This window comes from Flavobacterium weaverense, from assembly GCF_003688495.1.
GTDB lineage: Bacteria > Bacteroidota > Bacteroidia > Flavobacteriales > Flavobacteriaceae > Flavobacterium > Flavobacterium weaverense.
Window position 1 is genome coordinate 576714 of sequence record NZ_REFH01000009.1, and the last position, 57671, is coordinate 634384.

A 57671-nucleotide genomic window follows, 5' to 3' on the forward strand; every position below is an offset into this window, starting at 1 on the left:
ATTAAAAAAGCGTATCGCAAACTTGCTCGTAAATACCATCCTGATTTAAATCCAAATGACAAGGAAGCCGAAAAGAAATTTAAAGAATTAAACGAGGCAAATGAAGTTTTGAGCCACGTCGAAAACAGAAAAAAGTACGACGCTTACGGTGAAAACTGGCAGCATGGAGAGCAATATGAAAAATCGACACAGCAGCAACAGCAATATCAAGGCAATGGTCAACAAGGAGGTTTCAATGAAGGTGCAGACTTTTCTGATTTTTTCGAATCTATGTTTGGTGGTCGCACTCAAGGCAATGGCGGTCGTAGAACAACACAATTTAAAGGACAAGATTTTAACGCTGAACTACAATTAGATTTAAAAGATGTTTTCGCCACTCACAAACGAACTTTAACTATAAATGGTAAAAATATCAGAATTACAATTCCTGCAGGAGTTGAGAACGGCCAACAAATAAAAATCAGCGGATTAGGTGGCGAAGGATCTTCTAACGGGCCAAAAGGTGATTTATACATTACTTTCTCCATTGAAAATCACACTAATTTCAAATTAGAGAAACATAATTTGTATACTACCGTCGATGTGGATTTATATACTGCAATACTAGGCGGAGAAATCACTGCAGACACTTTTAACGGGAAAGTAAAACTAATTTTAAAACCTGGAACTCAAAACGGAAGTAAAGTCAAATTGAAAGGAAAAGGATTTCCTGTTTATAAAAAAGAGGGAGAATTTGGAGACTTATATATTACTTATCAAATAAAAATTCCAACAAATCTCTCTGAAAAGGAAAAAGAATTATTTACTGAACTTGCAAAATTAAAAACCTCATGAATATAGAAAAATTAATACCAATCCCAGACCTATGTTCCTATTATGAAGTTGAAATGTCATTTTTTACAAAACTTAGTGAAATGGGCCGATTAGAAATAATAAAGATCGAAAGCAGTTCGTATATCGATTTAGACGCAATTTACGAAATTGAAAAAATGATTCATATTCATCAAGATTTAGAAGTTAATTTAGAAGGAATAGACGTTGTTTTGAACATGTTACAAAAATTAGATGGATTACAAAGTGAATTACAATCTTTAAAAAATAGACTTAGACTTTACGAAAGTTAGATTGTTCTGATCTGCTTTAAAAATATAAAAAGAGTAAATTTTGATTTTGGAAAATTTTGAATCACTTTTATTTTAGTGAAAAGTTTATTTAATATACATTACAGATGCAGATGAGCAAAGAAAATCTTTTGCAATATAACCGTAAAAAATATCTTTATAGAATCAATATTCACTAAGAGCCTTTCGAAAAACACCGAAGAAAGGAAGAATTAGCGTAAAATATATTAAAATAATTATCACGCACTAATTCTTAATAAATAGAAAACCCAAATTAGAATTTTACTAATTTGGGTTTTCTATTTATAATTAATTCTTTATATCGTTTTTAAAGCTTCGATAAGAGCATCGATATCTTGCAGTTTATTAAAATGACTAAAAGAAATTCTTAAACTTGGTTTTTTTAAATCTTGATCTGAAAGCATTTCTAATAAAACGTGGGAAGGCTTTATACTTCCTGACTGGCAAGCACTTCCTCTAGAAACTGCGATTCCCTTCATATCTAAATGAAATAAAATCATTGCTGTTTTATCTTCGGGAAAAGGTAATAGTACGTTTAAAATAGTGTAAAAGCCATCAACATCTCCATTTACTTTATAATCTGGAAACTCTATTTCTAATTTGGATAAAAGATATTCTCTTAGGTCTAAAATATGACTTTTTTCTGTTTCCAAGTTGGTATAGGATAACTCTAACGCTTTTGCCATTCCTGCAATTTGATGCAAAGCCTCAGTTCCAGCGCGTAATCCTTTTTCTTGCTCTCCACCAAAAAATAATGGTTGGATACCAGAATTTTTTCGAATAAAGGTAAAACCGACACCTTTAGGTCCGTGAAATTTATGAGCACTTGCAACGATAAAATCAACTGCTGTTATCTGTAAATCTATTTCTATTTTACCAATGGATTGTACGGTATCCGAATGAAACAAAGCAGCATGTTCTTTACAAATTATACCAACGCGTTCTAAATCTAAAATAGTACCAGTCTCATTATTAACATGCATCAAACTCACCAGCGTTTTCTCGTCGTGAGATAACAATTCCACTAAATGAGTGATATCAATTTCTCCGCTTGCTTTGACGTTTACATAATCTATTTTAATATCAAATTCTTTTTGTAAAACCAATGCAGTGTACAAAACCGCATGATGTTCCATTCTACTAGTGATTATTCGCGTCACTTGTAAATCCTTGACAGCCGAACGAAGAATCCAGTTATTAGCTTCTGTGCCGCAAGAAGTAAAAATAATCTCTTGTGCAGTCGCATTTAAATTTTGTGCAATTGATTTTCTTGAAAGTTCTAAAACACTTTTAGACTTGCGTCCTAAGCTATGAGTTGAAGAAGGGTTACCATAATCTTCTGCTAATACCTTAGTCATTTCTTGAATTACTTCAGGCCGAAGTGCCGTCGTTGAGGCATTATCGAGATATATATTTTTCATTTTGTTTTATTATAAAGCATTAAAAAAAACTACTTTTTGTTCAATAGTAGTATTCTGCGGGAGAATAAAGCTTTGGCATTAAAGACCACTATCGAAATTAAAATTAAAAAATAGGAAAATAATTGTAATGTGCTGACTTGTTCATTGTAATAAAAAATCGCTACTAAAAACGTTATTATAGGATTAATATAAAGCATAATCCCTACCGCTGAAGAATTGATTCCTTTAAGTGCATACAAATTTAAAAACAGTGGGATTATCGTAAAAAACACCACAACAAAAAACATACAAGCATAAAATAAAGGTTCTGTAGGAAGCGCGCCGCTGTAACTAGGATAAAAAGGAAGAATAACTACAGCTGTAAAAAGCAACTGTATTGTTAACGCTAAAAATTTATCCATTTGGCTATTTTTTCGTTGACTAACAAGATAAAGAGCATAGGTTGTGGCGACTATAAGACTGTAGAATATATCGGTAAAATGATTAAATGACAATAAGACGCAGCTAAAAAGACTGATCATAACAGCTATCCATTGTATTTTACTTAATTTCTCTTGCAAAATAAAGAAAGCGAAGACTGTAGTTAGAATTGGGCATATTAAGTACGCTAAAGATGCTGCTTTAACGCTGACATGATTGACCACATAAATAAAAACAAACCAATTTAAAATAAGAAAGACAGCTCCTCCCAGAGTTAGAGATATTACACTTCTCTTTTGTCGCAAGGTGCTACTTTTAAATTGTCTCCAATCTTTCCTTAATACGTTTCTTCGGAAAGCAAGGTTGATCGTTACCATCGTCAATACACTAAAAAACACACGGTAAAAAAGAATATCAAGTGAAGCGTAATTATGCAATGGTTTTAAAGCGAAACTAAAAAAACCCCAGAGAAAGAATGCTATAAAAGCAGCCGAATAATATTTATTAACTGGCATAAGAAGTATTAAATTGCTGCAAATATACTGATTTCATTCTGCTTTAACACGTTTCAAATCGTTCTTGAATATAAAAATAAGTAATAATTCTTCTCAAATTTTAAGTGCGTAACAAACACAATTTGATGTTAAATAATCTAATTTTAAAGGGTATTCCATTTGGAACAAATTAAAAATTCTATTTTTGTTAGAAATATTATAAAAATGAAAAGAATAATTGGTTTATTGATTTTTACTTTGTGTTTAAACAGTTGCGACGACGGAGATTTAATACAAGAAGACATTAGCTTTGACACTGTTGGCGTGCAGCAATGCGCATCAAATTCGCTACTTTATAAAGTAAAAGACAGTGAGGCTTTAATTTTTAACGCCACTGGAATTAATTTTCCAACAGAGACTACAACTCAAACACTAAACGTAAGTGAGTCCAACCGTTTAATTTATCGTTTTTATAATAACAAGGTTACATCTGCTACAATCTGTGACGCTATTCCACCGGCTATTCCTGTTGTAACAGATCAGTGGTCAGCAACTGGAGGCAAAATAATTATAAATACTACAGCGGTCAAAACTGTAAAGGATACTGATAATAGCTCTAAAATTACGGGTTATAACCATAATATTACTTTTAAAAACATCACATTTAATAAAAGCGACGGTAAAACTCAAGTATACGAGACGTTTACTTTTGGTGACTTGGTTGTAAGCGCAACAGCATTACCATTAGCTTTTACAAAAGTTTTAAAGCAATGTCCTTCCACTAAACAAGTTTACGACAAGAACAGTAGCGAAGCGCTAATATTAGATATTGATCCAGCACTAATTGTTAATACAGCTACACAGTTAAACGCTCCGAGAACAGGTTTGATATCAGATATGAAAAATAAACTAACGTATAGATTATTCTCTGGCTTATTAACCGATGACTACTTTTGTAATAGTGTTTATCCAGCAACTCCTGCAATTATTGAGGAATGGATTGCAGTACCCGGAGTAGCAAATACAACTGGAATCATCGAGGTAACAACTACAATTTTTGGAAATGGATTCAAGCATACTATCGTCATAAAAAAAGGAAAATTAAAGAAAGGAAATAGCGATTTTCTTTTAGGTGATAATTACATTTATGGTGAATTACTAACCACTAATTAGGCTTATAAATAACGTATATAATAGCATTAGAACTGCTCCCAATAAATAGTAAAAGGTCTTATTTTAAACTGAATTTTCTATGTGAATTTCAGTTTAAAATTGGACCTCTTTTTTAATCTAAAAATAGATGTAGCAAATTACATCGCGCTTTGTTTTATAAAAACTTCGGTGGCACCTTGACCATATTTTTGATAATTACCCTCTACAAAAGCAATGTTATCGTATCTTCCTAACAAGAAATCTAGCTCTGCTTTTAACACTCCTTCACCAACGCCGTGAATAAAAACTATCTTGGGAATTCTATTTCTAATTGCAAATTCAATGTGACGTTTAGCCGTATCAGTTTGTAATGTAAGAATGTCATAATTTGACATTCCACGTTTGTTAGGAACTAATTTTTCTATGTGCAAATCAAATTCTGGAGCAGGAATTTCATGCTTAGATTTCTTCTCTTTTACAAAACTTCGAGCTTTTGGAATTTCTTTTTCCTTAGAAATTTCACTTACATCAAATCTTCTAATAGAATCAAGTAAGTTACTGGAATCGTTTATTTTAAGTAATTCATTGACAAAAAATGTCATCACAAATCCATCCTGTGTTTCTATTGTGATTTGGTCGCCTTGCACTGACAGCACTACTCCATCCATCGCTTCATCAAGTACCGAAACTTTATCCCCTTTTTTATACATTGTCATCTTCTTTATCTTGATTCTTACTTGGTGTTTTTGCGCTCAATTGCATCATGCCAAACATGAAAACTGCAATTGCGCCAACCATTATATAAACGTTTTTTTCAGCACTCGCCTGTTGGTATAGCGCCACTAATATGGCTACTATCATTATGGGAATTAGAAACTTTTTCATCTTTTAAAATATCAGATTCCAAAAGTAATGAATTTAAAATTACCTCTTTATTATTTCAATGCTTAGTTAATTTATTGTAAAATTGTAAAAAATAAAACTGTTGGATTTAGAAAAATATATGTTCCCTTGTTTAAGCAAAACACTCTTTGGAATAGAGTGTTTAGGTTGCGGATTTCAGCGAAGTTTTTTTCTGCTTTTACAAGGCGATATTTCTGGATCTTTTAAAATGTATCCAGCACTTTTTACGACTTTTTTATTTCTTTTAATTCTTGGATTAAATCATTTTGACACCTCCAGAAATTATAAAAAATCACTTCTGTTTTCGGCAATTTTAAACGGAACATTTATGATTGTAGGTTATGTTTTTAAAAACTACTGCTAAGATTAATTTCATTTTTACTCTTGTTAAAAACTTATTTAATTCTAGATAAAATGTCGTTCATCATTTCGATTTGTACTTTTTGAATTTCGATCAATTCTTCTTGCTGATGCATAATTAAATGATCCAGTTTTTCATGTAGCATCCTTATTTCCAATTCCGATTTTAAGTTGATCATATAATCTTTCTTGGCTCTTTCTCTATCTTTCTCTTCTTGGCGATTTTGACTCATCATAATCACTGGTGCTTGAAGTGCCGCTAAACATGATAATATTAAATTCAGCAAAATGAAAGGATAAGGATCAAAACCTTTATCTAAAAGAGTGTAGATGTTTGCCAAAATCCACAATAAAATAAAAATACCAAACATTATGATAAATTTCCAGCTTCCGCCAAAAGCAGCTACTGTATCAGCAACTTTTTGTCCTATGGTTCTATAACCTATTTCGTCTTCTACAGTATTAACTAATGACACATCCGCCTTTAGCGAACCAATTACTTTATTTTCCAAGTTTGAAAACTCCCCTATTTCAACCGATAGATAATTAGAAATATATTTCTCTCTATACATATTAAGTTCTTCAATAGAAAGAAATTTATTTTCATCAAAATCAGGATAATCCGCTTGTATCAGCGTAAAAATAGGGTCGCGTACAGTTTTTGCAGAAATTCTGTCGGAAATAGGAAATTCCTTTTTAGAAACATCACTTATAAAAGTTGAGTCATTTTTCATAGTAGTTCATTTATTGGCTAATTTTAAGAGAACCATATTAGTAAGTTATCTTATAAATACTAAATGTATAAATTATTACGAGAAATAATTTAAATAATAATGGAGGAAATTTTTCTGTATATATTCTTTAATCCCATTCCATGTTTTCCAAATTACTTCAATACCTTTGTTTTAAGCGTTATGAATAGATAAGTGAAGTAATTTAACTGAAAATTATTAGTAATAATAGCTGGAATTATTGAGAGTTTAGTAATGCAATTATCAAATTGAAATTAAAGAGAATACGATGAAATCGCAAAAAATAATTGACTTAATTGGTAATACTCCTTTAGTGGAATCTACCAAATTGGTAAAAAATAAAAATGTAAAACTTCTATTAAAATTAGAGGGAAATAATCCTGGAGGAAGTGTAAAAGATCGAGCTGCTTATTTCATGATCAAATCGGCAATGGAAAGAGGCGAAATCAAAAAAGGTGATAAACTAATAGAAGCTACAAGCGGAAATACAGGTATTGCGCTAGCGATGATAGCCCAATTATTCAACATAGAGATAGAATTAGTATTACCTGAAGATTCGACTAAGGAACGCACCCAAACAATGCGAGCTTACGGCGCTACAGTTATCTTGACACCTGCTAGTACAGGAATCATTGGATCGAGAGACTATGCAGATAAAAAAGTAGCTGAAGGTGGTTACATTATGCTGAATCAATTTGCAAATGATGACAATTGGAAAGCACATTATAATACAACCGGTCCAGAAGTGTGGAAAGATACTGATGGAACTGTAACTCATTTTGTGGCAGCGATGGGAACAACCGGAACAATTATAGGAACTTCGACCTATCTAAAAGAACAAAATTCTAATATTCAAATCGTAGGAGCTCAACCTAGTGATGGATCTCAAATTCCAGGAATTAGAAAATGGCCTCAAGAATATTTGCCAAAAATATTTGACGCATCAAAAGTAGACACAATAATAGAAGTTTCAGAAAAAGAAGCTCGTGCGATGACAAAACGATTAGCGCTGGAGGAAGGTATATTTGCTGGAATGAGTAGCGGCGGATCAGTTGCTGCTGCTATCAAAATAGCAAATACTCTAGAATCAGGAGTGATAGTTGCTATTATTTGCGACCGCGGTGACCGTTATTTATCTTCAGACCTGTTTGATTAACTTTAATCCTTAAGTTGAAAACAAAAAAGCTTGGTTTTAGTAAAACCAAGCTTTTTTTATAATAAAAATTTAAATTTATTTCAATGTTGCAGTTGTAGAAATTTCTGCATTTAATAATTTCGAAATAGGACAGTTTTTCTCTGCTTTTGTAACTTGCTGCTGAAATGCTTCATCAGAAATTCCTTTTACACTAGCATTAACAGTCAAATGTGAACTAATAACTGTAAAATCTACTAAATCAATATCACATTTTGTTTCAATACTTCCTACTTCAAAACCTTCTTCAGTTAAATAAGCGGAAAGCTGCATCGTAAAACATCCTGCATGCGCTGCGGCTATTAGCTCCTCTGGATTTGTACCAACACCCTCTTCAAAGCGTGATTTAAATGAATATTGTGTATCCTGTAAAGTTGTACTTTGGGTACTTATTTTTCCGTCTCCTTCTTTTAATGAACCATTCCAAACTGCTGTTGCATTTCTTTTCATAATAACTTTATTTTTAAATGAATTAACTTAAATGTATTGTTGGTATAAATTTAGATTCTAAAAAGATTGTGAACATTTTTTTGCTTAAAGTAAAAAAACATAACCCTTAAAAATCTATCTTCTCTCAAATTTAGCTCATTTAATCCTACTTTTCTTTTAAAAACACGCTTTTTAACGAAATTTTAAAGTATAATTACACTTATTTCATATTATTAAAAAGTATAGAAAAAGTTGATCCTAAATTGACTCCAGCACTATCTAAGGTCAAATTTCCTTGATATTTCTCAACTATTTTTTTACATAAGTACAATCCAATTCCAGTTGAAGGTTCGTTTGAAGTACCAACCCTACTTCTAGTGGTAAACTTTCTATACAGCTCTTCTTTATATTTTCGGTCAAAACCAATCCCGGAATCAGAAACTACAAGTCCAATTTTACCATCAATCATACTTGCTTTAAATTGGATTTTGCTTTCTGGGTAAGAAAACTTTATCGCGTTATCAATCAAGTTTACCAAAACTCTAACCAACAAATCCTCTTCGATTGTTAAAAGCACTTCGTCAATTTCGAAAATAGGGGTTAAGTGTATTTTTTTCGAAATTAATTTTGGAGCGGCTTGTATAAGTACAATATCAAAAATTGAGCGCAAATTGATAGTATTCACCTTTAAGGGACGATTTAAAAGTTCTTCCTCATCTTTCATTAGTTTTATAAAAATTTCTATAAAAACAAACTGCTGGGTAGTACTCTTTTTAATTAATTGAGCATATTCTTGCACTGTTTCTGAAGGATTTTCATCCAAAATAAGTTCGGCCAAACCTTGCGAATTTCCAGTGAAGTTTTTAAAGTCGTGTGAAAGCAAATAAATTAGATCTTGATTATCATTTAAAGATCGCTCATTCTCTAGAATCGATTTTTGAATATTGCACATTAGTAAACCTGCTTCATCAGTAAAACCTACGGGCAAAGATGGAACTTCTCGCTCATTTCTGTAGTTATCTAGAGCTTTAGAGGCAATTTCAATTGGCTTAATTAAATGCTTTAAAAAATATAATGTAGCGGCACTCGCGATCAATGTCATAACGAGCGCCACAATTAATATTGTATTTGCCGAAATATTATTACTGCCATAAAGCACATAAAATAGCATTCCTATTAGCGGAATGTGGATTCCAATAAATGCCACAAAAAGAAATTTAAAAGCATAGCTCTTTTTTAAAAAACTAATTGTAGATAATTTCTGATATAATTTCATTCTACTTCTTTTTTCGTAAATATAGAGATAAACTATATACGATACATGCCTATTTAGCTACATTTATAAACTGTTTAACATTGTTTGAATTTATTTTTTTGACGCTACAATAACTACGATCTTCATCGAAAAATATAATTTAAAAATTAAGTTTAAACGGAATTAAAAAAAATATAATTTTCAAACTTCGATACTATGGCAGATAACTTTCAGAGTCAAGATTGGCCCAACCTAAAGAAATATAGAGAAAAGAATAGTATTCTTCCGCTCCTTAAGCAAGAAGATGAACGAGTTATCTTTTTTGGGGACTCTATAACTGAATTTTGGAGTACTGTCGATCCCAATTTTTTTGCCGACAAAAAATACGTTAATCGGGGAATTAGTGGACAAACAACACCACAAATGCTGATTCGTTTTAGAGCCGATGTCATCGCTTTAAAACCTACTGTAGTTGTAATTCTCGCAGGTATAAATGACATTGCTGGAAATACCGGTTTCTCAACTATTGCAATGATTACTGATAATATTTTCTCAATGATTGATATCGCTAAAGCAAATAAAATAAAAGTTATTCTTTGTTCGGTTTTGCCGGCTTTTGATTTTCACTGGAGACCAAATCAAGAACCAATTGAGAAAATAAAAACACTGAACGAGATTCTTAAAGATTATGCTTTTGCAAATAAAATTGAATTCATTGATTATTACAGTTCTATGGTAGACGATTGTCAGGGACTTAAAAAAGAATTATCTGATGATGGCGTGCATCCCAATAAAAGTGGATACCAAGTTATGCAACCACTTGCTGAGAAAGCAATTATGTTAGCTTTGAGTAGAAAATAAAACATCTTTTTCAATACGATAAAAGTATCAACTTCTTTTCACATCTATATTGAAGGCGTTAGTATAAAAATCTAAACTTATAATAAAATACATTGCAAATTATCAAAACTATTTTTTGAAATGGTTTTGATACGTAAATTTTATATTATTTAACCTCATAATAATTCTAACAATTTTTTACATCATAAAATGTACTTTAATGTTAAGTTAAAGCCAATACTCTCGATCTACCGCTCGCTTGAATTTTGAATGTTACCTTTGCTATAAATCATAGCAAAAACAATGAATTCACTTATTAAAATACAATTCCTTATAAAGTTTGACACCAAATGGTTAACTGATTATTTTAACATCGAACCTAAAGTTGCTGTTTATATTTCTATTCCTATACTACTTTTTGGACTACTAATCATTTGCTACATTTCTTGGTTGATAACTAAAAAATTAATTGTTACATCAATTAATAGACTTTTTGTAAAGACTAAAATTACGTGGGATGATATCTTAATTCAGAAAAAAATATTTGATAAACTTGCTTTCATTATCCCAGCAGAAATTGTCATTTTCACTTTGCCCTCTATATTAGCGGACTACCCTACAATTTCAAAGTATATAGTTACATTCACTACGATGGTCGTTTTGCTAGTAATTATTTGGACCGTTATTGCGTTGCTAGCTGTAATCAATGAAATCATGTCTAAATCATTGATTTTTAAAGACAAACCCATTACTAGCTACATTCAAGTTCTTAATATTGTAGTTTATTTTATAGGAGGCATTTTAATTCTATCTCTAATGTTAGGTAAAAGTCCACTATACTTTCTTGGAGCTATGGGAGCTATGACTGCTATTTTATTATTAATTTTCAAAGACACAATCTTAGGTTTTGTCGCTAGTGTACAAATGTCGGTTTATGATATGGTACGTGTTGGAGACTGGATTGCTATGCCAAAATATGATGCAGATGGTGATGTAATGTCTATTAATTTATCCACAGTCAAAATTCAAAACTGGGATAAAACGATAACTACAATTCCAACATATGCATTTATCAATGATTCCTTCAAGAACTGGCGTGGAATGAGCAATTCAGGGGGACGAAGAATAAAAAGATCAATATATCTTAAGGTAAGTAGCTTTTGTTTCTGTGATAAAGAAATGCTTACTGAATTCAAAAAATACGCGCTCATCAAAGAGTACATCATTAAAAAAGAAGAAGAAATAAAGAAATGCAATTCTTCGCTGTTTAATGAAGATTCTGATGAAGTTAATTTTAAAAGTCTTACAAATATTGGTATTTTTAGAATTTATGCTGAAAATTACATTCTTTCAAATCCACATATTAATTGCGAAATGGCAACTATGGTGAGACAACTCGATCCTACTTCTCAAGGAATGCCGTTAGAAATATATTGTTTTACGCATGATAAGGAATGGGCAAAGCACGAAGCAGTAAAATCAGATATTTTTGATCATTTATTAACCATTGCTTCTCAATTCCAACTGGAAGTTTTTGAAGAGCCTTCTGGAAGAGATTTTAGAAGTTTGAGTGCCATAACTATTCAAAAACCAATTTTAAATTAAAGTATAATTATCACTTACTTCATAAAATTTAAAGTTGGAAATATAGATTGTGTCTAAAAATTGTTTGAAAGCACAATCCCTGCCCCTGATTGCAGTGGAAAAACTCCATTAATTAAAGCTTTGCAACTCTTGTTAGTAAAGAGCGACCAGTGGAAGCTCCTTTACTGACGTAGCGTTGCAGCTTAAATTAATGAAGATTTGTAGCGGAAAGCAGGATAAGGCCCAAATAAAAATACTACTTTTTGAAAATAGTTGACATTTTGAATTTATAAAACCAATCAAAGGCTTATTTTTGCGCCATGGCTAAGAAAAATACAGACAAAGTTGTCTTTCATCAAATAAAAGTCCTTGATGCTGGTGCAAAAGGCGTTTCGGTAGCAAAGGCTCCCGATGGAAAAGTAGTTTTTATTCCTAATGTCGTTCCTGGCGACGTAGTGGACGTGCAAACGTTTAAAAAACGTAAAGCATATTACGAAGGAAAAGCAATTCATTTTCATGAATATTCTGAGCATAGAATCGAACCTATTTGCGAACATTTTGGTGTTTGTGGTGGTTGTAAATGGCAGAATATGAAGTACAGCCAACAGTTGTACTATAAACAAAATGAAGTATTAAATCATTTACAACGCATAGGGAAAGTAGAACTTCCTGAATTTGAGCCAATTTTAGGTTCCGAAAAACAGTTTTTCTACAGAAATAAGATGGAATTTTCGTTTTCTAATAGCCGTTGGTTAACAGAAGCTGAGATTGGAAGTACTGAAGATTTAGGAAATAGAAATGCGCTAGGTTTCCATATTCCGAAAATGTGGGATAAAATTCTAGACATCAATAAATGTCATTTACAAGAAGATCCTTCTAATGCAATTAGAAACGAAGTTCGTTCTTTTGCAAATGAGCATGGCTTAACTTTTTTTAATCCAAGAGCGCATGAAGGTTTGTTACGAACTTTAATGTTGCGAACATCTTCCACTGGTGAAATCATGGTATTGATTCAGTTTTTTGAAAATGATAAAGCTAATAGAGAATTACTTTTAAATCATATCTACGAGAAATTCCCGCAAATTACTTCTTTACAATACGTGATAAACAGCAAAGCAAACGATACTTTGTATGATACTGATATTAAATTATACAAAGGAAGAGATTACATTTTAGAAGAAATGGAAGGTTTAAAATTTAGTATTAATGCTAAATCTTTCTATCAAACCAATTCTGATCAAGCATACGAATTATACAAAATAACAAGAGATTTTGCTGGATTAACAGGAAATGAAATTGTTTACGATTTATACACTGGAACGGGAACTATTGCTCAGTTTGTATCTAAAAAAGCTAAGAAAGTAATAGGTGTCGAAAGTGTTCCAGAAGCGATCAAAGATGCTAAGTTAAATGCAGAACGCAATGAAATTACAAATTGCGAGTTCTATGTAGGTGATATGAAAGTCGTATTTAACGATGATTTTATTGCACAACACGGACATCCTGATGTTATTATCACAGATCCACCAAGAGACGGAATGCATAAAGATGTTATTGAACAAATTATGAAGATTGCTCCTGAAAAAGTGGTTTACGTAAGTTGTAACTCTGCTACACAAGCGCGCGATTTAGCGTTAATGGATGAGAAATATAAAGTAACCAGAGTGCGTCCTGTTGATATGTTTCCGCAAACGCATCACGTTGAAAATGTAGTGCTTTTAGAGAGAAGAAAATAGTTGGCAGTGCTCAGCAACAGTATTCAGTTTCAACAATCTGAACACTAATTATTGAACACTTAACACTGAACACTGAACGTTTAATTTATGAAAAAAATAATTTTATTTCTATTTGTTTTAGCGCTATCTTTTTCTGGTTGTGAGAAAGATGATATTTGTGATGCAAATACACCTACGACACCAAGATTAGTGATTGGGTTTTATGATTTTCTAAATCCTTCATTATTGAAAAACGTAACCGATTTAAAAGTTATAGGAGATGGAATGGCAAAAGGTGTTCTTTTTAATGGAGCAGAAACGACTAATGCAAATACGATTTCAATTCCATTAAAAACTGTTGGAACGACTACAACTTATCGATTAACATTGAATTCAGGTAATTCAAACGCGGCATTGGTTGATGAGGATATTATTAAATTTGATTATACTACAAAGGAAGTTTTTGTATCAAGAGCTTGTGGCTACAAATCAATTTTCACTTTAGACCCAACGACTCCTTACACGCATACAGACCCAATTGCTGCTAATCAAAAGTGGATCAAATTTATATCAGTGGAAAAAAATAATATAGAAAACGAAAATGAAACACACATTAAAATCTTTTTTTAGTTTTTTTCTCGTTCTATCGATCACTTTGGCGCAAGCACAAGAAACTACTCCAAAACCGAAACAAGAAAAAACAAATCCTACAGAAATTAGTAAAAGTAAAACTAGTGATGATAGTCAGCAAATTCCTGATGCACCTTTAACTTTAGTCAACCTTGAGCCTATTGTAAAAAAGAGCGATTCTATTCCTGTAAAAACTGATCGTTATGGTGTACGAGTTGGAGTTGATATTTATAAACTTACTCGTGCTTTATATGATAAAAATTACAAGGGAATTGAATTAGTGGGTGATTACCGACTCACGAAAAAATATTTTCTAGCTGCCGAATTAGGGAACGAAAATAAAACCACTGATGATGATCGTGTAAATTTTACGACAAAAGGTTCCTATATCAAAGCTGGTTTTGATTACAACGCTTACGAAAACTGGCTAGACATGGAAAACATTATTTCTATTGGTCTTCGATATGGTTTTAGTACATTCAATCAACAATTGAATAGCTATAAAGTTTATAATTCAAATCCATATTTTGGAGAAATTCCTGTTATCGCTTCTGGTAAAAAATTTGATGGATTATCCGCGAGTTGGATTGAAGTCGTAGCTGGAGTAAAAGCTAAAGTTTTTAATAATGTTTTTATGGGTTTCAGTTTGAGATTAAACCGATTGATAACAAACAAAGAACCAGAAAATTTTTCGAACCTATATATTCCTGGATTTAATAGAACTTACGATGGTAGTTTTGGAGTCGGTTTTAACTATACTGTTACCTACTTCGTTCCTATTTATAAAAAGAAAGTAAAACCAGCTATTAATATCAAAACTGAAAAGGCTAAATAGTAATTTTACTTATAAAATGTAATAGTGTAAAAAAAATGAGATGACTTCTTTGCGAAATCATCTCATTTTTTTTTGAAGCTATTTTTAATGTAAAAAATTAACCTATTTCCCGAACACCTTTCATAAAAATCCACTTCATGTAAAACTTCTCTCCATCTTTGGTTTTCAATGCATGAAATTTTGGAGATAAAAGTGTTCCTATGACAAAAGCCGTTAGCGGAATCCAAAATCCAGTTAGATTTGTATATCTTCCCACGAGATATCTTGCAGAAATAAATAATATTGCGAAACACCCTAATTGGTATATAAAAGCTCTTATTTGTAATTTAGTCATTATATCAGTTCTTATGTTGAATAGTCGAAATAGGATAAATAATTATTCTTTTTCGATGTCTTCGTTTACAGGATTAAACTTTGTTCTCTTACTTCCTTCATACATCGCGTATTTCACTAATCTTGCTTCTAAGCCTGCGTTGAAAAGTTTGATTTTTCTGGAAGGTTTTAAACCAACATATTTAAGTGCTTCTAAGTTTGCAGTAATCATCCAAGCATTTGTTCCCGGATAATTTTTCTTCAAAGTGTCACCTATGTTTTTGTAAAACTCTTCCATGTGAATATCCAATCGCTCATCATAAGGTGGATTAAAAACTAAATGTAATTTACCTTCAGTCGATTTTTCAGTATCAAAGAAATTATTCTCTTCGATAGTAATATAATCTTCAAGATTAGCGTTTTTGATATTGTCTTTTGCTTTTTGAACTGCACTTGGTGCCTTGTCATATCCTTTTATAGTATGATGAAATTCGCGTACGCGTTTCAACAAACTATCTGAAATAGCATCAAACAAATTATTATCCCAATCATTCCATTTTTCGAATGCAAATTCCTTACGATTAATATTTGCAGGGATATTACAAGCAATCATTGCTGCTTCAGCAAGAAAAGTTCCTGAACCACACATTGGATCTAAAAAATCAGTTTGTCCATCCCAACCAGAAAGCAATAAAATTCCAGCGGCTAATACTTCGTTTATAGGTGCAATATTTGTTGCTGTTCTATAACCACGTTGATTCAAAGCATTTCCAGAAGTATCTAATGCAACTGAAACTTGGTCTTTATCAATATGAATATTAATACGTAGATCAGGATGTACTTTATCAATGCTTGGACGCTGACCTGTTCTTTCTCTAAACTGATCCACGATAGCGTCTTTACATTTTTGAGATACAAATTCGGAGTGATTAAAGTATTCAGAATGTACAGTGGTATCAATTACAAAAGTTTGGTTTGCACCAATCAATTTTGACCAGTTTACACCTGATATTCCCTTGTATAAAGCTTGTTCATTATTAGCCTTAAAAAAATAAATAGGCTTTAGGATTTTTAAAGCTGTACGCAAAGCTAAATTTGCTTTATACATAAAACCTTTATCGCCTTTAAAACTTACCATTCGTACACCTTGCTCGACGTTTTGCGCGCCTAACATTTGCAATTCTTTTGCTAATATCTCTTCAAAACCAAAAAAGGTTTTGGCAACCATTCTAAAATTATCTTCCATCTTTATATAAATTCCAACAAGTAAATTTCACTTAAACTCGATTTAAAAAACATTTCTAGACAATACATTTTAAGTTAGAATTGCTACCTAAACAATTCTTAAAAAAATATCTGCCATTGTTCTGTTTGTATCGCAGTGAAATAGTTCTTTTTCTGCAAAAATACACTAAATTTGCATCAATCGAATTAATTGAAAAAGAATAAATGTCTGAAGCTCAAAAACTGTCAACTGAAAATTTAGTAAAACCACCAGAAAAGTGGTATTCTTCATGGTTTGACACGCCGTATTATCATATACTTTATAAAGAACGCAACTATAGAGAAGCGCAAATTTTCATGGATAACTTGACACATTATCTCAATCTTCCAGAGAAAGCAAAAGTTTTAGATTTAGCTTGCGGGAAAGGTCGTCACTCTATCTATTTAAACCAGTTAGGCTTTGATGTGTTAGGTGCTGATCTATCAGAAAACAGCATCGCTGAAGCTAATAAAAACGCTAATGAGACCTTGCATTTTAAAGTTCATGACATGCGTGAACCTTTTGAAGAGAAATACGATGCTATATTCAACTTGTTTACTAGTTTTGGTTATTTCGAAAATGATGAGGACAACTTAACTACTTTAAAAGCAATTAAGGAAAGTCTATCTGAATATGGTTTTGCAGCAATTGATTTTATGAATGTGAATCAAGTGATCGACACTTTAGTTCCTGAAGAAATCAAAACGGTAGAAGATATTGAATTCCACATAAAGCGTTACGAGAAAGACGGTCATATTTACAAGGAAATCGATTTTGAAGACAAGGGAGAAAAGTTTCACTACACTGAAAAAGTGAAAGCATTGACGCTTCAAGATTTTGAGGAGATGATGGAGGATGCAGGAATCTATCTTTTGGATATCTTCGGTGATTACAAATTAAAGAAATATCATAAAACAGAAAGCGAGCGATTAATTATGATTTTTAAGTAATGAATTATATTTTACCCTTACTTTCCGTACTACTCGGATATATAATAGCTTTGGTTTTAAAACCAAAGAATAAAACCAATCTCAAATTATTACTCGCCTTTAGTGGATCGTTTTTACTTTCGCTAACGGTAATGCATCTATTGCCAGAAGTTTACGCGGATCACGAACATGCAATCGGCGAAAGTCAAAGCAATAACGCGGGGATTTTCATCATGTTAGGTATATTGTTCCAAATCATTTTAGAGTTTTTCTCTAAAGGTGCTGAGCACGGTCACGTGCATGGAAAACCTAATATGTCGCATATTCCTTGGCTGTTATTTATCAGTTTGTGCATCCACGCTTTTCTAGAAGGATTTCCTGTTGGCCACGATCACGGCAAATTAGCGCTAGGAATCGCGATTCACCACCTTCCCATCGCAATAATTTTGACAACTTTTTTTATCAATTCTAATTTGAATAAGAAAGCAATTTTCTTCTTTATGTTAACGTTTGCAGTAATGACTCCTTTAGGAACTTTAGCGTCAGACTATTTAACAGGATTAGACGAATATCATAGCCAAATAACGGCAGTAGTAATTGGAATTTTATTTCACATTTCATCTACAATCATTTTTGAAAGTAGTGAAGGACACAAATTTAATATAGCTAAAGTTTCCATGATAGTAATTGGAATTGTATTGGCATATTTTTTATAATTAATAATTTGGGCGTGTTCGCAAGGGCGAACCGGGCTATAAGTTACAATCTTTATTATTTCGCTATCGCTACATAATAAAGGATTTTCACAACTATCCCTCACGCAAAAAAATAAGAACAGAACATAAATTGCGTTCTAAAAATTTTAACAGCATTAAAAATGACATTTACTAAAACGACCGAGCAATCTTCAAAATACGAAAACTTAGAGCAAATGTCGGTTTCAAGCTTGCTTTCGAATATTAATAACGAAGATAAAACGGTTCCATTAGCAGTCGAAAAAGCATTGCCACAAATTGAGCAATTAATAAATGCTATTATTCCTAAAATGAAGTTGGGAGGTAGATTATTTTATATTGGCGCTGGAACTTCGGGACGATTAGGAATTCTTGACGCTTCTGAATGTCCACCTACTTTTGGTGTTCCTTTCGATTTGGTAATCGGTATTATTGCCGGCGGAGATACAGCCATTCGTAAAGCTGTGGAAAACGCAGAAGATGATACAACTCAAGCTTGGAATGATCTAAAAGCATATAATATAAATGAAAATGATGTAGTTGTCGGAATAGCTGCATCAGGAACAACTCCTTACGTAATTGCTGGATTAGAAGAATGTAACAACCATAATATTATAACGGGAAGTATCTCTTGTAATGAAGGTAGTCCACTTTCATTAACCTCAAAATATCCAATAGATGTAGTTGTAGGACCAGAATTTGTAACTGGAAGCTCAAGGATGAAAGCAGGAACTGCCCAGAAATTAGTGCTTAATATGATTACAACAGCTACGATGGTTCAGCTAGGTAAGGTAAAGGGGAATAAAATGGTTGATATGCAACTTAGTAATAGCAAACTTGTAGATCGCGGCGTGAAAATGATAATGGAGGAAATTGATGTGTCTTACGTAGAAGCTAGCGATTTACTGCAAACACATGGAAGTGTTAGAAAAGCGGTTGACTTTTTTAACCTTAGTACAATTAAATAAAGTTGATTCTAATTTTAAATTAAAAATGGCAACGAACAAAGAACTTTTAAACAAAGGAATTAAATATCTAGGAGGTGCTTTACCACTGCTCTTCATTGGTCCGGCGGTAATCTACAATGCCTTTATGAATAAAGATAATGTTTGGCATTATTTGGTATTAGCATTTGGTATTATATTTTGCATTGCTGGCGTTTACCTCGCTTTTTTAGGTTTAAAAATAATTATGAAAAGTTTATTCAACGATTAATGGAAGAGCTAATACATATTCAAAAAACTTTTGAGAAAGTAGATTGGATTGACAAAAGGATAAGTAATAGAGAATTTGAGGACTGCACTTTTAAAAACTGTGACTTTTCCAACAGTGATTTTTCGAATAATATTTTTATGGATTGCGAGTTTATCGACTGTAATTTATCAATGATTGATTTCACTTCGACAAGTCTTAAATCAGTTTGTTTCAAGAATTGTAAGTTATTAGGAATTCATTTCAACAAATGCACTGATTTCTTATTCACTGTATCGTTTCAAGATTGCATTTTAGATTATGCATCTTTCGCCAATAAAAAAATGCCTAAAACAAAATTCAACTCGTGTTCCATTAAAGAAGCTTCTTTTAATGGTGCAAATTTGACCAACTCTGTCTTTGATAACTGCAATTTAGATAGCGCTATTTTCAACGACACACAATTGGCAGCAGTTAATTTTACAACAGCTTATAATTATAAGATAGATCCAGAAGATAATCCGATGAGAAAAGCTAAATTCTCTGTGCAAGGAATACCTGGGCTTTTAGAGAAATATGATATCAAAATACAATAATAAATTACTATGAAAAAAATATTTTTACTACCCCTGATTTTACTTTTGTTTTCTTGCTATGATCAAGAACGTAACTGCAAAGACTTCAAAACTGGAAAATTCAAGTTTGAACACATGGTTGATGGTGTTAAAAAAACTACGGTATTCGAACGCAATGAAAGTATCGAAATTGAAACTTATGAAGGCAAGACAGATACTGCCTCTATAAGATGGATTAGCGATTGTGAATATGTGTTGAACAAACTACACCCAAAAAATATGGCTGAAGAAAAAGCTATCGCAATGAAGATTTTAACAACGACAAAAGATACTTACGCATTTGAGTTTGGAATAGTTGGTTCTGATACAAAGCAAAGAGGAACTGTAACTAAAATCTCTGAATAAAATTTTAAACCTTAATTAATAAAAATAGTAAATAGATGGAAGTATTTTTAAATCCAGATGCATGGATTGCGTTGTTAACTTTAACTTTTCTCGAAATTATTTTGGGAATTGACAATATCATTTTTATCTCAATTGTAACAGGTAAATTACCAGAAGAAAAGCGTAAAAAAGCAACCCAAATTGGTTTGTTTTTAGCTATGTTCATGCGTATTGCCCTGCTTTTTGGAATTACGCTTTTAATTGCAATGAAAGAACCCTTTTTTAGTGTAAACTGGACTTGGTTTAGTGCAGATTTTACTGGTCAAGCAATTATATTATTCCTTGGAGGATTGTTTTTAATTTATAAAAGTACCAAAGAAATTCATGAAAAAGTGGATCATACTGGGGAAGAAGAAAAAAATTTAAAAACAACTGCAGCAAAATCTTTTGGTAATGTAATATTCCAAATTTTATTGATTGACCTTATATTTTCAGTAGATAGTATTTTAACTGCTGTAGGAATGACTAATGGTGTTGAAGGAGCTTTATACATTATGGTTACGGCAGTTGTTATATCTGTAGGAGTCATGATGCTTTTTGCTGTTCCTGTTGGGAATTTTGTGAATGCAAACCCATCAATTCAAATTTTAGGATTAGCGTTCTTAATTCTAATTGGATTTATGTTGATTACGGAAAGTATGCACTTGTCTAACGCGGCTTTAGTTGGTGAACACGTTGGTGCGGTACCAAAAGGATATTTATATTTTGCCATTGCCTTTTCATTAGGAGTTGAATTCCTGAATATGAAAATGCGAAAGAAAAACTAATTACACTTCAAAAAAAATAGCGCTCGATGAGCGCTATTTTTTTATTCTAAACTTAAAGTTATTTGACCATCATCATCTAACTGAATACCTGACTCGTCAATATCTTCTATTGGTGTTGGTTCAGGAATAACTTCAACTGGAAGGTCGTAATGCAAAGGCTCCAGCAAGTTTACTTGTTTTAACTTATCGGTTGTCAATTGATTTCCTAATGCTTTAAAACCTTTGATAGCAATATAGGATTCAATATCTACAGTCATGCTTTCTTTTTGAACCCCTTTTACTTTTGGGAAAACTAACTCAGCAACTGGACGATAATCGGTTGAAACGATTTCTAAATGAGAATTAGGATGTTCCGTGATGAAACTCTCTTCCTTATTTTCTGTTTCAATCAAAAAGCGTTTTATATAATAACGTTCTTTTTCACCTTCGTAATAAATTGCGGAAATTGGCTTTTTTGGAACCCATTTTTCAAGCACAATCATATCTTCGTCAAAGTGCGTCGCTAATTCTGGAGTAATCACTTTTAGTTTTCCTGTTTGCGAGATAATCAAGATTTTATCACTTGGTCTAAATTCGCCAAGTAATTCTCCTCTTCCATCCACATTTAAACGTTGTACTGTATCGTCAAACCAGACCTTGCGAGGTAATAAAGTAGAAATTCCTTTCTCTTTTAATTCGATTTTTTTGATAGGATATTTAGTAACCAAATTCCCTTTTGAACTTCTACCTTTTATCGCAAGATTAGCAAAATCAATATCGAATTTTAGTTTTTTAACCGTTCCTATTTGGCGTAGTAAAATCGTAATTACCTCCGCTTCTCCATTTGGATTACACGAAAAATACACTACTTGCGATCCAGCTGTTTCATTGGTTAAATCGTAGGCTTTATCACGTGTAACTCCGGAAACATTAAAACGTTTTATATAAGAAGGACCTGATTTACCATCACGGTAAATCATATTATAAATGGTTCGCTTGTCGCTTTTATCAAAAATGGCAATGTGAATAATGTCTTTACCCACAAAGGTTTTTGCATCAACCTTGGTAATCATCATTTTACCATCACGAAGAAAAACAATCACATCATCAATATCAGAACAGTCCGTAACATATTGATCTTTTTTCAAACTTGTTCCTACAAAACCTTCTTCTTTATTTACATACAATTTCGTATTTCTTAATACTACTTTTGTAGCTTCGATATCATCAAAAATACGAAGTTCAGTTTGACGTTCTCTGCCTTTTCCGTACTTCTCTTTTAGTTTGGCAAAATAAGCAATAGCAAAATCAATCAGATGCTCTAAATGATGTTTCACTTGTTCGATGTCACCTTCTAGCGCTTCAATTTTATCTTGTGCTTTATTACTGTCAAATTTAGAGATACGCATGATTCGGATATCCAATAAACGTAGAATATCATCTTCGGTTACGGCACGTTTTAAATGCTGAATATGCGGTTTTAAACCATCGTCAACCGCTTTTATAACAGTTTCACGAGTAGTCATTTCCTCAATGTCACGGTAAATTTTATTCTCTATAAAAATACGTTCTAATGAAAGAAAATGCCATTGCTCCTCTAATTCACTTAATTGAATTTCGAGTTCGCTTTTTAGTAACTGTACCGTTCTATTTGTTGAAATGCGCAACATATCAGAAACACCTACAAATAGTGGTTTGTTATCCTCAATAACACAACCCAAAGGCGCTACCGAAGTTTCACAAGCCGTAAAAGCAAACAAAGCATCAATAGTTTTATCAGGAGAAACTCCCGGAAAAAGGTGTATTAATATCTCAACTTCTGCAGCTGTATTATCTTCAATTTTCTTGATTTTGATTTTGCCTTTATCATTGGCTTTCAAAATACTATCAATCAAAGTAGTAGTATTTGTAGAAAACGGAATTTGGGTAATTACCAATGTATTCTTGTCGAGTTGCGCAATTTTAGCACGAACACGAACACGTCCGCCTCGTAAACCATCATTATAATTAGATATATCAGCAATTCCTTGTGTCATGAAATCAGGATACAAGGTAAAAGGCTTCCCTTTCAATATTTTGATAGAAGAGTCAATTAGCTCATTAAAGTTATGAGGCAATACTTTCATCGAAAGTCCAACCGCAATTCCTTCAGCACCTTGTGCTAAAAGTAATGGGAATTTTACTGGAAGATTGTTAGGCTCAGCACGACGACCGTCATACGAAACTCCCCAATCGGTAATTTTTGGAGAATATAAAACCTCCAAAGCAAATTTAGACAATCGTGCTTCGATGTAACGAGAAGCTGCTGCGCCGTCACCTGTTAGGATATTTCCCCAGTTCCCTTGACAATCGATCAGCAATTCTTTTTGGCCTATTTGTACCATTGCGTCACCAATACTCTGATCCCCGTGAGGATGGTATTGCATGGTGTGACCAACAACGTTTGCCACTTTATTATACCGACCATCATCCAACTCTTTCAGTGAATGCATGATTCTACGCTGTACTGGTTTGAAACCATCCTCAATCGCAGGAACGGCTCGCTCCAAAATTACATAAGAGGCATAATCCAGAAACCAGTCTTTATACATTCCCGTAACTTTGGTAATGGTATCGTTTCCGTCTTCTTGATTATCGTAAAAATGCTGTCCGCCTGAAGTTATGATATCGTCAAATCCCTCCTCGTTTGATTCGTTAGAATCATTCATTTCGTTTTGCGATTCGTCTTCGTTTGGTATGATGTTATCTTCGTCTTCGTCTTTCATAAAAATGCTTAAAACTCAAATTATGGCGCTATAATAACTCCATTTAAATTCTTCTATATTTGTTCAATCAAATGGATCAATTCCTCTTTACTTGGCAACACCATTTTATATTTACTAGCAAAAATTTGTTCATTATTTTCAGGTAATGTGTATTCTACTACTAAATCACTTTTATTCTGACAAAGAACTAATCCAATTGTTTTGTTCTCTTCTTCTAAACGCATTTCTCTGTCATAATAATTCACATACATTTGCATTTGACCTAAATCCTGATGTTTTAATTCTCCTATTTTTAAATCTATAAGAACAAAACATTTTAATATTCGGTTATAAAAAACCAAATCGATTCTAAAATGTTTATCATCAAAACTGATTCTTTTTTGTCTGGCAACAAACGTAAAACCATTCCCTAATTCTAACAGAAAGTGTTCTAATTTATTGATAATTTCTTCTTCAAGTTCATTTTCTGAATATTGATTTAACTCCGGCAAACCAAGAAATTCAAGAATGTAAGGATCTTTGATTATATCTTTTGGCTTCTCTATAATTTGTCCTTGTTGAGCAAGTTTCAAAATCCCTTCCTTATCTCTGCTTAAAGACAATCTGGTATATAAAGCAGTATCATATTGTCGCTTTAATTCCCGAACACTCCAGCTATTTTTTGCAGTTTCGATTTCATAAAAACTTCTTTCATTAGAATCATCAATGCGAATTAGAAAAATATAATGAGACCAAGTCAATTTAAAAATAGGAGATACTATTTCGGTTATTTGTGAAGTAACAGACTCTACGTGAGGAATTTCGTTTTCAGAAATACTAGACACTGTCTCGTAAATTGAATAAACAGAAAACAATTTTCTCATGTTTTGTAAATTATCCACCGAAAACCCCTTTCCAAACTCGTGATTCAGCTCTTTTGAAAGTCCTTTTAATAATTGCTTGCCGTATTCTGCTCTATCTTTTCCATTTTGTTCTTCTTCAACAATCATTCGGCCAATCTCATAATAAGTATAAACCATAGTTTGATTTACAGCTCGTACTACTTGTTGCTTTGATTGCTGCAGCAAATCAACAACTTGAGAGAATAGCGCATTATTTTGAAGATTTTCTAACATCAATTATAGTATTCTTTATATCTAATTAAAAATCTAATTCTTCTCAATTACATCCAATTCCACCTTCAAATTCTTGATTATAAATTCTTGTCTATCAGGTGTGTTTTTACCCATATAAAAAGACAATAATTGTTCAATCGACGTGTTTTTATCCATCATTACAGGATCTAATCGAATGGTTTCTCCAATGAAGTTTTTAAACTCATCTGGCGAAATCTCTCCTAAACCTTTAAATCGAGTAATTTCTGGTTTTGGTTTTAGCTTTTCGATGGCTTCTTTTCGTTCGTCATCTGAATAACAGTAAATCGTTTCTTTCTTGTTTCGAACTCTAAAAAGTGGTGTTTGTAGAATATATAAATGTCCTTCTTTTATCAATTCAGGAAAAAACTGCAAGAAAAAAGTAATCAATAAAAGGCGAATGTGCATTCCATCGACATCAGCATCAGTTGCAATTACAATATTGTTATATCTTAGTTTTTCTAAACCATCTTCGATATCTAACGCTGATTGCAATAAGTTGAACTCTTCATTTTCATAAACAATTTTCTTACTCATCCCGTAAGAATTCAAAGGTTTTCCACGCAAACTAAAAACTGCTTGTGTGTTTACATCTCTCGATTTGGTAATCGATCCAGAAGCTGAATCTCCCTCGGTAATAAAAAGTGTACTTTCTAAATTTCTAGGATTTTTTGTATCTGGAAGGTGCGCGCGGCAATCTCTCAGTTTTTTATTATGCAGATTTGCTTTCTTAGCACGATCTGTTGCGAGTTTTCTAATTCCAGATAATTCTTTACGTTCTCTTTCAGCTTGCAAAATTTTTCGCAATAACGCATCTGCAGTTACAGGATTCTTGTGCAAATAGTTGTCTAATTTTGTTTTCACAAAATCATTCACAAAAGTACGTACTGAAGGCATTCCCGCTTCTGAACCCATATCAGTCGAACCTAATTTGGTTTTAGTTTGTGATTCAAAAACCGGTTCCATTACTTTAATACTAATCGCAGTAACGATTGATTTTCGAACATCTGAAGCTTCAAAACTTTTATTATAAAACTCCCTGATGGCTTTTACAATCGCTTCACGATAAGCGGCTAAATGCGTTCCTCCTTGTGTAGTATTTTGTCCATTTACGAACGAATGGTATTCTTCGCTATATTGCGTTTTACTGTGTGTTAAAGCAATTTCGATATCCTCTCCTTTTAAGTGAATGATAGGATATTCTAAATCCTCAGCACTAATTGTTTCTTCTAATAAATCTCTCAGTCCGTTTTCAGAGAAATATTTATCCCCATTAAAAATAATCGTTAATCCATTGTTTAAGTAACAATAGTTTTTGAGCATTTTAATGATGTATTCAAACCTAAATTTATAATTTTTAAAGATGGATTCGTCTGGAATAAAAGTAACTTTTGTTCCCTTTCGCTTCGTTGTTTCAATTACGTCTTCCTCAAGAACTAAATTTCCTGCAGAGAATTCTGCCGCTTTTTGTTTTTCATCACGCACAGATTCAACACGGAAATAGTTTGATAAAGCATTTACCGCTTTAGTTCCCACTCCGTTCAAACCTACCGACTTTTTAAAGGCAAGAGAATCATATTTTCCTCCCGTATTCATCTTAGATACAACATCAATCACTTTTCCTAAAGGAATTCCACGACCATAATCCCTGACAGTAACGGTTTTGTCTTTTATAGTAACTTCAATAGTTTTTCCTGCACCCATGACAAATTCATCGATACAGTTATCTAAAACCTCTTTTAGAAGAATGTAAATACCATCATCTGGTGAAGATCCGTCCCCAAGCTTCCCGATATACATTCCGGGACGCATGCGAATGTGTTCTTTCCAGTCGAGTGACCGAATATTATCTTCGGTATATTGATTTTGATCGGACATTGTAAATTTTGTGGATTTTAACTTCGTTCTTTTCGGTTCCTAATTTGAGCTTGGACCTAGAGTGTGCTAATATAGTGTAATTCGATAAATTTTAAAAGAGCTTCGCTTCAAAGTTATTAAAAATGATTTCGACAATTTAAAACCAATTGATTTTAGGATTCTATTCCTAAAACTTGTTGGGCGAGAGCAATCATTTTAGGAGTTCCCGTATGTTTATTTTTCTCGTCTGATAATTTGACAACAGCTTCCCAATGACTATTCTCTGGTTTCGTGTCCGTAAGTTTAATTACCATATTCATTGCAGGTAAACCAACATCATTACTGAAGTTTGTTCCAATTCCAAAAGACATTTTTATTTTGCCTCTACAAAAATCAGCGATTACTTTTACCTTTTCCAAATTCAATGAATCAGAGAAAACTATAATTTTTGATTTAGGATCTATTCCCATTTTTTCATAATGCTCAATCGCTTTTTTAGCAAACTCAATTGGATCACCACTATCATGCCTAACACCGTCAAAAAGCTTCGAATATTTTTTATTAAACTGTTCGAAAAATACTTCGGTAGTATACGTATCTGTTAATGCAATTCCGAGGTCACCTTGATACACTTTTGTCCAATTTTCGAGACTAACCGCATTAGCAACTTTAAATCCATATTCCGAAGCGTGATACATAAACCATTCGTGAGCGTGAGTTCCTGACGGTTTTCTGTTTTGAGACATTGCAAAATGCACATTACTAGTTCCTAAAAAATTATCTGCACCATGCGCATCTAATGTATCATTAACCATTTTTTGGACTTCGTAAGAATGACGACGACGAGTTCCAAATTCTAAAATCACGACTCCCAAACTCTTATAACTTTCAATTTTTGATTTATTGATGCGTTTTACTTCTTCATCGTCCACACGAACTAAATTTTGAGAAACATAAAAAAGTTCAGAGATCAAAGCCATTAATGGAACTTCCCAAAGAATTGTTCGGTACCAATATCCTTCAATAGTCACTTTTAGCTCGCTTCCCTCCTGCTCAATCTTAACTTCAGTTGGATCGTATTGATAGCCTTGCAAAAAATCTAAATAAGTTGGATCTAAATAGGGACAATTATCAGCAAGAAACTTCTTTTCAGCAATCGTTAATTTTAAATTAATCATTTTATCAACAGCTTTGCGAAGCAAATTAGCAAAATGAGGAGGAAATTGATGTTTTCCTCGATTGATGAATGCATAACGAACTTTAGCTTTTGGAAAAAGCTTGATTACAGCATGCTGCATGGTAAATTTATAGAAATCGTTATCTAAAATTGAATGTAATTGAACTGAAATCATATGCTTTTAAAAATTGTCTGCGATTATTTTTTGAAGTTCATTTCGCATTTTATCATTGCTTATCTCTCCTTTTTCAATATCGAAATTATCATCAAAACTTGGTAATGAAAATGTTGCTTTTACATTCCCTCCATAAAAAGGAAAAGCATTTTTAGCAATTCCTAAAACACTTGTTGCACCGTTTGCTCCTGTAGAAGTTGCTATAAGAAGCATAGGTTTATCTTGAAAAATGTCTTTTCTAATTCGTGTACACCAGTCAAAAACATTTTTGAAAGCAACAGAATAATTTCCGTTATTCTCCGCCATTGAAACTACTAAAAGATCTGCAGTGCTGATTTTGTCTACAAAATTTTGAGCCAAATTATGTTTTCCAATTTCTTCCTCGATATCAACAGAATAAATAGGCATTTGGAAATCATTTAAATCTAGTACTTCAACTTCTGCATCATTGAATAGATGTGCCGCTGATGTCACTAATTTTTTATTGATGGAGTTTTTACTCGGGCTTGCGCCAAAAGCTATAATTTTCATAGTTTTTTTTTATAAAAATAGTGAAATTAGAGCACGAATGGAATTGAATACTTATAATTCTAACTAGTTTATCATTGCGGAAGAATCCATTACTTCAATAAGTATTTTTTTTGAGATGCTTCCAGCATGACAAACTGGGAGGTTTTTTTTATACAAAAACTGGAGTCTCCGTTTAATTTGTCATTCCGGAGGAATCCCTAACTGTAATAAGTAAATTGTTGAGATGCTTCCAGCATGACAAACTGGGAGGTTTTTTTATACAAAAACTGGAGTCTCCGTTTAATTTGTCATTCCGGAGGAATCCCTGACTGCAATAAGTAAATTGTTGAGATGCTTCCAGCATTACAAACTTTATGAACTTGTTTTAAGCAAAAACTGGAATCCCCGTTTAGTTTGTCATTCATTAGGAATCCCTGACTGTGATAAGTAAATTGTTGAGATGCTTCCAGTATGACAAACTGGGAGGATTTTTGTTATGCAAAAACTGGAATTCCCGTTAAGTTTGTCATTCCGGAGGAATCCCTGACTGCAACACGTAAATTGTTAATATGCATACAATATGACAAAATTTAGGTTAAAAAAAAACCGCAGAATTGCTTCTACGGTTTCTATTAATTTTATGCACAACAATTGATTCCTCTCTCGCAATGACTATACGTTAAAACGGAAGTGCATTACATCACCATCTTTTACGATGTATTCTTTTCCTTCTACTTTGAATTTTCCAGCTTCTTTACATTTAGCTTCTGAACCGTAATGTACAAAATCCTCGTATGCGATAACTTCTGCACGAATAAATCCTTTTTCGAAGTCGGTGTGAATCACTCCTGCAGCTTGTGGCGCAGTAGATCCAATATTGATCGTCCAAGCGCGAACTTCTTTTACACCTGCTGTGAAATAAGTCTGTTGTTTTAATAATTTATAAGCAGCACGAATTAAAACTGAAGCTCCTGGCTCACTCAATCCCATGTCTTCAAGGAAAACTTGGCGTTCTTCATAGCTTTCAAGTTCTGTGATGTCAGCTTCAGCTCCTACAGAAAGGATGATTACTTCAGCATCTTCATCTTTAACTAGTTCACGAACTTGGTCAACATATTTATTTCCGCTTACTGCTGAATTCTCATCAACATTACAAACGTATAATACTGGTTTAGCAGTTATCAATTGAAAAGACTCCATTAAAACCTCTTCATCATTACCTTGAGGTGTAATTGTTCTAGCAGATTTAGCTTGTAACAACGTTTCTCTAATACGATCTAAAAGTGCTTTTTCAGTCTGTGCTTCTTTATTCCCTGTTTTTGCAGCACGATTTACTTTTTCTAAACGTTTTTCTACCGTTTCTAAATCTTTTAACTGCAATTCAATATCGATCGTTTCTTTATCGCGAATTGGGTTTACATTTCCATCAACGTGAACAATATTATCATTATCAAAACAACGTAAAACGTGAATAATAGCGTTACACTCTCTAATATTTCCAAGAAATTGATTTCCTAAACCTTCTCCTTTACTTGCTCCTTTTACTAATCCAGCAATATCTACGATATCTACAGTAGCCATTTGAACACGCTCTGGTTTTACTAATTCTTCCAGTTTTTGCATTCTAGAATCCGGTACATTAACAACTCCTATATTAGGTTCGATAGTACAAAAAGGAAAATTGGCACTTTGCGCCTTTGCATTTGACAAACAATTAAATAATGTTGATTTTCCAACATTTGGTAACCCTACAATTCCTGCTTTCATACTATTTCGATTTACAAATAGCAGTTGTCTGCTATACGTTTTTTGTTAATTACTTTTTAAAGTTTGCAAATATAAGATTTAATAAATGTTTGCTACCATAATCACCAAATTAATCCATCTCGAAACTATTTTTACAACATTTTCCGATACCTTTAGCGGTTTTTATAACAATTTATTAAAGTCGTAATTTTATTGACCTATTTAAATGAATTATTAATTTTATTATCAAATTCAATGAATATACTAATGTTAAGTTAAAAAAATATTATATTGCACTGAATTATTACAACTAACTAAAACCAAATTCTATTTATTATGAAAAAATTAATTTTGCTTTTATTTCTATTAAATGTGTCATTTCTTTTTGCTCAAAAAGAGATTTCAGGTATAGTAAAAGATAATACTGGCTTTGCTTTACCAGGGGTTAACATTATCGAAAAAGGAACCAGCAACGGTGTTTCTACGGATTCAAATGGAGCTTACAAAATAAAAGTTAAAGAAGGCGCAATGCTAGTTTTTAGCTATGTAGGCTTTTCTAATTTAGAAAGAGCAGCTTCCACTACAACAATCAATGTTGTTTTATCGGAAGAAGGTGGTCAAGTTTTACAAGAAGTTCAAATTGTAGGTTCAAGAAATACAAAAAGAACAGTTACAAATTCAGCTGTGCCAATTGATATAATTAGCGTGAAAGATGTTACTACTCAAAGTGGAAAGTTAGAAATAAATGAATTACTGCAATACGTTGCGCCTTCGTTTAATGCTAACAAACAATCTGGATCTGATGGCGCAGATCACGTAGATCCGGCTTCTTTAAGAGGTTTAGGTCCAGATCAAACTTTGGTTTTAATAAATGGTAAAAGAAGACATCAATCGTCTCTAATCAATCTTTTTGGAACGCGTGGACGTGGAAATACAGGAACTGACCTAAATGCTATTCCAGCAGCTTCGATCAAAAGAATTGAAATTCTTAGAGATGGTGCTGCGGCTCAATATGGTTCTGACGCTATTGCGGGAGTAATCAATATTGTTTTAAATGATGACGTTAACGAATTAACGGGTACTGTAACTTATGGTGCATTTAACACGAATGCAAAAGGAGATTTCCCAGTTGGAACAGCTAATACTGACGGGTATCGTTGGGATAAAAATGGAAATGGAAATACATTTGGCAAAGATCAATCTTTTGACGGTGGGTCTGTTAAAGTCGCTGCAAATTACGGTGTTGCTATCGGTGAAAAAGGCGGTTTTGCTAATTTCACAACAGAATACATTAACAAGAATAAAACGTTACGTCCAGGATTTGATTTCAGAAAAGGTTTTGGAGAAGCTGCCATTCAAGGCTTTAACCTTTTCGGGAATATGGTATTTCCTATTTCTGATAAAACAGAGTTTTACGCTTTTGGTGGACGAAATTTTAGAGATACTGATGCTTACGCATTTACAAGAAATGATGGAGAACGCGTTGTGCAATCCATTTATCCTGGTGGTTATACCCCAAGAATTACTTCAAATATTATTGATAATTCTATGGCTGCAGGTTTCAGAACTGAAACTACTAGTGGATGGAAAATAGATATTAGTAATACATTTGGTAAAAATCTTTTCCATTATTACACTAAGGGAACAATCAATGCTTCTTTAGAAGATGCTTCTCCAACAGAATTTGACGCAGGTGGACATAGCTTAAGTCAAAACACTACAAATTTTGATGTTTCTAAAAATTATGATGGCGTGATGAGCGGTTTAAATCTTGCTTTTGGAGCAGAATTTAGAACTGAGAAATTCAACATTTTTGCTGGTGAAGAAGGTTCGTACGCTACTTACGACATAAATAGGAGACCAATCACTGATCCTACAACTCAAACATTGCCTTCAATTCCTAATCCAGATTATGATGCAGCTGATCCAAACTCTCCATTGACACTTCCTAGACCTGGAGGTTCACAAGGTTTTCCTGGATACAGCCCATTGAATGAGATAGATAGAAGTAGAACAAATTTATCTCTATATACGGATGCTGAATTAGACCTTACTGAAAATTTCTTAGTTAGCGGTGCAGTTCGTTTTGAGAACTACAGCGACTTTGGAAGTACATTGAATGGTAAATTAGCAATGAGATTAAAAGCAAATAAGAATATAAACATTAGAGGTTCTGTAAGTACAGGTTTTCGTGCTCCTTCATTAGCGCAAGTATATTACAACTTACGTTTTACTAATTTTAGTTCAGCTGGAGCAACAGAAGTTTTGCTTTCGCCAAATAACAGTCCAGTGACAAAATCATTTGGTATAGAAAAATTAAATGAAGAGAAAGCTTTTAATGCATCTTTAGGTTTTACTGCAAATTATGGCGATTTCACAGCAACAGTTGATGGATACTTAATTAACGTAAAAGACAGAATTGTATTAACTGGTTATTTTGACGCAACTCCTTTAGGTGTTGGTGTTGATAAAGCACAATTCTTTGTGAATGGAGTTGATACTAAAACTACAGGATTAGATGTTGTTTTAGCATGGAAAAAAACAATTAATGAAAGCAAGTTTGGAGTAACATTAGTGGGTAACATTAATGATATGAAAATTGATAAAGTAAAAAATGGAAGTCTAGCAGCGAATACTTTTTTCGGCGAGCGCGATAAAGGATTTTTATTAGCATCTGCTCCAAATAATAAATTTGGTTTGAACTTCAATTACAACAGAAAAGCTTTTGATGCTGGTTTAGCATTCACAAGATTTAGTGAAGTAAAATTATTAGATTACCAAATGGATGAAGATGTAGCTGATTATGGATCATTTGCTGACCAAGTGAAAGCTGCAACTGATACTTACGGTGCGAAAATTGTAACTGATTTAACTTTAGGTTACAAAATTAGTAAATCGGCAAAAATTACTTTAGGAGCTAACAACTTATTAAACGTCTATCCTGATCAACAAGATGACTGGGTTGAAGGTGGTGGTTATTGGGATGCAGTGCAAATGGGTTTCAGCGGAGCTTACTACTACGCTAGACTTGGTTTTACATTCTAATTGGATTTAAAGAATTATTTTATTTCAAAAAAGAGTTGTCGAAAGGCAGCTCTTTTTTTTGTTCAATATTTTCAATAAAAACTTATATTGTTGAATGCATATTATTCGATAAGCAGAAGGCTTTGTCAACTGTAAAACAAAATTTTTTATTAATTATTATAGAATATAGAAAATCAAAATACTATTATACAAAAGGTTTCCGCTACGCTGAAGATGACGAACTAAATATTTTTTGCTTTCACAAAAATTAAAATCACAGCGGACAAATAGAATATAATTTATTCTTATAAGACGTGTTCAATGTTATAAAATTTTAAAATTTGTTCCATAAAAAAAACCTGCTTACATATGTAAACAGGTTCTATAATATTTTGCGATTTATTACTTATTCGTTGTGCAAGAATGCTTGTCTATTAAGTAACGTTTCTTCAGACTCTACATGGTTGTCATCAGGAATACAGCAGTCTACGGGACAAACCGCAGCACATTGTGGCTCATCGTGAAAACCTTTACATTCTGTACATTTTCCAGGAACTATATAATAAACTTCATCTGAAATAGGTGTTTGAGCCTCATCAGAATCTACTTCTGTACCGTCTGGTAAAATAATTTTACCTTTCAATTTCGTTCCATCTTTATATCTCCAATCGTCTGCTCCTTCGTATATCGCTGTATTTGGGCATTCTGGTTCACAAGCGCCACAATTGATACATTCGTCCGTTATAATAATTGCCATTGTTCTTTATTTAAAAGTATAAATAGTTAGGTATTAGAGTTTGTTATTAAAACTTGAGCTTTTTTAGCAATGTCTAAATACTTTATCCTTATTTTTGTGCAAAATTACAATCAAAACTATTCATAAGCAAACATTATGACATTAGATACAAAAAAAAATGTTTTTGTTAAATTAGGAGAATTTTTAGCTCAATTTTCTGAAAATAACACAGTAAAAAATCGAGCCGTTTTGCATAATGACAGATTTTTTGATGCATTTGTGGATTTAATACATTTGTCACAATCGCACAATGGTTGGTACACTCCTGAACAAGTATATTTTTCTATTCAATCATGGGCTGAAGCATTAACTGAAGAGAACTTGACTCAATGGCTATCTCCGTATGATTTAGATAAAAATAAATCTAAAAATGTTGCGCTGATTCTAGCAGGAAACATTCCTTTAGTTGGATTTCATGATTTCCTTTCCGTTTTAATTACTGGAAATACCGTCTTGATAAAAACCTCATCAAACGATCAGCATTTATTACCTTTTTTAGCCAAATACATTATTGCTGTAGAGCCAGAATTCGCAAATAAAATAAATTTTGTAGCAGGAAAATTAGAAAATTTTGATGCTGTTATTGCTACGGGAAGTAACAATACTGCTCGTTATTTTGAATATTATTTTAAAGACAAACCTTCGATAATAAGAAAAAGTAGAAACTCAATTGCCGTATTAACAGGTAATGAAACTAAGGAACAACTGACGGCTTTAGGAGAAGATATTTTTAGATATTTTGGTCTAGGATGTCGCAATGTCTCTAAACTTTTTGTGCCAAAGGATTACTCTTTTGTCGCGTTTTTTGAAGCGATATTCGAATATAAAGATGTCATTTATTACGAAAAATATGCTAACAATTATGATTATAACAAGGCTGTGTTCTTGATGAGTAATTTTAAATTATTAGATAATGAGTTTTTAACTCTGAAAGAAGATATAAGTCATGCCTCACCGATTTCAAGCGTATTCTATGAAAAATATGAAGATATTGAAGCTTTAAAAAATAAATTAGAGTTGGAAAGTGAGCAAATACAGTGCATTGTAAGTGATGGTGTTATAGAAAACAGTACGTATTTTGGCAAAACACAAAAACCTGCATTATGGAATTATGCAGATAACGTAGATACAATTTCATTTTTGATAACAACATAGTATAATTATGTTCAATATTTTCGAAATAATCAACGTTTTTTCGAGAGCTATTTCCGAAATTTGCACTTTAATTTTTCGGATATAAACTACACCATGAAAAAACACAACTACAGCGCAGGACCTTGCATTTTACCACAAGAAGTTTTTGAAAAATCAGCACAAGCAATTTTAAATTTTAATGATTCGGGTTTATCTATTTTAGAAATTTCGCACAGAAGTAAAGATTTTGTAGCAGTAATGGATGAGGCAAGAGCATTAGCTCTTGAACTATTAGGCCTAGAAGGAAAAGGATATAGCGCACTATTTTTAGCTGGCGGAGCAAGTTTAGAATTTTTAATGGTGCCTTACAATTTAATGAAAGAAGGCGGAAAAGCCGCTTATCTTGACACAGGAACTTGGGCTAGCGGAGCGATAAAAGAAGCGAAGCTTTTTGGAGAAACTGTAATCGTAGCTTCTTCAAAAGATCAAAATTACAATCATATTCCAAAAGGGTACACTATCCCTCAAGATGCAAACTATTTACACTGTACAAGTAACAATACTATTTTTGGAACGCAAATGAAGGAATTTCCTTCAGTAGACATGCCATTAGTTTGCGATATGAGTTCAGATATTTTTTCCCGACAATTAGACTTTTCTCAATTTGATATTATCTATGCAGGAGCTCAAAAAAACATGGGTCCAGCAGGAACTACTTTAGTTATAATCAAAGAAGAAATTCTTGGTAAAAACGGAAGAGTAATACCTAGTATGTTGGATTACGCAAAACATATTAAAGCTGAAAGCATGTACAATACTCCTGCTGTTTTTCCAGTTTATGCGTCTTTATTGACTTTACAATGGCTTAAAAAACTAGGTGGTATTGCAGCGATTGAAAAAATAAACAATGCAAAGGCATCTTTACTTTATAATGAGATTGACAGAAATCCATTATTTAAAGGAGCTGCTGCAATTGAAGACCGTTCCACTATGAATGCTACTTTCTTGCTGAATGATGAAGCTCATGCAGCTACATTTGACGCAATGTGGAAAGCAGCAGGAATCTCTGGATTGCCAGGGCATCGTTCTGTAGGCGGTTACAGAGCTTCTATGTACAATGCACTTCCTCTGGAAAGCGTACAAGTATTAGTTGATGTAATGAAAGAATTAGAATCAAAAATATAATCGCTCCAACGAAAGAGTAATTTAGGAATACAAAAAACAATACTTACCCGGAATTCTAGCCCCGATAGCAGTAAAAATCCTTTTTATGAGCTTTTTAGCGAATAAAAAGATTGCAGCGGATAGCGGGAAATAGCTCCTAAAAAAGAACAAAAATTAACTATGAGAACAGAATGACTTCTTTTCTCGCAATGATATAAATAATGAAAGTATTAGCCAATGACGGAATTTCGAAAAGTGGAATTCTAGCTTTAGAAAAAGGTGGATTTGAAGTAATTACTACAAAAGTAGCGCAAGAACAGGTAGCTAACTTTGTAAATGAGAATGATGTGGCCGTAGTTTTAGTGCGAAGTGCTACTAAAGTTCGTCAAGATATTATTGATGCTTGTCCAGGATTAAAAATCATAGGTCGTGGTGGTGTTGGGATGGATAATATTGATGTGGATTATGCTAAAAGCAAAGGAATTCATGTGATTAATACTCCAGCTTCTTCATCAGAATCAGTAGCAGAATTAGTTTTTGCTCATTTATTTTCTGGTGTTCGTTTTTTACATGATTCGAATAGAAATATGCCTTTAGAAGGTGATACTAATTTTGATGGCTTAAAAAAGGCATACGCAAATGGTATTGAATTAAGAGGAAAAACACTTGGTATAGTAGGAATTGGTCGTATTGGCCAAGCGACTGCTAAAATGGCTTTAGGTTTAGGAATGAAAGTTATTGCGGCGGATAGTTTTATCCCACAAGTTGATGTAAAAGTTGAATTTTTTGATGGTCAATCGATTACAACTACAATTGTATCTCAATCACTAGAGTCTTTGTTTAAAGAAGCTGATTTTATAACATTACACGTTCCAGCTCAAGACGGATACATAATTAGTGAAAAAGAACTTGCTACTATGAAAGATGGTGTTGGAATCGTTAACTGTGCTAGAGGTGGTGTAATTGATGAAGTTGCATTAGTAAAAGCATTAGATAGCGGTAAAGTATTATTTGCTGGATTAGACGTTTTTGAAAGCGAACCAAATCCAGAAATGGCTATTTTAATGAATCATAAAATCTCACTTACGCCGCATATTGGTGCTGCTACTGGGGAAGCACAGGATAGAATTGGAACTGAATTAGCTTCGCAAATAATTAATTTGTTGAAATAGCACTTTATTAAATTCTATTATTTAGAATTTATTTATAGCTTTACGTTACAATTTTAACAATTAAATTTAGGGTTATGGCTGGATTAATGGATTTATTAGATAGCGACTTAGGTCAGCAAATTATTTCTGGCGTAAGTCAGCGAGCAGGTACAACTGAAAATGAGACTTCATCAGTTTTGTCATCAGCTTTACCAATTTTACTTGGTGCGATGCAGACCAATGCAGCAACTGCTGAAGGTAAAAGTGGTTTACTTGGCGCATTATTAGGAGGGAAACATGATGGTGGAATTCTGGATAATTTGTCAGGTTTTCTAGGTGGAGCAGATTTATCTGATGGTTCTAATATCTTGGGTCATGTGCTTGGTGGAAATCAGCCTAATGTTGAAAATAAATTGAGCCAAAATACTGGAGTGAGTTCTGACAAGATTGGAATGATATTAAAAATGGCAGCCCCTATTTTAATGGCTTATCTTGCAAAAAACGCAAAACAAAGTGGCATCAATAAAAACGACGAATCCTCGGCTGGCGGAGGAATAAGCGATATTCTAGGTGGATTACTTGGAGGCAATGAAGGAAGTTCTACTTCTGGAGCAGGTGGATTATTAACTTCTGCATTGGACCAAAACGGCGATGGAAAATTAACTATTGACGACGCGGTTTCTGCAGCTAGTAAACATGGAGGAATCGGAGGAATATTTGGTAAAATTTTTGGTAAGTAGAAAACAATTAAAAATAATGAAAAAGTCATTTACAAATCGTAAATGACTTTTTTTTATGCTAAAAAACTAGCAGTCAGCTATTTATTTTTCGTAACTTTAGTGCTAATAATTTTAAAATTATGAGAAATATTATTTTAATGTTAGTTGTGATCTTTGGTATACTGTTGAGCTGTAATAGTTCTAAGCAAGCGATGAATAATACAGATCAAATAGGTGTAGTAAAAAGTGATACGATTAGAATTGCTAATGAGGAATTGGAATATGAAGTACTTATAATTGACTCCGGATTTAGCTCTTGGTTGATCACCAATTCTTATCCGAGAAATTATCATTCCCAAAGTTACTTAGAAGCTAAAAATAATGTATGGGTAGCAGAATATAACAATAGAGCTTTACAGCCTAGTCGCTACAGTAGTTATTTATATGAGATGCCTATTAATTATAATGCCAACATAGACTATGGTTATGAAGTTAATTATTTGATTTACAATTATATGGTTTATTTTCAAAACACCAATAAACAAAAGCTTTTTGGCTATGTACCGCAACGATAATCTTCTTATCTTTGTGATCATTGAATACAAAAATGAACAAACTAAAAGAGCGTTGGAAAATTGAGTCTAATTACCAGCTGACTATCATTTTTATTGTCTTTGCAATAACAGGATCGGCTTCTGCTTGGTTATCCAAGCCATTCTGTTTTTGGTTGGGAATTACAAAAGAAGATTTAGGTTTATGGTTTACTCCGGTTCGTTTACTCCTAATTTTTCCAATTTATCAAGTTTTACTTGTTACAATAGGTTTTCTCTTCGGACAATTTAAATTCTTTTGGTCATTCGAAAAAAAAATGTTGAAACGATTGGGTTTAGGATTTCTTTTTGAAGAATAAAAAAACGCCTCACTTAGGAGACGTTTTGTTTTTTTATCAAATAATTATAAATCCAGGTCAATGTAAATGTCGGAATAAAATCTGTGAAAGGTAATATTTCCTCTAGAAAAGTAATCACTCCTCCTACTTTACCAACTGTTCCTTTATACATCCATGTCATTAAATACCCCGCTAGAGGAGCCCAAATTACATCTGAAAATTCTCCAATAAAAGGAACTGTAAATGACAACATACCAATTGCGTCAAACAAAAGACCTAACAATAAGTTTTTTATTTTGTTGTCCGCTTTGACAATTTGAATTTGTTCTCGCATATTTTTTTTAAAATTTAAAGTACACGTACAAATCTAATGCCAATTATTTATTGAGTTTATCTTGGTACATTTTTTTTAACTTATCAATTTTCGGGGTGATTACGTAACTGCAATACCCTTGTGTTTTATTTTGATTGTAATAATTTTGATGATAGTCTTCAGCAACATAAAAAGTGGGTGCTTGTGACATTTTTGTTACAATTGGTTTACCAAAAGTATTTTCTGAAGTCATTAATGCTATATAATCTTCTGACAATTGTTTTTGAAAAGCATTGTGATAGAAAATTTCACTGCGATATTGTGTTCCCACATCTGCTCCTTGACGGTTTAAAGTCGTAGGGTCATGAGTTGCAAAAAATATTTCTAACAATTCACCAAAACTTATCAAAGCAGGATCAAATGTAATTTCTATTGCTTCTGCGTGTCCGGTTTCACCAGTTCCAATTTCACTGTAGGTAGGATTTACAGTTCGTCCACCAATGTATCCTGAAACTACTGACTTAACTCCCTTTAATTCTAAAAAAACTGCTTCTGTACACCAGAAACAACCTCCTGCGAAAGTTGCTACTTCCATTCCTTCTTTTACTTCCATATTTTTTACTTCTTTACTCTTTGGTACTACAACATTACTTTGCTTTCCACAAAATGAAAAAGGCAGTAGTGCCAAAAAAAGTCCAATTATTTTTTTCATAATTTTTGTGATCTCATCAAATTTATTCATTAAATAAGTCGAAATAGCTTTCCTTAACTAAAGTTTATTATTTGTCAAAGTAAAATAGTATGCCATGAAATTCATAATCATTAAAATCTTTGTTTCTTTGTAAAAACAGTTTTCAAATGATACAGACTAAAAATCTACATAAATATTACGATCAGCTACACGTTCTAAAAGGTGTAGATTTACATATTAAAAAAGGCGAAATTGTTTCCATTGTTGGCGCTTCCGGAGCAGGAAAAACTACCCTTTTACAAATTCTAGGAACGTTAGATAAGCCTAGCCAAGATAATGGTCTCGAGTTGCGAATTAACAATGAAGATATTCTAAGTATGAATGATAAAACCTTATCTAAATTTAGAAATTTGAATTTAGGTTTTATCTTTCAGTTTCATCAACTTTTACCTGAATTCACAGCATTAGAAAATGTTTGTATCCCAGCATTTATTGCTAATAGACCTAAACAAGAGACCGAGATAGAGGCTAAAAAGCTACTGGATTATCTTGGACTTTCTCATAGAATTAATCACAAGCCTAATGAACTCTCAGGAGGTGAACAACAGCGAGTAGCTGTTGCTAGAGCTTTAATTAACAAACCTGCTATTATTTTTGCAGATGAACCTTCAGGAAATTTAGATACTGCCTCGGCAGAAAATTTACATCAATTATTTTTTAAATTAAGAGATGAACTTGGCCAGACTTTTGTAATTGTTACGCACAATGAAGATTTAGCTAATATGGCTGATAGAAAACTAATTATGGTTGATGGACAAATCAGTAATTAAAATCTTTTTTACTTACAAATTCAAAAATAACGTCAGCGCGGTACTTTAAAATTATGAATAAATCAGAGCTCAAAGATTTTCTTGACGAAAAAGTTATTCAATATAACACATTTGATTTTATCGAAAGTGATCCCGTACAGATTCCGCATTTATTTACGCAGAAGGAAGACATAGAAATTTCAGGTTTTTTAAGCGCTACTATTGCTTGGGGAAATCGTAAAATGATAATTAAGAATTCACATCGAATGATGGACTTGATGGGAAATGCACCCTACGATTTTGTAATGTCACACAATGAAGATGATTTGGATCGACTAGAAACTTTTGTTCACCGAACTTTTAATGGAGGTGATTTCTCAAGTTTTATAAAAAGTTTGAAACACATTTATCAAAATAATGGCGGTCTTGAAGCCGTTTTTACCAAGCATCAAGAAAAAGACTCTATGCTAAAAAGTATTCATGAGTTTAAGAAAGTATTTTTTGAGATTCCACATCTTAGCAGAACTCAAAAACATATTTCAGATCCGTTAAATAATTCAGCGGCGAAAAGGATAAATATGTACTTGCGATGGATGATACGGCAAGATAATAATGGTGTTGATTTTGGAATATGGAATAGTATATCGCCATCCTCATTATCTTGTCCGCTTGACGTTCATTCTGGTAACGTAGCCCGAAAATTAGGTTTGTTGACTCGAAAGCAAAATGATGGAAAAGCACTTGCGGAATTAGATCTACAACTTCGAAAATTGGACAAGAAGGATCCCGTTAAATATGATTTCGCTCTCTTCGGCCTTGGCGTATTTGAAGGCTTTTAACATAGTAAAAACTAAGTCATTGTTTTTATCGTAAATGTCTCTATCTTTATGCATATAATTACCAAAGAAGTAGTCCCCTCTATTTCCTAGATAATAAATACCACTATAAACTTAAAAATAACAGAAAGATGAGAACCTACTTAAATCTTATAGAAAAAAAAAGCAAGCCATTGAATTGCCTTTTTTCAGCGGAGAGAGCCTATTTTAAAAGCTTTTTGCTTACTTCGATTGAACGTTTTAAATTAAAACAGCTTTGTAGTACTATCAGTTAAAAGTTTTTTATTGCTTTTTAACTTAATAAAAGTTTAAAACCTGATTTTCAAAATTTTGCATTTACAAGTTATTCAAATTATCACACATAATTTGTTTACACGATTAAAGCTGCATTTATTCACTGTCATTTTATACAGTTTATACTATTGCAATTTTACCTTTTACATATTTTGAGTCAATTGTTTAAGCTTCTTCAGTTAAAATTCAATAATAATTTTTTTTCTACTGCACGTATCGACTTTACTTACTAATTAAAAGTTTTTGAACACTTTTAAAAATAAGTTTAGAAATAGAAAACTTAGCTCAATCAAAGAAAACATGAAGGAAAATCAGCAATATTACGAATTAGACGCACCAAAAAGAGCGCAGAATAATTCTATAAATAACAATCAAACTGATAAGAGCGCTACTAAAAAAGTAGTTTTAGCCGAAGACAATTCTCTATTACTACTATTGCTTAAATTTAGACTGCAAAAAGAAGGATACGAAATCCTAACGGCAACAAACGGAAAAGAAGCACTAGAACTCATACAAGAACACAAGCCAGAATTAGTGTTAACGGATATAATGATGCCTTTTGTCAGCGGACTTGAAATTATAAGTCATGTTAGAAATAAATTAAAACTGGAAACTCCTATCATTATCTTCTCAGCTGCAGGGCAAGAAGAAATTGTGATTAAAGCTTTTGACCTAGGAGCAACAGATTTTATGAGTAAACCTATAAGTCCAAACGAACTAATAATAAGAGTAAAAAAATTACTGCATTAAACAAATAGAAAAAGCAGTACTTAGTATTTTATGAATATATACAATTATCTTTTAGATTATATAAATGATGCGGCTCTTATAATACAAGTAGCATGGGCTATGACCATTCTTTTCATTGTAATTATTATTCCTCTTATCATTTATTTAAAATATATTAGAACACATTTAAGGACACAAGAAAGATCAATTGCCGTATATGAAAAGAAATATGAATCCTATCTAATAAACTATTTGTATGCGGGTAATGAAGATGAAGAAATAAGCAAAGAACAGCAGGTCATAATCAATCAGTTAAAAAACTCAGTACAAGAACCTTATAAAAGAAAAATATTAATTTCAGTATTAGTAAAATTACAAAATGAGATTTCAGGTGAAACTGCCGATTCCATTCAGCAACTCTATTTCCATACTGGTTTGCTTCAATATGCACTGTACCGCTTAAGACATAAAAAATGGTATGTTATTGCTAAAGGAATTCGGGAATTAAAGCAATTTCATATACGAGAAGTGCAGGATGAGGTTATGCTTCACATTAATCATCCAAGAAGAGAAGTTCGTAAGGAGATGCAATTATATATGGTTAATCTTTTCTACTTTGAAGGATTACACTTTTTAGATCAATTAGAAACACCGCTTTCTGAGTGGGACCAAATTCAATTATTAGGTGCGTTAGAAAGATTGCAAAGTCAAAACATTTTTTCAGTCAACTCTTGGCTGCGCTCTTCTAATGATTCAGTGGTTTTTTTCGCACTCAAATTAGCGAAGATTTATAATCAATTTGATTCCGTTGATGAACTTTTAAAATTACTGCATCATAGTAATGAACAAGTAAGAATTGATTCCATCGGAGTGCTTAGCTACCTAGATGTATTAGAAGCAAAAGAAATTTTAAAACTGGATATTGCTCATCGTTCGCTCGACGAAAAAATTGCGTTTTTTAAAATGATGGAGAATTTATACCAAAAAACTGATGAAGAATTTTTGGTAAAATATATACATGACGAAAATTTTGAAATTAAAGTTTCCGCTTTAAAAATCTTTAAAAAACTGAACAAAGAAAAATTTGAAAGTCTTAAGTTTGAGAATGCTGATCCCTATTTTTTGCGAATAGTTAACTTTCTAGAAAATAATTAGATATGATTAGTACTGTAGCTCAGATCATTATTGACCTATTCCATTATTTATTTTTCATTTATAGTATAAGTGCGATAATCTCTTACCTCATATTGGCTTATATTTCAGCGATAGAAACCATAGAATACAAACGTAAAAATAGCTTTGTTAATTACAAGGAAATAATGTCGTCAAACATTTCACCTTCTATTTCTATTATAGCTCCAGCTTACAATGAAAGTCTTAATATTGTTGAAAACGTGCGCTCTCTACTTTCTAGTCATTATGTGAACTACGATGTAATTATCATAAATGACGGTAGCAAAGATGATAGTTTGCAAAAATTAATTGAAGTTTACGATCTGATTGAGGTTGATTATCTCATAAATGAACAAATTCCAACGATGCCACTTCGGGCAGGTATTTTTAAATCGACAAATCCCGCATTTGAAAAACTTATTATAGTCGACAAAGAAAATGGAGGAAAAGCAGATGCTTTAAATATGGGTTTGAATATCAGTAAAAGTAAGTATGTCGCTTGTATTGATGTAGATTGTCTTTTACTAGAAGATTCACTTCAAAAAATGATAAAGCCTTTTCTCGAAATAACAGATAGAACTGTTATTGCTGCAGGAGGAGTTATTAGAATATCAAATTCTTGCATTGTAAAAGAAGGAAAACTTCACGATGTGAATTTTCCAAAAAAACTAATTGAGCAAGGACAAATACTAGAATACATTCGAGCATTTTTATTGGGTCGAATGGCTTGGAGCAGACTCAATGGATTATTAGTAATCTCTGGGGCTTTTGGTCTATTTGATAAAAAAATAGCTATTCAAGTTGGTGGTTATGATAAAAACACTGTTGGTGAGGACATGGAGTTAGTTGTAAGAATGCGGGGTTACATGGAGGAGATTAAGCAAAAATACAAAGTAGCTTATATTCCTGATCCTTTATGCTGGACTGAAGCTCCTGATAATTATAAAATATTTACTTCGCAAAGAAATAGATGGACACGAGGAACAATTGAAACTTTAAGAAAACATCGGAAAATTGGATTTAATCCAAAATACAATATCTTAGGAATGCTAAGTTATCCGTATTGGCTCTTTTTTGAAAGAATGGCGCCCGTAATCGAATTTGTGGGCATATTATATTTTGGAATATTAATAATAACCGATAAAATTAAGTGGGATTATGCATTTGCCTTTATTATCTTGGCGTACTTATTTACTGTTTTCTTTTCGTTAATAGCAATAATTACAGAAGAATTAACATACCATCAATACAAGAAAAAAGGAACAGGAATTCACTTAATAACAATTGCTTTTTTAGAACCGTTTGTTAATCATCCTTTTATTTTATACGCTGCTATGAGAGGGAATTTTGATTATTATTTTAATAAAAAGAAAAAATGGGGAGAAATGACCAGAAAAGGAATGGCTAAAGCTTAATATCACGTTAGATGAAATCAAAAATCAATTATAAAAACAGTTTAGAATACCTCTATTCTACCCTATCATTAATTATTATCTTTTGTTTACTGAGTTTAATTGAAATTTTTAAAAATTTCGAAATTCAGCTATTTGCGTATAAAGTTTTAAACGACTTTTTTACTGGGATGGTGATTGGAATTGTTTTTTTACCACTTTATATTCTTTTAAAATATATTAAAAGCACTGCTGCGATTAATGTCATTAACGTTATTTTCTGCATTATAGCTTTAATACAGCTGGGATTAATAGGTTATAGCTTAACGACTCACATAAATCTGGGAGCAGATTTGCTAGGTTATTCAATGAGTGATATGTACACGACAGTGACGGCTTCGTTATCCATAACATTCCTAACATTTTTACCTTTTATAGTGTTACCAATTATTTATTTTGGTCTTACTCGTTTGTTTAAAAGATTTAACGATAAAATAAATTCTAAAATTTTATTAGGTGTAATTCTGCTTTTTGGAATTGTAAATTTGATTTTGTCCAGTGAAATTAAACCAAATGCGCAGAATAAAATTAATTTCTTACTAAGCGATATCATTCGAGCCAAAAGCGATAACAATTTTGCGACTGAAGGTAGCAATACTTTCAAGACAGAATTTCCATTAGAACAAGCTTCAGAGACAAATAAAGATGTTTTGGCACCATTTTTCAACATCGATAAAAATAAGAATCCTAACATCGTTTTTATTATCGTAGAAGGATTGGGTAGTGATTTTACAGATGAAGGCGAATATAGTGGCTTTACACCTTATTTAGATTCACTGACTAAGAAATCTCTATACTGGAAAAACTTTGTTAGTAATGCCGGTAGAACTTTTGGTGCATTGCCTTCTTTGATGGGCTCGTTGCCTTTCGGCGAAAATGGATTTATGGAGCTTAATCCGCTTCCTAAGCACAATTCATTGATAAGCATTTTAAAATCTAATGGATATGCTACTAATTATTACTGCGGAGATGAATCAACATTCGATAGAAAAAGTAATTTTCTAGAATCTAATGGTATCGATAAAATTATTGATATAAATAAATTTGGTCCAGGATATGAAATGACAAAAGCAAATTCAGGAGGATTTTCGTGGGGCTATCCAGATGCTGAAATATATCGTAAAACTTTATCGGAATTAAAGGATAACAATAAACCGAGATTAGATATTATAATGACATTGACTAATCACGAGCCTTTTGATTTTCCTGCGCGCAAAGAGTATTTACAAAAAGTTCAAACTAAACTGAGTAGTAAATCAAACTCAGAGAAAAACAAATTCAATGAATATAAAGATATTTTTGCGTGCTTACTGTACACGGATAATTCTCTGAAAAACTTTATGGAGGCTTATTCTAAAAGAGCAGATTACGCTAATACAATATTTATCATTACAGGAGATCACAGACTAATTCCAGTTCCACAAAAAGATAATTTATCACGTTTTCACGTTCCTTTTTACATTTACAGCCCACTTCTTAAGAAAACTGCAGTCATAAAATCGATCTCGGCACACACAGATGTCACACCAAGTTTAGTTTCTTTTCTAACCAACAATTATAGATTAAATAAATTAGATAAAACAACCTGGATTGCGCAAGGACTTGATACTGTTAGAGAATTTAGAAATACACACAGCATTCCATTAATGCGCTATAAAGGCAGCATAAATGATTATATTTATAAAGAATACTTTTACTCAGATGGTTCAGTATTTAAGATCGATGAAAAATTTAACATCAGTGAAACAAGTGGTGATATTCAAGAGACAATTAAGAGCGCCTTTAATGATTTTAAAAGATTAAATTCCTATTTAACGACAAAGAACAAAATAACGAATACGGCATCAAATTTTATCAAGCCAGTATATGAATTTAATAAAGAAGAGCTTGCTACTATAAAAAAACTGACTAAGGGATTAGATCGCGATCAAATTTTCTTTTTAGCGAGAGATTTAGCATTCAAAAAAGAACGCGCTAATGCAAAATTATTATGCAACTATATTTTAAATGACTTACCTAATTATGGTGATGTACGAACGCTAAAAGGCAGGATTCTGGCATGGGATGGAGATTATAAAAATGCTGAAAAAGAATTATTAGAAGTCATTGATAGAACACCATTTTATACTGATTCATATCTAGCACTAATGGATGTTTACTGGTGGTCTGGCCAAAATAAAAAAGCAGTTGCGATAGGAAAGAAGGCATTGAGTAATCAAATTAGTGATCCTAAATTGAGTTATAAAGTTGCTCAAGCATATAAAAGAATTAATAATAGTAAAGAAGCAATCAAAATTATTGACAGTCTCTTAACTGTAGATAGTGGAAACAAAGAATACTTAAATTTTAAAAAATCGATATACAAATGAGCACCAAAATACTACTAAAACTAACGTTCATCGTAGCACTTTTTGCCTCTATGCAAATGCATGCACAAGAAAAGGTTTATAATGGAGATCCAGATGCTTCTTTTGAGACAGCTAGGAATTTAGCGTTCAATCAGCAACGAAAACAAGCTCAGGATACATTGCTTCATATTTTAACAAAGTATCCTGACTATCATGAAATACGCGCATTTCTCGCAACAACTTATTCTTGGGATGGAGATTACAAAAAGTCTAGAAAATTATTCAATACGATTTTCGAAAAAGATGTAAAAAATAAGGAAACTTGGATTGCAGCTATAAAAAATGAGCTCTGGGCAGATTTACCTTTTGCAGCATTAGAAATGAGTAATAATGCGCTCAAGATATTCCCTAACGATCCAGAATTACTGTATTTGAAAGCAAGTGCTCAAGAAAATACTAATAATCCTATCGATGCGTTAACAACCATTCAAACTGTTTTAGATAGTAATCCTCAAGATCAAAAAGCTATAGATTACAAAGTATCGCTCGATAAATTACTTCGAAAAAATGCAATTGGAATCAATGCTGCTGTAGATTTATACTCATCAGTATTTGACCCTATGCAGTATTACTCACTTAAATATAGCCGACAAACTAAATACGGAAGTATAAGTCCTAAATTAAATCTAAACCGCCGTTTTAATGAAAATGGAGCACAGTTTGAAGTCGATTTATATCCCAAGATAGCAAAAGGCTTGTACGCTTACGTGAATTTAGGAGTATCAAATTCATTCCTTTTTCCAGATGTTAAGTATGGCGCTGAGCTTTATCAGTCATTACCCAAAAGCTTTGAAGTTTCTCTTGGATTTAGAACCTTAAAATATTCATCTACAACTAATATATATACCGGTTCTTTAGGATGGTATACAGGAAACAGTTATTGGTCATTCCGTCCCTACTTTACCCCTGGCGAAACTGGAACGAGCAAATCTGGAACGTTAACTTATAGAAGATATCGCAGCGACGCTGATAATTACTTAGGAATGTCCATTGGGATGGGATTTTCTCCCGAGATCAACCAACTACAATTTAACGCAAATGATGCACAAATTGTAAATCTTGAATCGCAAAAATTTAATATTGGTTATTACTTTACATCATCAAATAAACAAAATGCGTGGGGAGCACAATTTGGCGTCGCGCATCAAGAAATAGTTTTTGATCAAGGAAATTTCTTCTGGATTTACTCTCTAGCATTATCTTGGGAATTAAAATTTAAATAAAATAGTTGCTAATTATATTTATAAACCTCTTCTTCGACCACGTCGGTGAAGAGTTTATAATTTTACCAAATTTTAAAAACTTCTCAAGAAATAGAATTGCATTTTAAAGTCTACTGAGTTTGACGCTAAATTACTTTGATATTAGAGAAGATAAAAAATTCACTTTTTAATGAGATATTTGCAACATATATGATTGCATTTTAGAAACCACAACGATTTCCCTTTCAGTACTTTTTTACTTCGTGTAACTAACAGTGTATCAAAACATAAAAAAGAATTGAAGCAACTTTATACTATACTTTTTATTCTTGCTTTCTCAGGAATACAGGCGCAAAATAATTACTTCGAGGAATGGTATTCCGCTGAAAAAGAAGATATACCGCAAAATTCAATTAAAAGTATTGCTCCTGATAAACATGTATTTTTATGGATGTCAACTGAGAACGGTTTACTTCGATTTGATGGTAGAAAATTTAAGGTTTATAATAGTTCAAACACTAATTTAAAATCAAATAGATTCGCATATATAAGTGGTAATATTGAAAATGATTCATTGACTGTACACACTGCTCATCATCTTGACAGTTTTATTATAAACCAGCGAACAATATAGAAAAATAATAAGGCTGAAAAAAATATTATAGATCAAGCGAATACGAAAAATAATTTTGAAGAAGTTTTGATTTAAAATTTGGTTTCATCCATCTTAATTTGAAATCACTAACTTAAAATCAAAAATAAAATTGCAAAAAAATAATTTAAGGATTATATTAAAACAACCTCTGAATTTATATAAGCAAAACCATTTATCGCCCATTTCACTTTGAAAAAAAAATAGTTAAAAAAATTTTTAGGTAATCAATTTACTTTTAACATAGTAATCTTTGAAACTACATAATAAATAGTAAAGCATGATTCCAGCTCGATTTAGTTTTATATGCTATTGTCTAATGATAGTTTTTTTAAACCAGAGATCCATGGCGCAAACTACAATAGTAATAAATGATGATTCTGCAGTTCAAAATTCTATTCAGATAAAAGATGAAGCAGCAAAGTATTCAGCAGGGATTTTAAAAAAGTATTTAGATAAAAGTTTTTCAAATCCTTTTTTATTGGAAACTGAAAGTCTAAATTCAAACGCTACAATCCACCTTTCGATAACAAATCCCAAGAATAAAAAAGAAAAAAATAACTTTACTATTAGGAGTGATAACAAAGATATATTTCTAGAAGCCTCCAATGAAAAATTCCTTCGTTATGCTGTTTATACCTTATTAGAGCAATGGGGTTTTAGGAAATTTACAGCTACAGCTTTCTTTTATCCGAAATTAAGCGAGTTAATTTATCCAAAAAACTCAGTTAAAACATATCGTCCTTCTTTTGACTATCGAGCTCTTTATTATCCAGATGCTTTTGATTCTGATTTTAGAGAATGGCATAAACTAGATTGGCATCCAAATGATTTCAGCGTTTGGGGACATTCCTTCAACACGCTTCTACCAGCTAAAGATTATTTTAAATCTAATCCCGAGTATTATGCATTTTCTGATGGTGAACGAAGATCCGAATCACTTTGCATGACAAATGACAACGCATTAGCACTTGTTGTAAAAAAAATGAAAGAGTGTATTAGTGACAATCCAAATGCTTCCTTTATATCAGTAAGTCAAAATGACGAATCCATATACTGTGAATGTGATGGATGTAAATTACAAAACAGAAAACATGGAGGACCACAGGGCTCTTTGTATTATTTCCTAAATAAGATTGCAGGATATTTTCCACAAAACAAGATCGCAACCTTAGCCTATCAACACACGTTTAGCGCTCCAATAAATCTTAAAATAGAACCTAATATTTACACGTTTCTCTGTCCTATAGATCTGAATCGCGGAAAAGTAATTGAAAAAGACGATTCAAACGAAACATTTTTAAAAACAATAGAAGAATGGCAAAAAGCAACTGCAAATTTATATTTGTGGGATTATACTGTTCAGTTCTCCAATTATTTATCACCTTTTCCTAACATTCATACATTTTCAGACAATTATAATTTTTTTAAAAAAAATAATGTAAAAGGTCTTTTTGTCCAAGGTTATGCTGACGTTCCAGGAGATTTCTCTGAATTGCGACAGTATATATTAGCGAAGTTACTTTGGGATGATAATGTTGATGTAAATAAAACTACAGCAGATTTTTTAAAAGGCTTTTACGGAAGCGCTGAACCTTTTATTGCAGAATATTTAAACCAACTGACTCAAAATCAAAAACAATCGCATAGAAATTTAGATATATATTCTGGTCCCATTCAAAAAAGAAATACTTTTTTGTCAGCAGATGCAATGCATCAATACGATATGTTAATTGACAAGGCTGCTGCTGCAGTTCGCGAAGATGCAACATTATCATTAAGAGTTAAAAAGTTACGGTTGGCTTTAGAATTTGTATATTTTGAACAGTCAAAATTTTATGGTCTTGAAAAGCATGGCATGTTTAAATTAGATAATGATGGAAGAAAAGTGGTAGAGCAAGGTCTTACGGAACGAGTAAAAGATTTTGCAAATACATGTACTGTATTAGGAATTTATGAATTAAGTGAAGAAGGGATTTCTCCAAACACCTATTATGAAAATTGGTTGGCTATTTCAAAAAGTGTTGTGCATCATCTTGGAGAAAAACTAGAAGTTAAACATTTATCATCTCCTTCAGCAGATTATTCTGGGAAAGGAAACTACTCGCTCGTTGATGGAATTAAAGGCCATAACGATCACAACATAAATTGGACTGGTTGGTACGGTAATAACCCTGAAATTGAAATCATAAGTAATCGATTAGATTTTAATTGTTTGAAAATTAATTTTCTAGATAATCAGCGAAATTGGATATTTACTCCTAAAAGTCTAAAAGTATTTGGATATATCGAAAACAATTGGGTTTTAATAAATGAAGTAAAGGCATCCAACTTAGTCGAAAATTATGAAGTTAAATCAAATCAAATCGTAGTTTCAGACTCAAAACTTACTGGTTTAGAAAAAATAAAAATAGTTGTGGAAAATCAAGATGATTTACCAACTTGGAGATATAGGAAAAATAAAAAACCAATGGTTATGATCGATGAAATTGAATTCTATAAAAATTAAAAACATGTAAGTTCTATGATAATTTTCGAAAAAAAAAATTAGAGTAGAAGAGCGGATTAAAATAAATCTTTTAAGAAAATAATTAAAGCATATCACTACTAATTTATTATACAATCAATCAATTATTTACTTTTTAAAATAGTAGCTATAATATTAAATCGGCAACTTTAGAACTTGACAATTTACATTTTAAAACGTGACACTAAATTGATATTCAGCATTACTTTCAAAAAGACTATCTTTGCAAAAAATTTAAGCAAATGACTACTTTTGAGCAATTCAATCTTCCTAAATCCGTACAAAAAGCAATTGACGATTTAGGATTTACAACACCGACTCCAATTCAGGAAAAAACTTTTTCTGTGATTATGTCTGGTAGAGATATGATGGGAATCGCTCAAACGGGTACAGGAAAAACATTTGCATACCTATTGCCTCTATTAAAACTGTACAAGTTCACTCCTGGTCACACACCAAAAATTGTTATTCTTGTTCCTACGCGTGAACTAGTTGTTCAAGTTGTTGAGGAAGTGGAAAAGCTGACTAAATACATGTCTGTTAGAACAATTGGAATTTTTGGAGGAGTAAACATCAATACTCAAAAAACAACCGTTTATACTGGTTGTGATATCCTTGTGGGAACGCCAGGAAGAATCATGGATTTAACATTAGATAATGTTATTCGTTTTGAAGAAATGCAGAAACTTGTTATCGATGAGTTTGACGAAATGTTGAACTTAGGATTTCGTACGCAGCTGACTTCTATTTTGGCTATGATGCCAAAAAAACGTCAAAACATATTGTTTTCAGCAACAATGACTGATGAAGTAGATGCAATTTTGAATGATTTCTTTGATTATCCAGAAGAAGTTACGCTTTCGGCATCTGGAACACCATTAGAAAATATCAAACAAATTACATTCCAAGCACCGAATTTCAACACTAAAATAAATTTATTAAAACATTTATTGCACAATAACGAAGACATGAGTCGCGTGTTAGTGTTTGTAAATAATAAAAAAATTGCTGACTTAGTACAAGAACGTATCGAAGAAGAATTTGAAGACCAGTTTGGAGTAATTCACTCTAACAAATCTCAAAATTATCGTTTAAGTACGATGGCTTCCTTTCAAGAAGGTAATCTTCGTGGATTGATTACAACTGATATTATGGCGAGAGGATTGGATATTTCCAATATTACTCATGTCATCAACTTTGAAATGCCTGAACTTCCTGAATTGTACATGCACAGAATAGGTAGAACCGGTCGTGCTGATGCTAAAGGAACTGCGATAAGCTTTGTTGCGCCTCGTGAAGAAGAATACAAAGTTGAGATTGAAGTATTAATGAATACTGAACTGTCAATTGAAGAATTCCCTGAAACAGTTGAAATTTCATCAAAATTAATCGAGCCTGAAAAAGACAGACAACCGATGAAGTTTATGATGAAAAAGCAAAAACTTGATGGAGATGGTGCTTTTCAAGAAAAAAGTAAAAAGAACAAGAAAGTCAATCTTGGAGGTCCTGGTGTAACTAAGAAAAAAACACATGGTTCTGTTAATAGAAACATGTTAAAGACTAGAGATAAGAAAAGAAAAGATAAGAACAAATAATAGTGTTCAGAGATATAATAGTGTTCAGTGCTCAGTTTTTTAGTGTTCAGAATTTAAACTGAACACTAAATAGTTGTTTCGGACCACTACCAACTGAGTAGTGATGACCGAAGACTGATAACTCACACCTACTTCTTCCCAAAAACCAAACATACTGGAGCGCACAATGTAATTTTCTTTCCTGTATCTGTTAAGCTTCCTGTAGTTCTATTTCGTTTGAAAATTACAACATTATTTGTGTATTGATGTGCTATTAAAAGAAACTTTCCACTTGGATCTATTGCAAAACTTCTAGGTCCGTTTCCTCCTGTACTAATTTGACTCTTTTTTTCTAATTTCCCATTTTTTAGTATTTTAAAAATTGAAATATCATTAGCAGTTCCGCGATTAGTTGCGTACAAAAATTTACCATCAGGCGAAATATGAATGTCAGCAGCGCCATTAGTTCCATTAAAATCTTTTGATACGACTGTGTTTTCTTCTATTTTTTCAAGAGTTCCTTTTAAATACCTAAAAACTGTAACTGTACCATCATTTTCTTGCAGCAAATAAACAAATTTTCCATTTTTACTAAAGGTTAAATGTCTTGGACCACTTCCTAATTTCACTGAAATACTATCTTTTTTCTTCAAAATTAGGTCTGTAGCATTTGGATCGTACTCGTAAGAATATATTTTATCGATACCTAAATCGGTTGCTAAAACATATTTTTTATCAGGAGAAAAGCTAACCATATGTGCATGCGGTACTTTTGGTTTTTGAGTTTGACTTAATTCCTTATTATGTTGAACTATTTGCTTTGCCTTAGTAATACTTCCATCATTATTACGGCCAAAAACAGAAATACTTCCACTTGAATAATTAGCAACTATTACATTTTTTTTATCATTAATGATATAACAAGGATCAGCACCTTTAGCACTTTCAATGTTTATTAAGTCCATTTTCCCTGAAGAAGGCTTATAATCGAATGCACTTACTGTACTTTTATCACCGTTTTCATTGACAGAGTAAATGTATTTATTGTCACTTGAAATACTTAAAAAACTTGGGTTGATTACATTTTCTGTACTATTTTTAAAATTAAAATTTCCTGTTTTAGCATCAAAATCATAAACATAGATCCCTTTACTATCGCACTTAGTAGTGTATGTACCAATTAACAAATTAGACTTGTTATTTTGAGCTTGCACGCTCGCAATTGTAAAAATAAATAAAAGAAAGGCAACCGAATTTTTCATGTTTGTCGAATTATTAAAAAGCTAAAATAAACATTATATTTAGATAGAAAATCAAATAGTCTATAGTTTGAAAATTTATAACAACTTAATCTAAAACTATAAACAAATTTGTATTTTTGGCTGATATAATTCAATAAGATTCATTCAAATTATGAATCAGAGAAGTTAATACAAACTCAGAATGCATTTTAAACATCCCGAAATTTTATATTTTCTTTTCGCACTAATTGTTCCAATTCTGGTGCACTTATTCCAATTAAGACGTTTCAAAAAAGAATACTTCACCAACGTTCGTTTTTTGAAAGCACTTTCCATTCAAAGTAGAAAAAGTTCAAGAATAAAAAAGTGGTTACTTCTAGCCTCGCGCCTACTATTACTATTTTGTATCATAGTAGCGTTTGCGCAACCGTTTTTTGAATCTAAAGACAGTAAAAACGCAAGCAATGAATTGTATATTATACTAGATAACTCATTTAGTATGCAAGCAAAAGGAAAAAAAGGGGAATTACTAAAAAGAGCTGTACAAGAATTACTTGAAGAAACTCCAGAAAACGTAAATTTCTCCTTAATTACAAATTCAGAAAATTATTGGAATACTGATATTAAATCAATTCGCAACGAACTACAGAATTTACAGTACAGCGCAAGCCCTTTTAAATTAGATAATATAATGGCCAAACTGAAAGCACATAAAACCGCTTTCAAAAAAGACATCGTAATCATAACAGATGGTATTGGCATCGACCAAAAACAATTAAAAAATATCGATGATAAAAACTTTGCTACGTTTATTATCGAAAAAGCAGTTCCTAAAAATAATGTTTCAATCGACAGCGTATTTATTCAAAAGACATTAGATAATTTTTACGAAATTAGTATCCAATTATCAGGATACGGTGATAATTTTGAACCGACGCCTATTTCGCTCTACAATAACAAATCATTAATTGCCAAGACGACTGTCACTTTAGAAAATTCAAAGAAAAATATCAACTTTACTATTCCAAAAACTGATTTTCACGGTTATGCCTCGATTGAAGACAACGGCCTTCCTTATGATAATAAATACTACTTCAGCATCTCTAAGCCAAAGAAAGTTAATGTTATAAGCATTGGGGAAGCTGTAAAAAATAATTTTCTCAGCCGTATTTATACTGCTGATGAATTCACATTTGAAAGTAGTACGTTAATCTCTTTAGACTATAATAAACTAGAAGAGCAAGATGTTATAGTTTTGAATGAAGTAGATGATATTCCGCAAGCATTAATTACTACTTTAATATCTTTTATAAAGAAAGGAGGAAACCTTATTGTAATTCCTTCAGCGCTATGCTCGATTTCAAATTTAAATTCCTTGCTGTCTAATTTTGGTAATCTAAAATTTAATTCATTAGAAAATAAAGAAAAATTGATAACGAAAATTAATTTCGATCATCCAATTTACAGCAACGTTTTTGAGAAGAAAGTTGTTAATTTCCAATATCCAAAAACTAACAAATCATTTTCATTGACAAATACAACTCCGGCAATATTGTCATACGAGGATCAAAGCACTTTTTTAACCTCAATTAATAATGGAATTGGACAAATTGCAGTTTTCTCAGCCCCTTTTAATATCGAGAATTCAAATTTCCTGCAATCACCTCTTATTGTACCCACTTTCTATAAGTTGGCTATGCAGAATCAAAATAGTGGTGTGAATGCTCTAATAGTAGGAAATAGTAATTCCCACGTGACTACCGTCACCCTTAATAAAGATGATATTTTAGTGGTAAAAGGAGATGAAAACGAATTCATTCCGCTGCAGCAAATTTTAACCAATAAGGTAAAAATGATTTTTAATGACAGTCCTACTCAAGCTGGGAATTATACTATTTTTAATAAAAAAGAAAAAATAGAAAATATTAGCTATAACTACGATAGATCAGAAAGTAATTTGACTTTGAGTTCTCAAAATCTTTTATCAAACTACAAAACGGTTGAATCTATCAAATCGTTATTCGACAAGTTACAAACGGACCGAACGGATAATCAAATTTGGAAATGGTTTGTTATATTTGCACTGTTATTTCTAATTATAGAAATGGCAATTATAAGATTCGTGAAATAAATAACGAAGTTCAAATAATTAAAAATTAAATATGAAGCTAATCATCAGAGACGCCAAAATTATTGATTCTCAAAGTCCTTT

55 protein-coding genes (2 of these 55 cut by a window edge) are annotated in these 57671 nt (G+C 32.2%); 36 read left to right on the forward strand and 19 right to left on the reverse strand.

All coding sequences use genetic code 11. The annotated features are described in order from the left end of the window. Window positions 1-834, forward strand: partial view of a J domain-containing protein gene (locus BC961_RS09210; protein WP_121925547.1) — the 3' portion only. The gene continues 60 nt to the left of window position 1, outside the view; only the last 834 of its 894 coding nucleotides appear in the window; its start codon lies beyond the left edge, outside the window; it ends in the stop codon at window positions 832-834. Beyond that, a complete protein-coding gene (locus tag BC961_RS09215) occupies window positions 831-1124 on the forward strand; it encodes a chaperone modulator CbpM (protein WP_121925548.1) in 294 nt (97 codons plus the stop codon). Before BC961_RS09210 ends, BC961_RS09215 begins: the two co-directional genes overlap by 4 nt. Window positions 1125-1438: 314 nt before the next feature. Here BC961_RS09215 and BC961_RS09220 read toward each other — a convergent pair whose 3' ends face one another. Both BC961_RS09220 and BC961_RS09225 read right to left on the reverse strand, forming a co-directional pair. Further along, on the reverse strand, window positions 1439-2563 hold the full coding sequence (locus BC961_RS09220) for a cysteine desulfurase family protein (protein WP_121925549.1): 1125 nt from the start codon (window positions 2561-2563) through the stop codon (window positions 1439-1441). A 29-nt stretch (window positions 2564-2592) separates the two neighbouring features. Beyond that, complete coding sequence (locus BC961_RS09225; RefSeq protein WP_121925550.1) at window positions 2593-3498, reverse strand: EamA family transporter; 906 nt, start codon at window positions 3496-3498, stop codon at window positions 2593-2595. 204 nt (window positions 3499-3702) lie between these two features. Here BC961_RS09225 and BC961_RS09230 point away from each other — a divergent pair, with 204 nt between their 5' ends. Next, a complete protein-coding gene (locus tag BC961_RS09230) occupies window positions 3703-4650 on the forward strand; it encodes a hypothetical protein (RefSeq protein ID WP_147440539.1) in 948 nt (315 codons plus the stop codon). Window positions 4651-4787: 137 nt separating this feature from the next. Here BC961_RS09230 and BC961_RS09235 read toward each other — a convergent pair whose 3' ends face one another. Both BC961_RS09235 and BC961_RS09240 read right to left on the reverse strand, forming a co-directional pair. Then, window positions 4788-5339 (reverse strand): Smr/MutS family protein, encoded by a 552-nt coding sequence (locus BC961_RS09235; protein WP_121925552.1) that lies wholly within the window; start codon window positions 5337-5339, stop codon window positions 4788-4790. After that, window positions 5332-5514 (reverse strand): hypothetical protein, encoded by a 183-nt coding sequence (locus tag BC961_RS09240; RefSeq protein WP_121925553.1) that lies wholly within the window; start codon window positions 5512-5514, stop codon window positions 5332-5334. The genes BC961_RS09235 and BC961_RS09240 overlap by 8 nt, the downstream gene beginning before the upstream one ends. Window positions 5515-5614: 100 nt before the next feature. Here BC961_RS09240 and BC961_RS09245 point away from each other — a divergent pair, with 100 nt between their 5' ends. Then, a complete protein-coding gene (locus BC961_RS09245; RefSeq protein ID WP_121925554.1) occupies window positions 5615-5896 on the forward strand; it encodes a DUF2752 domain-containing protein in 282 nt (93 codons plus the stop codon). 31 nt (window positions 5897-5927) lie between these two features. Here the strand turns inward: BC961_RS09245 and BC961_RS09250 are convergent, their stop codons facing one another. Then, window positions 5928-6626 carry a DUF1003 domain-containing protein gene (locus BC961_RS09250; protein ID WP_121925555.1) on the reverse strand — a complete coding sequence of 233 codons (699 nt, stop codon included), beginning with the start codon at window positions 6624-6626 and terminating at the stop codon, window positions 5928-5930. A 286-nt stretch (window positions 6627-6912) separates the two neighbouring features. On the opposite strand from BC961_RS09250, the gene cysM reads away from it, so the two are divergent. Then, on the forward strand, window positions 6913-7800 hold the full coding sequence (gene cysM, locus BC961_RS09255) for a cysteine synthase CysM (RefSeq protein WP_121925556.1): 888 nt from the start codon (window positions 6913-6915) through the stop codon (window positions 7798-7800). Between the two features lie 75 nt (window positions 7801-7875). Here cysM and BC961_RS09260 read toward each other — a convergent pair whose 3' ends face one another. Together BC961_RS09260 and BC961_RS09265 are read right to left on the reverse strand one after the other, a co-directional pair. After that, window positions 7876-8286, reverse strand: coding sequence for an OsmC family protein (locus tag BC961_RS09260; RefSeq protein WP_121925557.1), 411 nt, complete (start codon window positions 8284-8286; stop codon window positions 7876-7878). Between the two features lie 199 nt (window positions 8287-8485). Beyond that, window positions 8486-9541: a sensor histidine kinase gene (locus BC961_RS09265; protein WP_121925558.1), complete on the reverse strand. Its 1056-nt coding sequence runs from the start codon at window positions 9539-9541 to the stop codon at window positions 8486-8488. A 195-nt stretch (window positions 9542-9736) separates the two neighbouring features. Here BC961_RS09265 and BC961_RS09270 point away from each other — a divergent pair, with 195 nt between their 5' ends. The 5 genes from BC961_RS09270 to BC961_RS09290 all read left to right on the forward strand — a co-directional run bounded on the left by BC961_RS09270 (window position 9737) and on the right by BC961_RS09290 (window position 15124). After that, window positions 9737-10381, forward strand: coding sequence for an SGNH/GDSL hydrolase family protein (locus BC961_RS09270; protein WP_121925559.1), 645 nt, complete (start codon window positions 9737-9739; stop codon window positions 10379-10381). 282 nt (window positions 10382-10663) lie between these two features. Further along, on the forward strand, window positions 10664-11965 hold the full coding sequence (locus BC961_RS09275) for a mechanosensitive ion channel family protein (RefSeq protein WP_121925560.1): 1302 nt from the start codon (window positions 10664-10666) through the stop codon (window positions 11963-11965). Window positions 11966-12264: 299 nt separating this feature from the next. Then, the gene (gene rlmD, locus BC961_RS09280; RefSeq protein WP_121925561.1) at window positions 12265-13680 is read left to right on the forward strand and encodes a 23S rRNA (uracil(1939)-C(5))-methyltransferase RlmD; all 1416 of its coding nucleotides are present in this window, start codon (window positions 12265-12267) and stop codon (window positions 13678-13680) included. Window positions 13681-13767: 87 nt separating this feature from the next. Continuing rightward, the gene (locus tag BC961_RS09285) at window positions 13768-14289 is read left to right on the forward strand and encodes a DUF6452 family protein (protein WP_121925562.1); all 522 of its coding nucleotides are present in this window, start codon (window positions 13768-13770) and stop codon (window positions 14287-14289) included. Further along, on the forward strand, window positions 14261-15124 hold the full coding sequence (locus BC961_RS09290) for a DUF6048 family protein (protein WP_121925563.1): 864 nt from the start codon (window positions 14261-14263) through the stop codon (window positions 15122-15124). The genes BC961_RS09285 and BC961_RS09290 overlap by 29 nt, the downstream gene beginning before the upstream one ends. Window positions 15125-15221: 97 nt before the next feature. On the opposite strand, the gene BC961_RS09295 is transcribed toward BC961_RS09290, so the two are convergent. Together BC961_RS09295 and BC961_RS09300 are read right to left on the reverse strand one after the other, a co-directional pair. Then, a complete protein-coding gene (locus tag BC961_RS09295; RefSeq protein ID WP_121925564.1) occupies window positions 15222-15458 on the reverse strand; it encodes a hypothetical protein in 237 nt (78 codons plus the stop codon). Window positions 15459-15500: 42 nt separating this feature from the next. After that, complete coding sequence (locus BC961_RS09300) at window positions 15501-16682, reverse strand: THUMP domain-containing class I SAM-dependent RNA methyltransferase (protein ID WP_121925565.1); 1182 nt, start codon at window positions 16680-16682, stop codon at window positions 15501-15503. 203 nt (window positions 16683-16885) lie between these two features. On the opposite strand from BC961_RS09300, the gene BC961_RS09305 reads away from it, so the two are divergent. From BC961_RS09305 to BC961_RS09335, 7 genes are all read left to right on the forward strand, one after another. Beyond that, window positions 16886-17650 (forward strand): class I SAM-dependent methyltransferase, encoded by a 765-nt coding sequence (locus BC961_RS09305; protein WP_121925566.1) that lies wholly within the window; start codon window positions 16886-16888, stop codon window positions 17648-17650. Continuing rightward, window positions 17650-18345 carry a ZIP family metal transporter gene (locus BC961_RS09310; RefSeq protein ID WP_121925567.1) on the forward strand — a complete coding sequence of 232 codons (696 nt, stop codon included), beginning with the start codon at window positions 17650-17652 and terminating at the stop codon, window positions 18343-18345. The genes BC961_RS09305 and BC961_RS09310 overlap by 1 nt, the downstream gene beginning before the upstream one ends. Before the next feature lie 161 nt (window positions 18346-18506). Beyond that, entirely contained in the window at window positions 18507-19331 is an 825-nt protein-coding gene (murQ, locus tag BC961_RS09315; RefSeq protein WP_121925568.1) for an N-acetylmuramic acid 6-phosphate etherase, read from the forward strand. A 25-nt stretch (window positions 19332-19356) separates the two neighbouring features. Next, on the forward strand, window positions 19357-19578 hold the full coding sequence (locus BC961_RS09320; RefSeq protein ID WP_121925705.1) for a DUF6095 family protein: 222 nt from the start codon (window positions 19357-19359) through the stop codon (window positions 19576-19578). Next, window positions 19578-20150 (forward strand): pentapeptide repeat-containing protein, encoded by a 573-nt coding sequence (locus BC961_RS09325; RefSeq protein WP_121925569.1) that lies wholly within the window; start codon window positions 19578-19580, stop codon window positions 20148-20150. The genes BC961_RS09320 and BC961_RS09325 overlap by 1 nt, the downstream gene beginning before the upstream one ends. A gap of 9 nt (window positions 20151-20159) precedes the next feature. Beyond that, on the forward strand, window positions 20160-20534 hold the full coding sequence (locus tag BC961_RS09330; RefSeq protein ID WP_121925570.1) for a DNA topoisomerase IV: 375 nt from the start codon (window positions 20160-20162) through the stop codon (window positions 20532-20534). A 35-nt stretch (window positions 20535-20569) separates the two neighbouring features. Then, window positions 20570-21340, forward strand: coding sequence for a TerC family protein (locus BC961_RS09335; RefSeq protein WP_121925571.1), 771 nt, complete (start codon window positions 20570-20572; stop codon window positions 21338-21340). A 41-nt stretch (window positions 21341-21381) separates the two neighbouring features. Here BC961_RS09335 and BC961_RS09340 read toward each other — a convergent pair whose 3' ends face one another. The 6 genes from BC961_RS09340 to ychF all read right to left on the reverse strand — a co-directional run bounded on the left by BC961_RS09340 (window position 21382) and on the right by ychF (window position 30703). Then, window positions 21382-24084, reverse strand: a complete 2703-nt coding sequence (locus BC961_RS09340; protein ID WP_121925572.1) for a DNA gyrase/topoisomerase IV subunit A — start codon at window positions 24082-24084, stop codon at window positions 21382-21384. A 53-nt stretch (window positions 24085-24137) separates the two neighbouring features. Beyond that, window positions 24138-25199, reverse strand: coding sequence for a PDDEXK nuclease domain-containing protein (locus tag BC961_RS09345; RefSeq protein WP_121925573.1), 1062 nt, complete (start codon window positions 25197-25199; stop codon window positions 24138-24140). 33 nt (window positions 25200-25232) lie between these two features. Further along, complete coding sequence (locus BC961_RS09350; RefSeq protein WP_121925574.1) at window positions 25233-27095, reverse strand: DNA topoisomerase IV subunit B; 1863 nt, start codon at window positions 27093-27095, stop codon at window positions 25233-25235. Between the two features lie 152 nt (window positions 27096-27247). Continuing rightward, window positions 27248-28426: a nicotinate phosphoribosyltransferase gene (gene pncB, locus BC961_RS09355; protein WP_121925575.1), complete on the reverse strand. Its 1179-nt coding sequence runs from the start codon at window positions 28424-28426 to the stop codon at window positions 27248-27250. A gap of 6 nt (window positions 28427-28432) precedes the next feature. After that, window positions 28433-28957: an NADPH-dependent FMN reductase gene (locus tag BC961_RS09360; protein ID WP_121925576.1), complete on the reverse strand. Its 525-nt coding sequence runs from the start codon at window positions 28955-28957 to the stop codon at window positions 28433-28435. Window positions 28958-29608: 651 nt separating this feature from the next. Further along, complete coding sequence (gene ychF / locus BC961_RS09365) at window positions 29609-30703, reverse strand: redox-regulated ATPase YchF (protein ID WP_121925577.1); 1095 nt, start codon at window positions 30701-30703, stop codon at window positions 29609-29611. A gap of 315 nt (window positions 30704-31018) precedes the next feature. Here ychF and BC961_RS09370 point away from each other — a divergent pair, with 315 nt between their 5' ends. Then, the gene (locus BC961_RS09370; RefSeq protein ID WP_121925578.1) at window positions 31019-33727 is read left to right on the forward strand and encodes a TonB-dependent receptor; all 2709 of its coding nucleotides are present in this window, start codon (window positions 31019-31021) and stop codon (window positions 33725-33727) included. Window positions 33728-34112: 385 nt separating this feature from the next. Here the strand turns inward: BC961_RS09370 and BC961_RS09375 are convergent, their stop codons facing one another. Then, window positions 34113-34463: a 4Fe-4S dicluster domain-containing protein gene (locus BC961_RS09375; RefSeq protein WP_121925579.1), complete on the reverse strand. Its 351-nt coding sequence runs from the start codon at window positions 34461-34463 to the stop codon at window positions 34113-34115. Between the two features lie 135 nt (window positions 34464-34598). Between BC961_RS09375 and BC961_RS09380 the strand changes: the two genes are divergently transcribed. From BC961_RS09380 to BC961_RS09405, 6 genes are all read left to right on the forward strand, one after another. After that, complete coding sequence (locus BC961_RS09380) at window positions 34599-35657, forward strand: acyl-CoA reductase (RefSeq protein WP_121925580.1); 1059 nt, start codon at window positions 34599-34601, stop codon at window positions 35655-35657. 93 nt (window positions 35658-35750) lie between these two features. Further along, window positions 35751-36821 carry a 3-phosphoserine/phosphohydroxythreonine transaminase gene (serC, locus tag BC961_RS09385; RefSeq protein ID WP_121925581.1) on the forward strand — a complete coding sequence of 357 codons (1071 nt, stop codon included), beginning with the start codon at window positions 35751-35753 and terminating at the stop codon, window positions 36819-36821. A gap of 200 nt (window positions 36822-37021) precedes the next feature. Continuing rightward, complete coding sequence (locus BC961_RS09390) at window positions 37022-37972, forward strand: D-2-hydroxyacid dehydrogenase (RefSeq protein ID WP_121925582.1); 951 nt, start codon at window positions 37022-37024, stop codon at window positions 37970-37972. Between the two features lie 74 nt (window positions 37973-38046). Next, complete coding sequence (locus tag BC961_RS09395; protein WP_121925583.1) at window positions 38047-38691, forward strand: DUF937 domain-containing protein; 645 nt, start codon at window positions 38047-38049, stop codon at window positions 38689-38691. Window positions 38692-38828: 137 nt separating this feature from the next. Then, window positions 38829-39245 carry a DUF6146 family protein gene (locus BC961_RS09400; RefSeq protein WP_317126964.1) on the forward strand — a complete coding sequence of 139 codons (417 nt, stop codon included), beginning with the start codon at window positions 38829-38831 and terminating at the stop codon, window positions 39243-39245. A 32-nt stretch (window positions 39246-39277) separates the two neighbouring features. Continuing rightward, on the forward strand, window positions 39278-39580 hold the full coding sequence (locus BC961_RS09405) for a DUF6787 family protein (protein ID WP_121925585.1): 303 nt from the start codon (window positions 39278-39280) through the stop codon (window positions 39578-39580). 13 nt (window positions 39581-39593) lie between these two features. On the opposite strand, the gene BC961_RS09410 is transcribed toward BC961_RS09405, so the two are convergent. Further along, window positions 39594-39893 carry a hypothetical protein gene (locus tag BC961_RS09410; protein ID WP_121925586.1) on the reverse strand — a complete coding sequence of 100 codons (300 nt, stop codon included), beginning with the start codon at window positions 39891-39893 and terminating at the stop codon, window positions 39594-39596. 43 nt (window positions 39894-39936) lie between these two features. After that, a complete protein-coding gene (msrA, locus tag BC961_RS09415; RefSeq protein WP_121925706.1) occupies window positions 39937-40485 on the reverse strand; it encodes a peptide-methionine (S)-S-oxide reductase MsrA in 549 nt (182 codons plus the stop codon). A 245-nt stretch (window positions 40486-40730) separates the two neighbouring features. Here msrA and BC961_RS09420 point away from each other — a divergent pair, with 245 nt between their 5' ends. From BC961_RS09420 to BC961_RS09465, 10 genes are all read left to right on the forward strand, one after another. After that, window positions 40731-41393 carry an ABC transporter ATP-binding protein gene (locus tag BC961_RS09420; protein WP_121925587.1) on the forward strand — a complete coding sequence of 221 codons (663 nt, stop codon included), beginning with the start codon at window positions 40731-40733 and terminating at the stop codon, window positions 41391-41393. 53 nt (window positions 41394-41446) lie between these two features. Next, entirely contained in the window at window positions 41447-42211 is a 765-nt protein-coding gene (locus tag BC961_RS09425) for a TIGR02757 family protein (protein ID WP_121925588.1), read from the forward strand. Between the two features lie 534 nt (window positions 42212-42745). Next, the gene (locus BC961_RS09430; protein ID WP_317126965.1) at window positions 42746-43252 is read left to right on the forward strand and encodes a response regulator transcription factor; all 507 of its coding nucleotides are present in this window, start codon (window positions 42746-42748) and stop codon (window positions 43250-43252) included. Between the two features lie 30 nt (window positions 43253-43282). After that, window positions 43283-44386: a HEAT repeat domain-containing protein gene (locus BC961_RS09435; protein WP_121925589.1), complete on the forward strand. Its 1104-nt coding sequence runs from the start codon at window positions 43283-43285 to the stop codon at window positions 44384-44386. A gap of 2 nt (window positions 44387-44388) precedes the next feature. Further along, complete coding sequence (locus BC961_RS09440; RefSeq protein WP_121925590.1) at window positions 44389-45819, forward strand: glycosyltransferase family 2 protein; 1431 nt, start codon at window positions 44389-44391, stop codon at window positions 45817-45819. 11 nt (window positions 45820-45830) lie between these two features. Beyond that, on the forward strand, window positions 45831-48224 hold the full coding sequence (locus BC961_RS09445; protein WP_121925591.1) for an LTA synthase family protein: 2394 nt from the start codon (window positions 45831-45833) through the stop codon (window positions 48222-48224). Beyond that, on the forward strand, window positions 48221-49486 hold the full coding sequence (locus tag BC961_RS09450) for a YaiO family outer membrane beta-barrel protein (RefSeq protein ID WP_121925592.1): 1266 nt from the start codon (window positions 48221-48223) through the stop codon (window positions 49484-49486). Before BC961_RS09445 ends, BC961_RS09450 begins: the two co-directional genes overlap by 4 nt. Before the next feature lie 277 nt (window positions 49487-49763). Then, window positions 49764-50099: a hypothetical protein gene (locus BC961_RS09455; protein WP_147440540.1), complete on the forward strand. Its 336-nt coding sequence runs from the start codon at window positions 49764-49766 to the stop codon at window positions 50097-50099. Window positions 50100-50463: 364 nt separating this feature from the next. Beyond that, window positions 50464-52626, forward strand: a complete 2163-nt coding sequence (locus BC961_RS09460; RefSeq protein WP_121925594.1) for a DUF4838 domain-containing protein — start codon at window positions 50464-50466, stop codon at window positions 52624-52626. A gap of 260 nt (window positions 52627-52886) precedes the next feature. Continuing rightward, window positions 52887-54239: a DEAD/DEAH box helicase gene (locus BC961_RS09465; RefSeq protein WP_121925595.1), complete on the forward strand. Its 1353-nt coding sequence runs from the start codon at window positions 52887-52889 to the stop codon at window positions 54237-54239. A 128-nt stretch (window positions 54240-54367) separates the two neighbouring features. Here the strand turns inward: BC961_RS09465 and BC961_RS09470 are convergent, their stop codons facing one another. Continuing rightward, entirely contained in the window at window positions 54368-55480 is a 1113-nt protein-coding gene (locus BC961_RS09470; protein WP_121925596.1) for a lactonase family protein, read from the reverse strand. Window positions 55481-55661: 181 nt separating this feature from the next. Between BC961_RS09470 and BC961_RS09475 the strand changes: the two genes are divergently transcribed. Both BC961_RS09475 and BC961_RS09480 read left to right on the forward strand, forming a co-directional pair. After that, on the forward strand, window positions 55662-57590 hold the full coding sequence (locus BC961_RS09475) for a vWA domain-containing protein (protein WP_121925597.1): 1929 nt from the start codon (window positions 55662-55664) through the stop codon (window positions 57588-57590). Between the two features lie 31 nt (window positions 57591-57621). Then, window positions 57622-57671 carry the beginning of a dihydroorotase gene (locus tag BC961_RS09480; RefSeq protein WP_121925598.1) on the forward strand. Its footprint extends 1204 nt past the window's final position, so the window shows 50 of its 1254 coding nt (coding positions 1-50); the start codon lies at window positions 57622-57624; its stop codon lies off the right edge, out of view.

Coding starts and splice junctions, on each gene's coding strand:
- serC (WP_121925581.1), top strand. CDS start 35,751: ATGAAAAAACACAACTACAGCGCAGGACCTTGCATTTTACCACAAGAA.
- murQ (WP_121925568.1), top strand. CDS start 18,507: ATGACATTTACTAAAACGACCGAGCAATCTTCAAAATACGAAAACTTA.
- BC961_RS09325 (WP_121925569.1), top strand. CDS start 19,578: ATGGAAGAGCTAATACATATTCAAAAAACTTTTGAGAAAGTAGATTGG.
- BC961_RS09410 (WP_121925586.1), bottom strand. CDS start 39,893: ATGCGAGAACAAATTCAAATTGTCAAAGCGGACAACAAAATAAAAAAC.
- BC961_RS09375 (WP_121925579.1), bottom strand. CDS start 34,463: ATGGCAATTATTATAACGGACGAATGTATCAATTGTGGCGCTTGTGAA.
- BC961_RS09305 (WP_121925566.1), top strand. CDS start 16,886: ATGTCTGAAGCTCAAAAACTGTCAACTGAAAATTTAGTAAAACCACCA.
- BC961_RS09235 (WP_121925552.1), bottom strand. CDS start 5,339: ATGTATAAAAAAGGGGATAAAGTTTCGGTACTTGATGAAGCGATGGAT.
- BC961_RS09400 (WP_317126964.1), top strand. CDS start 38,829: ATGTTAGTTGTGATCTTTGGTATACTGTTGAGCTGTAATAGTTCTAAG.
- BC961_RS09345 (WP_121925573.1), bottom strand. CDS start 25,199: ATGTTAGAAAATCTTCAAAATAATGCGCTATTCTCTCAAGTTGTTGAT.
- BC961_RS09225 (WP_121925550.1), bottom strand. CDS start 3,498: ATGCCAGTTAATAAATATTATTCGGCTGCTTTTATAGCATTCTTTCTC.
- BC961_RS09440 (WP_121925590.1), top strand. CDS start 44,389: ATGATTAGTACTGTAGCTCAGATCATTATTGACCTATTCCATTATTTA.
- BC961_RS09260 (WP_121925557.1), bottom strand. CDS start 8,286: ATGAAAAGAAATGCAACAGCAGTTTGGAATGGTTCATTAAAAGAAGGA.
- BC961_RS09445 (WP_121925591.1), top strand. CDS start 45,831: ATGAAATCAAAAATCAATTATAAAAACAGTTTAGAATACCTCTATTCT.
- BC961_RS09360 (WP_121925576.1), bottom strand. CDS start 28,957: ATGAAAATTATAGCTTTTGGCGCAAGCCCGAGTAAAAACTCCATCAAT.
- cysM (WP_121925556.1), top strand. CDS start 6,913: ATGAAATCGCAAAAAATAATTGACTTAATTGGTAATACTCCTTTAGTG.
- BC961_RS09450 (WP_121925592.1), top strand. CDS start 48,221: ATGAGCACCAAAATACTACTAAAACTAACGTTCATCGTAGCACTTTTT.
- BC961_RS09335 (WP_121925571.1), top strand. CDS start 20,570: ATGGAAGTATTTTTAAATCCAGATGCATGGATTGCGTTGTTAACTTTA.
- rlmD (WP_121925561.1), top strand. CDS start 12,265: ATGGCTAAGAAAAATACAGACAAAGTTGTCTTTCATCAAATAAAAGTC.
- ychF (WP_121925577.1), bottom strand. CDS start 30,703: ATGAAAGCAGGAATTGTAGGGTTACCAAATGTTGGAAAATCAACATTA.
- BC961_RS09275 (WP_121925560.1), top strand. CDS start 10,664: ATGAATTCACTTATTAAAATACAATTCCTTATAAAGTTTGACACCAAA.
- BC961_RS09380 (WP_121925580.1), top strand. CDS start 34,599: ATGACATTAGATACAAAAAAAAATGTTTTTGTTAAATTAGGAGAATTT.
- BC961_RS09230 (WP_147440539.1), top strand. CDS start 3,703: ATGAAAAGAATAATTGGTTTATTGATTTTTACTTTGTGTTTAAACAGT.
- BC961_RS09310 (WP_121925567.1), top strand. CDS start 17,650: ATGAATTATATTTTACCCTTACTTTCCGTACTACTCGGATATATAATA.
- BC961_RS09300 (WP_121925565.1), bottom strand. CDS start 16,682: ATGGAAGATAATTTTAGAATGGTTGCCAAAACCTTTTTTGGTTTTGAA.
- BC961_RS09390 (WP_121925582.1), top strand. CDS start 37,022: ATGAAAGTATTAGCCAATGACGGAATTTCGAAAAGTGGAATTCTAGCT.
- BC961_RS09340 (WP_121925572.1), bottom strand. CDS start 24,084: ATGAAAGACGAAGACGAAGATAACATCATACCAAACGAAGACGAATCG.
- BC961_RS09435 (WP_121925589.1), top strand. CDS start 43,283: ATGAATATATACAATTATCTTTTAGATTATATAAATGATGCGGCTCTT.
- BC961_RS09425 (WP_121925588.1), top strand. CDS start 41,447: ATGAATAAATCAGAGCTCAAAGATTTTCTTGACGAAAAAGTTATTCAA.
- BC961_RS09405 (WP_121925585.1), top strand. CDS start 39,278: ATGAACAAACTAAAAGAGCGTTGGAAAATTGAGTCTAATTACCAGCTG.
- BC961_RS09320 (WP_121925705.1), top strand. CDS start 19,357: ATGGCAACGAACAAAGAACTTTTAAACAAAGGAATTAAATATCTAGGA.
- BC961_RS09475 (WP_121925597.1), top strand. CDS start 55,662: ATGCATTTTAAACATCCCGAAATTTTATATTTTCTTTTCGCACTAATT.
- BC961_RS09470 (WP_121925596.1), bottom strand. CDS start 55,480: ATGAAAAATTCGGTTGCCTTTCTTTTATTTATTTTTACAATTGCGAGC.
- BC961_RS09265 (WP_121925558.1), bottom strand. CDS start 9,541: ATGAAATTATATCAGAAATTATCTACAATTAGTTTTTTAAAAAAGAGC.
- BC961_RS09240 (WP_121925553.1), bottom strand. CDS start 5,514: ATGAAAAAGTTTCTAATTCCCATAATGATAGTAGCCATATTAGTGGCG.
- BC961_RS09285 (WP_121925562.1), top strand. CDS start 13,768: ATGAAAAAAATAATTTTATTTCTATTTGTTTTAGCGCTATCTTTTTCT.
- msrA (WP_121925706.1), bottom strand. CDS start 40,485: ATGGAAGTAAAAGAAGGAATGGAAGTAGCAACTTTCGCAGGAGGTTGT.
- BC961_RS09330 (WP_121925570.1), top strand. CDS start 20,160: ATGAAAAAAATATTTTTACTACCCCTGATTTTACTTTTGTTTTCTTGC.
- BC961_RS09350 (WP_121925574.1), bottom strand. CDS start 27,095: ATGTCCGATCAAAATCAATATACCGAAGATAATATTCGGTCACTCGAC.
- BC961_RS09460 (WP_121925594.1), top strand. CDS start 50,464: ATGGCGCAAACTACAATAGTAATAAATGATGATTCTGCAGTTCAAAAT.
- BC961_RS09395 (WP_121925583.1), top strand. CDS start 38,047: ATGGCTGGATTAATGGATTTATTAGATAGCGACTTAGGTCAGCAAATT.
- pncB (WP_121925575.1), bottom strand. CDS start 28,426: ATGATTTCAGTTCAATTACATTCAATTTTAGATAACGATTTCTATAAA.
- BC961_RS09370 (WP_121925578.1), top strand. CDS start 31,019: ATGAAAAAATTAATTTTGCTTTTATTTCTATTAAATGTGTCATTTCTT.
- BC961_RS09290 (WP_121925563.1), top strand. CDS start 14,261: ATGAAACACACATTAAAATCTTTTTTTAGTTTTTTTCTCGTTCTATCG.
- BC961_RS09215 (WP_121925548.1), top strand. CDS start 831: ATGAATATAGAAAAATTAATACCAATCCCAGACCTATGTTCCTATTAT.
- BC961_RS09220 (WP_121925549.1), bottom strand. CDS start 2,563: ATGAAAAATATATATCTCGATAATGCCTCAACGACGGCACTTCGGCCT.
- BC961_RS09465 (WP_121925595.1), top strand. CDS start 52,887: ATGACTACTTTTGAGCAATTCAATCTTCCTAAATCCGTACAAAAAGCA.
- BC961_RS09295 (WP_121925564.1), bottom strand. CDS start 15,458: ATGACTAAATTACAAATAAGAGCTTTTATATACCAATTAGGGTGTTTC.
- BC961_RS09420 (WP_121925587.1), top strand. CDS start 40,731: ATGATACAGACTAAAAATCTACATAAATATTACGATCAGCTACACGTT.
- BC961_RS09250 (WP_121925555.1), bottom strand. CDS start 6,626: ATGAAAAATGACTCAACTTTTATAAGTGATGTTTCTAAAAAGGAATTT.
- BC961_RS09270 (WP_121925559.1), top strand. CDS start 9,737: ATGGCAGATAACTTTCAGAGTCAAGATTGGCCCAACCTAAAGAAATAT.